The 54,813-nt window shown below is 63.6% G+C and carries 58 protein-coding genes (2 of these 58 running past the window's edge); 37 read left to right on the top strand and 21 right to left on the bottom strand.

Going from position 1 to position 54,813, the window contains the following annotated elements; genetic code table 11:
- On the top strand, positions 1–517 hold the 3' portion of the coding sequence (locus tag G455_RS0100525; RefSeq protein ID WP_028091884.1) for a sensor histidine kinase. The gene continues 983 nt to the left of window position 1, outside the view; only the last 517 of its 1,500 coding nucleotides appear in the window; the start codon falls outside the window, past its left edge; it ends in the stop codon at positions 515–517.
- A 276-nt stretch (positions 518–793) separates the two neighbouring features.
- Positions 794–1,957: an isovaleryl-CoA dehydrogenase gene (locus G455_RS0100530; RefSeq protein ID WP_028091885.1), complete on the top strand. Its 1,164-nt coding sequence runs from the start codon at positions 794–796 to the stop codon at positions 1,955–1,957.
- Positions 1,958–2,061: 104 nt separating this feature from the next.
- On the opposite strand, the gene G455_RS0100535 is transcribed toward G455_RS0100530, so the two are convergent.
- The gene (locus G455_RS0100535; protein WP_028091886.1) at positions 2,062–2,670 is read right to left on the bottom strand and encodes an OmpW/AlkL family protein; all 609 of its coding nucleotides are present in this window, start codon (positions 2,668–2,670) and stop codon (positions 2,062–2,064) included.
- Positions 2,671–2,902: 232 nt separating this feature from the next.
- Here G455_RS0100535 and G455_RS0100540 point away from each other — a divergent pair, with 232 nt between their 5' ends.
- From G455_RS0100540 to G455_RS0100555, 4 genes are all read left to right on the top strand, one after another.
- Entirely contained in the window at positions 2,903–4,507 is a 1,605-nt protein-coding gene (locus G455_RS0100540; RefSeq protein ID WP_028091887.1) for a carboxyl transferase domain-containing protein, read from the top strand.
- 130 nt (positions 4,508–4,637) lie between these two features.
- Positions 4,638–6,575 carry an acetyl-CoA carboxylase biotin carboxylase subunit gene (locus tag G455_RS0100545; protein ID WP_028091888.1) on the top strand — a complete coding sequence of 646 codons (1,938 nt, stop codon included), beginning with the start codon at positions 4,638–4,640 and terminating at the stop codon, positions 6,573–6,575.
- A gap of 123 nt (positions 6,576–6,698) precedes the next feature.
- The gene (locus G455_RS0100550) at positions 6,699–7,562 is read left to right on the top strand and encodes a hydroxymethylglutaryl-CoA lyase (protein ID WP_028091889.1); all 864 of its coding nucleotides are present in this window, start codon (positions 6,699–6,701) and stop codon (positions 7,560–7,562) included.
- Positions 7,563–7,565: 3 nt separating this feature from the next.
- The gene (locus tag G455_RS0100555) at positions 7,566–8,354 is read left to right on the top strand and encodes a crotonase/enoyl-CoA hydratase family protein (RefSeq protein ID WP_028091890.1); all 789 of its coding nucleotides are present in this window, start codon (positions 7,566–7,568) and stop codon (positions 8,352–8,354) included.
- A 1-nt stretch (position 8,355) separates the two neighbouring features.
- Here G455_RS0100555 and G455_RS22970 read toward each other — a convergent pair whose 3' ends face one another.
- Entirely contained in the window at positions 8,356–8,580 is a 225-nt protein-coding gene (locus tag G455_RS22970) for a DUF1127 domain-containing protein (protein WP_035365877.1), read from the bottom strand.
- A gap of 99 nt (positions 8,581–8,679) precedes the next feature.
- Here G455_RS22970 and G455_RS0100565 point away from each other — a divergent pair, with 99 nt between their 5' ends.
- The 24 genes from G455_RS0100565 (at position 8,680) to G455_RS0100680 (ending at position 30,116) form a co-directional block, all read left to right on the top strand.
- Positions 8,680–9,555 (top strand): LysR substrate-binding domain-containing protein, encoded by an 876-nt coding sequence (locus G455_RS0100565; protein ID WP_028091891.1) that lies wholly within the window; start codon positions 8,680–8,682, stop codon positions 9,553–9,555.
- 333 nt (positions 9,556–9,888) lie between these two features.
- Positions 9,889–10,254 carry an NADH-quinone oxidoreductase subunit A gene (locus tag G455_RS0100570; RefSeq protein WP_028091892.1) on the top strand — a complete coding sequence of 122 codons (366 nt, stop codon included), beginning with the start codon at positions 9,889–9,891 and terminating at the stop codon, positions 10,252–10,254.
- Complete coding sequence (locus G455_RS0100575; protein ID WP_028091893.1) at positions 10,245–10,778, top strand: NuoB/complex I 20 kDa subunit family protein; 534 nt, start codon at positions 10,245–10,247, stop codon at positions 10,776–10,778. The genes G455_RS0100570 and G455_RS0100575 overlap by 10 nt, the downstream gene beginning before the upstream one ends.
- Before the next feature lie 27 nt (positions 10,779–10,805).
- Positions 10,806–11,411, top strand: coding sequence for an NADH-quinone oxidoreductase subunit C (locus G455_RS0100580; protein ID WP_028091894.1), 606 nt, complete (start codon positions 10,806–10,808; stop codon positions 11,409–11,411).
- The gene (locus tag G455_RS0100585; RefSeq protein WP_189658314.1) at positions 11,411–12,640 is read left to right on the top strand and encodes an NADH-quinone oxidoreductase subunit D; all 1,230 of its coding nucleotides are present in this window, start codon (positions 11,411–11,413) and stop codon (positions 12,638–12,640) included. The genes G455_RS0100580 and G455_RS0100585 overlap by 1 nt, the downstream gene beginning before the upstream one ends.
- Before the next feature lie 88 nt (positions 12,641–12,728).
- Entirely contained in the window at positions 12,729–13,757 is a 1,029-nt protein-coding gene (gene nuoE / locus G455_RS0100590; protein ID WP_028091896.1) for an NADH-quinone oxidoreductase subunit NuoE, read from the top strand.
- 45 nt (positions 13,758–13,802) lie between these two features.
- On the top strand, positions 13,803–14,027 hold the full coding sequence (locus tag G455_RS0100595) for a DUF5337 domain-containing protein (RefSeq protein WP_028091897.1): 225 nt from the start codon (positions 13,803–13,805) through the stop codon (positions 14,025–14,027).
- Between the two features lie 5 nt (positions 14,028–14,032).
- The gene (nuoF, locus tag G455_RS0100600; RefSeq protein WP_028091898.1) at positions 14,033–15,328 is read left to right on the top strand and encodes an NADH-quinone oxidoreductase subunit NuoF; all 1,296 of its coding nucleotides are present in this window, start codon (positions 14,033–14,035) and stop codon (positions 15,326–15,328) included.
- Positions 15,329–15,333: 5 nt separating this feature from the next.
- On the top strand, positions 15,334–15,690 hold the full coding sequence (locus tag G455_RS0100605) for a hypothetical protein (RefSeq protein WP_028091899.1): 357 nt from the start codon (positions 15,334–15,336) through the stop codon (positions 15,688–15,690).
- Entirely contained in the window at positions 15,690–16,148 is a 459-nt protein-coding gene (locus G455_RS0100610; protein ID WP_161629379.1) for a DUF5333 domain-containing protein, read from the top strand. The genes G455_RS0100605 and G455_RS0100610 overlap by 1 nt, the downstream gene beginning before the upstream one ends.
- A 3-nt stretch (positions 16,149–16,151) precedes the next feature.
- Positions 16,152–18,164, top strand: coding sequence for an NADH-quinone oxidoreductase subunit NuoG (gene nuoG / locus G455_RS0100615; RefSeq protein WP_028091901.1), 2,013 nt, complete (start codon positions 16,152–16,154; stop codon positions 18,162–18,164).
- A complete protein-coding gene (locus tag G455_RS0100620) occupies positions 18,164–18,553 on the top strand; it encodes a hypothetical protein (protein ID WP_028091902.1) in 390 nt (129 codons plus the stop codon). Before nuoG ends, G455_RS0100620 begins: the two co-directional genes overlap by 1 nt.
- Positions 18,554–18,559: 6 nt before the next feature.
- Complete coding sequence (nuoH, locus tag G455_RS0100625) at positions 18,560–19,594, top strand: NADH-quinone oxidoreductase subunit NuoH (RefSeq protein WP_028091903.1); 1,035 nt, start codon at positions 18,560–18,562, stop codon at positions 19,592–19,594.
- Positions 19,595–19,652: 58 nt separating this feature from the next.
- A complete protein-coding gene (gene nuoI / locus G455_RS0100630; RefSeq protein WP_028091904.1) occupies positions 19,653–20,147 on the top strand; it encodes an NADH-quinone oxidoreductase subunit NuoI in 495 nt (164 codons plus the stop codon).
- Positions 20,144–20,557, top strand: a complete 414-nt coding sequence (locus G455_RS0100635; protein ID WP_028091905.1) for a carboxymuconolactone decarboxylase family protein — start codon at positions 20,144–20,146, stop codon at positions 20,555–20,557. The genes nuoI and G455_RS0100635 overlap by 4 nt, the downstream gene beginning before the upstream one ends.
- The gene (locus tag G455_RS0100640; RefSeq protein ID WP_028091906.1) at positions 20,554–21,156 is read left to right on the top strand and encodes an NADH-quinone oxidoreductase subunit J; all 603 of its coding nucleotides are present in this window, start codon (positions 20,554–20,556) and stop codon (positions 21,154–21,156) included. The genes G455_RS0100635 and G455_RS0100640 overlap by 4 nt, the downstream gene beginning before the upstream one ends.
- Positions 21,157–21,159: 3 nt before the next feature.
- Complete coding sequence (locus G455_RS26300) at positions 21,160–21,297, top strand: hypothetical protein (RefSeq protein WP_154664307.1); 138 nt, start codon at positions 21,160–21,162, stop codon at positions 21,295–21,297.
- A gap of 90 nt (positions 21,298–21,387) precedes the next feature.
- Positions 21,388–21,693: an NADH-quinone oxidoreductase subunit NuoK gene (gene nuoK / locus G455_RS0100650; protein ID WP_028091907.1), complete on the top strand. Its 306-nt coding sequence runs from the start codon at positions 21,388–21,390 to the stop codon at positions 21,691–21,693.
- 7 nt (positions 21,694–21,700) lie between these two features.
- The gene (gene nuoL / locus G455_RS0100655; protein WP_028091908.1) at positions 21,701–23,836 is read left to right on the top strand and encodes an NADH-quinone oxidoreductase subunit L; all 2,136 of its coding nucleotides are present in this window, start codon (positions 21,701–21,703) and stop codon (positions 23,834–23,836) included.
- Positions 23,836–25,377: an NADH-quinone oxidoreductase subunit M gene (locus G455_RS0100660; RefSeq protein ID WP_028091909.1), complete on the top strand. Its 1,542-nt coding sequence runs from the start codon at positions 23,836–23,838 to the stop codon at positions 25,375–25,377. The genes nuoL and G455_RS0100660 overlap by 1 nt, the downstream gene beginning before the upstream one ends.
- A 12-nt stretch (positions 25,378–25,389) precedes the next feature.
- Positions 25,390–26,832 (top strand): NADH-quinone oxidoreductase subunit NuoN, encoded by a 1,443-nt coding sequence (gene nuoN / locus G455_RS0100665; protein WP_028091910.1) that lies wholly within the window; start codon positions 25,390–25,392, stop codon positions 26,830–26,832.
- Positions 26,833–26,899: 67 nt separating this feature from the next.
- Positions 26,900–27,649, top strand: coding sequence for a biotin--[acetyl-CoA-carboxylase] ligase (locus G455_RS0100670; RefSeq protein WP_028091911.1), 750 nt, complete (start codon positions 26,900–26,902; stop codon positions 27,647–27,649).
- 23 nt (positions 27,650–27,672) lie between these two features.
- Positions 27,673–28,452 (top strand): type III pantothenate kinase, encoded by a 780-nt coding sequence (locus G455_RS0100675; RefSeq protein WP_028091912.1) that lies wholly within the window; start codon positions 27,673–27,675, stop codon positions 28,450–28,452.
- Entirely contained in the window at positions 28,449–30,116 is a 1,668-nt protein-coding gene (locus G455_RS0100680; protein ID WP_028091913.1) for a ribonuclease J, read from the top strand. Before G455_RS0100675 ends, G455_RS0100680 begins: the two co-directional genes overlap by 4 nt.
- 79 nt (positions 30,117–30,195) lie before the next feature.
- Here the strand turns inward: G455_RS0100680 and G455_RS0100685 are convergent, their stop codons facing one another.
- The 5 genes from G455_RS0100685 to G455_RS0100705 all read right to left on the bottom strand — a co-directional run bounded on the left by G455_RS0100685 (position 30,196) and on the right by G455_RS0100705 (position 36,457).
- A complete protein-coding gene (locus tag G455_RS0100685) occupies positions 30,196–31,656 on the bottom strand; it encodes a DEAD/DEAH box helicase (protein ID WP_028091914.1) in 1,461 nt (486 codons plus the stop codon).
- Positions 31,657–31,849: 193 nt separating this feature from the next.
- Positions 31,850–32,773 (bottom strand): glycosyltransferase family 2 protein, encoded by a 924-nt coding sequence (locus G455_RS0100690; protein WP_028091915.1) that lies wholly within the window; start codon positions 32,771–32,773, stop codon positions 31,850–31,852.
- Complete coding sequence (locus G455_RS22975; RefSeq protein ID WP_051312074.1) at positions 32,770–33,780, bottom strand: glycosyltransferase family 2 protein; 1,011 nt, start codon at positions 33,778–33,780, stop codon at positions 32,770–32,772. The genes G455_RS0100690 and G455_RS22975 overlap by 4 nt, the downstream gene beginning before the upstream one ends.
- Positions 33,781–33,787: 7 nt before the next feature.
- Entirely contained in the window at positions 33,788–35,395 is a 1,608-nt protein-coding gene (locus tag G455_RS0100700; protein ID WP_028091916.1) for a peptide chain release factor 3, read from the bottom strand.
- 51 nt (positions 35,396–35,446) lie between these two features.
- Positions 35,447–36,457, bottom strand: coding sequence for a Hint domain-containing protein (locus G455_RS0100705; protein WP_028091917.1), 1,011 nt, complete (start codon positions 36,455–36,457; stop codon positions 35,447–35,449).
- 180 nt (positions 36,458–36,637) lie between these two features.
- On the opposite strand from G455_RS0100705, the gene G455_RS0100710 reads away from it, so the two are divergent.
- The 3 genes from G455_RS0100710 (at position 36,638) to G455_RS0100720 (ending at position 39,685) form a co-directional block, all read left to right on the top strand.
- On the top strand, positions 36,638–37,417 hold the full coding sequence (locus G455_RS0100710) for an SDR family oxidoreductase (RefSeq protein WP_028091918.1): 780 nt from the start codon (positions 36,638–36,640) through the stop codon (positions 37,415–37,417).
- Between the two features lie 226 nt (positions 37,418–37,643).
- Positions 37,644–38,732, top strand: coding sequence for an ABC transporter ATP-binding protein (locus tag G455_RS0100715; protein ID WP_028091919.1), 1,089 nt, complete (start codon positions 37,644–37,646; stop codon positions 38,730–38,732).
- Positions 38,733–38,845: 113 nt separating this feature from the next.
- Positions 38,846–39,685 (top strand): GNAT family N-acetyltransferase, encoded by an 840-nt coding sequence (locus G455_RS0100720; protein WP_051312075.1) that lies wholly within the window; start codon positions 38,846–38,848, stop codon positions 39,683–39,685.
- 315 nt (positions 39,686–40,000) lie between these two features.
- On the opposite strand, the gene G455_RS0100725 is transcribed toward G455_RS0100720, so the two are convergent.
- Positions 40,001–40,675: a helix-turn-helix transcriptional regulator gene (locus G455_RS0100725; RefSeq protein ID WP_028091921.1), complete on the bottom strand. Its 675-nt coding sequence runs from the start codon at positions 40,673–40,675 to the stop codon at positions 40,001–40,003.
- A gap of 515 nt (positions 40,676–41,190) precedes the next feature.
- On the opposite strand from G455_RS0100725, the gene G455_RS0100730 reads away from it, so the two are divergent.
- From G455_RS0100730 to G455_RS0100745, 4 genes are all read left to right on the top strand, one after another.
- Positions 41,191–41,412, top strand: a complete 222-nt coding sequence (locus G455_RS0100730) for a twin-arginine translocase TatA/TatE family subunit (protein WP_028091922.1) — start codon at positions 41,191–41,193, stop codon at positions 41,410–41,412.
- A 6-nt stretch (positions 41,413–41,418) separates the two neighbouring features.
- The gene (gene tatB, locus G455_RS0100735; RefSeq protein ID WP_028091923.1) at positions 41,419–41,910 is read left to right on the top strand and encodes a Sec-independent protein translocase protein TatB; all 492 of its coding nucleotides are present in this window, start codon (positions 41,419–41,421) and stop codon (positions 41,908–41,910) included.
- Positions 41,907–42,782, top strand: coding sequence for a twin-arginine translocase subunit TatC (gene tatC, locus G455_RS0100740; protein WP_028091924.1), 876 nt, complete (start codon positions 41,907–41,909; stop codon positions 42,780–42,782). The genes tatB and tatC overlap by 4 nt, the downstream gene beginning before the upstream one ends.
- Before the next feature lie 134 nt (positions 42,783–42,916).
- Positions 42,917–43,756: an ATP-binding protein gene (locus tag G455_RS0100745; protein ID WP_028091925.1), complete on the top strand. Its 840-nt coding sequence runs from the start codon at positions 42,917–42,919 to the stop codon at positions 43,754–43,756.
- Between the two features lie 118 nt (positions 43,757–43,874).
- Here G455_RS0100745 and G455_RS0100750 read toward each other — a convergent pair whose 3' ends face one another.
- The 13 genes from G455_RS0100750 to alr all read right to left on the bottom strand — a co-directional run.
- The gene (locus G455_RS0100750; protein ID WP_051312076.1) at positions 43,875–45,104 is read right to left on the bottom strand and encodes a LysM peptidoglycan-binding domain-containing protein; all 1,230 of its coding nucleotides are present in this window, start codon (positions 45,102–45,104) and stop codon (positions 43,875–43,877) included.
- Positions 45,105–45,184: 80 nt separating this feature from the next.
- Complete coding sequence (locus tag G455_RS0100755; protein ID WP_028091927.1) at positions 45,185–45,832, bottom strand: protein-L-isoaspartate(D-aspartate) O-methyltransferase; 648 nt, start codon at positions 45,830–45,832, stop codon at positions 45,185–45,187.
- A complete protein-coding gene (gene surE, locus G455_RS0100760; protein WP_028091928.1) occupies positions 45,829–46,611 on the bottom strand; it encodes a 5'/3'-nucleotidase SurE in 783 nt (260 codons plus the stop codon). Before surE ends, G455_RS0100755 begins: the two co-directional genes overlap by 4 nt.
- A gap of 141 nt (positions 46,612–46,752) precedes the next feature.
- Positions 46,753–47,388: an SDR family NAD(P)-dependent oxidoreductase gene (locus G455_RS0100765; RefSeq protein WP_028091929.1), complete on the bottom strand. Its 636-nt coding sequence runs from the start codon at positions 47,386–47,388 to the stop codon at positions 46,753–46,755.
- A 149-nt stretch (positions 47,389–47,537) separates the two neighbouring features.
- The gene (locus G455_RS0100770; protein ID WP_189658315.1) at positions 47,538–47,813 is read right to left on the bottom strand and encodes a hypothetical protein; all 276 of its coding nucleotides are present in this window, start codon (positions 47,811–47,813) and stop codon (positions 47,538–47,540) included.
- 149 nt (positions 47,814–47,962) lie between these two features.
- Positions 47,963–49,420, bottom strand: coding sequence for an amidophosphoribosyltransferase (gene purF, locus G455_RS0100775; protein WP_035365935.1), 1,458 nt, complete (start codon positions 49,418–49,420; stop codon positions 47,963–47,965).
- Between the two features lie 182 nt (positions 49,421–49,602).
- A complete protein-coding gene (locus G455_RS0100780) occupies positions 49,603–50,214 on the bottom strand; it encodes a Hint domain-containing protein (RefSeq protein WP_028091932.1) in 612 nt (203 codons plus the stop codon).
- A 228-nt stretch (positions 50,215–50,442) separates the two neighbouring features.
- A complete protein-coding gene (locus tag G455_RS0100785) occupies positions 50,443–51,003 on the bottom strand; it encodes a CvpA family protein (RefSeq protein ID WP_028091933.1) in 561 nt (186 codons plus the stop codon).
- A 26-nt stretch (positions 51,004–51,029) separates the two neighbouring features.
- Positions 51,030–52,394 (bottom strand): DNA repair protein RadA, encoded by a 1,365-nt coding sequence (gene radA / locus G455_RS0100790; protein ID WP_028091934.1) that lies wholly within the window; start codon positions 52,392–52,394, stop codon positions 51,030–51,032.
- 4 nt (positions 52,395–52,398) lie between these two features.
- On the bottom strand, positions 52,399–52,866 hold the full coding sequence (locus tag G455_RS0100795; RefSeq protein ID WP_028091935.1) for a paraquat-inducible protein A: 468 nt from the start codon (positions 52,864–52,866) through the stop codon (positions 52,399–52,401).
- Positions 52,867–52,979: 113 nt separating this feature from the next.
- The gene (locus G455_RS0100800) at positions 52,980–53,726 is read right to left on the bottom strand and encodes an ABC transporter ATP-binding protein (RefSeq protein WP_028091936.1); all 747 of its coding nucleotides are present in this window, start codon (positions 53,724–53,726) and stop codon (positions 52,980–52,982) included.
- Positions 53,723–54,508, bottom strand: a complete 786-nt coding sequence (locus G455_RS0100805) for an MlaE family ABC transporter permease (RefSeq protein WP_154664308.1) — start codon at positions 54,506–54,508, stop codon at positions 53,723–53,725. The genes G455_RS0100800 and G455_RS0100805 overlap by 4 nt, the downstream gene beginning before the upstream one ends.
- Positions 54,505–54,813, bottom strand: partial view of an alanine racemase gene (gene alr / locus G455_RS0100810; protein ID WP_028091938.1) — the final stretch only. The gene runs 732 nt beyond the window's last position; only the last 309 of its 1,041 coding nucleotides appear in the window; the start codon falls outside the window, past its right edge; its stop codon occupies positions 54,505–54,507. Before alr ends, G455_RS0100805 begins: the two co-directional genes overlap by 4 nt.

A 54,813-nucleotide genomic window follows, 5' to 3' on the forward strand; every position in this document is an offset into this window, starting at 1 on the left:
GGACATGGAGCGGATCGCCTCCGGGCGGATGGTGTCCCGGCTGCAAAAGCTGGACCTGTCGGCGCTGATCCAGAAGTCGATCCGGGATATCGCAAGCTACAAGCCTGAAAAGTCGGTTTCCGTGCGCGGGTCGGGGATCGAGGCGCCGATCTGGGTCAAGGGGGACGAAGACCGGCTGCGCAAGGTGATGGCCAATCTGCTGTCCAATGCGGTGAAATTCTCGCGCGAAGGCGGCGAGGTCGACATCCTGGTCGAGCGCGACGGCACGCGTGTCGGGATTTCGGTACGGGATCAGGGGGTCGGCATTCCCGAGCGGGCGCTCTCGACACTGTTCGATCCGTTCACCCAGGCGGATTTCCCGGATCGGCGGCCATCGGAAGGGGCCGGTCTGGGTCTGTCGATTTCCCGCGCCATCATCGAGGAACATGGCGGCGCGATCGAGATCGACAGCACCGAGGGCCATGGCACCGAGGCGAGATTTTACGTGATCCTGCACCCGAGCGCCGCAGAGGCATGATCCGTCTCCGGCGGTCGAGGACCGCCGGAGCGTTTTCGGAGAACTGCGGTTTAGCGCTGATCTGATACTTTCCATTTCTGCGGTAACATTCTGAAAAATATGAACTTCACTCAAGATTGGGCGCCGTGCCCGGCCTTGGTTGGACGGCTTGTGTCGGGCGCTGATGGCGTGGCGGTCGCAGGTCTTGCGCGACCTTCGCTGCAAGCGGGTTGACGCGACTCATTTGCTGCGCTTATTAAATGAACGTGTGTTCAATAAACGCGCCGGGGAGGGGCCATGTTCAACGCAACGATGACATTCGATCTGGGAGAGGACGTGAACGCGCTGCGCGAAAGCGTGCATCGCTGGGCGCAGGAGCGGGTCAAGCCGATGGCGGCCGAGATCGACCGCAGCAACGAGTTTCCCGCCGCACTGTGGCGCGAGATGGGGGATATGGGCCTTCTGGGGATCACCGTGCCGGAGGAATATGGCGGCACCGGTCTCAGCTATCTGGCCCATACCGTCGCGGTGGAAGAGGTTGCCCGCGCCAGCGCCAGCGTATCGCTCTCCTATGGTGCGCATTCGAACCTCTGCGTCAATCAGATCAAGCTGAACGCCAGCGAGGAGCAAAAGCGCAAATATCTGCCCGGGCTCATTTCAGGCGATCATGTGGGCGCTTTGGCGATGAGCGAACCTTCGGCCGGCTCTGACGTCGTGTCGATGAAGCTGCGTGCCGAAAAGCGGAATGGCTATTATGTTCTGAACGGCAATAAATATTGGATCACCAACGGCCCGGATGCCGATACGCTGGTGGTCTATGCCAAGACCGATCCCGAGGGCGGCTCGAAAGGCATCACCGCCTTCATCGTCGAGAAGACGATGAAAGGGTTTTCGACCAGCCCGCATTTCGACAAGCTGGGGATGCGCGGATCGAATACGGCGGAATTGATTTTCGACGATGTCGAGGTGCCCTTTGAAAACGTGCTGGGCGAAGAGGGCAAAGGCGTGCGCGTGCTGATGTCGGGGCTCGATTACGAACGGGTGGTGCTGGCCGGCATCGGCCTGGGCATCATGGCCGCCTGTCTGGACGAGATCATGCCCTATCTGGCCGAGCGCAAGCAATTCGGCCAGCCGATCGGGAACTTCCAGCTGATGCAGGGCAAGATCGCCGACATGTATACCGCGATGAACTCGGCCCGGGCCTATGTCTACGAGGTCGCCAAGGCCTGCGACAAGGGGACCGTCACCCGCCAGGACGCGGCGGCCTGCTGTCTCTACGCCAGCGAACAGGCGATGGTTCAGGCGCATCAGGCGGTGCAGGCGATGGGCGGGGCAGGGTTCTTGTCCGACGCCGCCGTCAGCCGCATCTTCCGCGATGCCAAGCTGATGGAGATCGGGGCCGGAACCAGTGAAATCCGCCGGATGCTGATCGGGCGCGAGCTCATGGCGTCGATGGGCTGAGAGGAGACGGCCCAGAACGCAAACGGCCCGCGCGACCGAGGGGAGCGCGCGGGCCGATCAGCAAAGCGGTGCGGGCGGGGGCCCGCGCCGCCATGTTGGGAGGATCAGAAGCGATGCACGTAGGACACGCCGACAACCAGCGGGTTGATATCCGCCGAGCCGATGTTGACGCCGTTCAGCGACGCGTCCGTGTTGATGTCGATCCAGCGCAGATCGAAGCGCATCGCGCCCCTGTCGGTGATCTGATAATCGACGCCGGCATGCACCGCGACACCCCAGGAGTCATCCAGCGACAGCTTCCCGCCGCCAGCCATGCTTTCGTCGAAGAAGGTGGTGTAGTTCAGGCCGAGGCCGACGAAGGGCTTGAAGGCGGTTTGCGTCGGGATGTGATAGTTCACGCTCACCGTCGGGGGCAGTTGTTTCACCTTCGCGGCATAGCTTCCGCCAAGGAAGACATTGTGCTCGAACGGGGTCGCGGCCAGGATCTCGATCCCCCAGTTGTCGCGGAAGAAATATTCCGCGGTGAAGGTCGGTCGAATGTTGTCGCCAACCTCGGCCTTGGCCCCCGCCAAGGTGCCGTTATTCGATTTGGGGTTCACCCAGCCGAGCCCGACACCAAGGGTCCAGTCGCCCTGGGATTGGGCAGCCAGGGGACCGGCCAGAACGGCGGCAAGCGCAGTGGTGGCAACCAATGCTGCGGTTTGGCGTTTCATTTGCGTGTCCTTTCATCTCTTGATGGCGGGTTTTTGCCCCGGCTTCGGGATGCAAACGCTGATCTGGATCAAGATGCGCCCGAAACCTTGGGCAATTTTCCTCGGGAAATTCCAGGAATTCCCTTATTTTTAGACAGCTCGCACGATGATCTGAGCATTTTGCATGGCAGCCATGTCAAAAACGCCATCCCCGAGCGAAACCGCCGCAGCCTGCGGCAGAAGAGGCCCTGAGATGAAACTTGCATCCCGTATCCTGCCATCCTCCGAAGCGTTCCATGCCAACCGCGCGGCCCATCTCGAAGCGCTCGCCACCGTGCGGGCTGCGGCCGAGACGGCTGCCGGGGGCGGCGGTGAGGCCGCCCGCGCCCGTCATGTGTCGCGCGGCAAGATGCTGCCGCGTGAACGGGTGGCCAACCTGCTCGATCCCGGCTCTCCCTTTCTGGAAATCGGTGCCACCGCCGCACATGACATGTATGACAATGTCGCCCCCGCCGCTGGTGTCATCGCCGGTATCGGTCGGGTCGAGGGCCAGGAGGTCATGGTGGTCTGCAACGACGCCACCGTGAAGGGCGGCACCTATTATCCGATGACCGTCAAGAAACACCTGCGCGCGCAGGAGATCGCCGCGGATTGCGCACTTCCCTGCATTTATCTGGTGGATTCTGGCGGCGCCAATCTGCCGCAACAGGACGAGGTGTTCCCGGATCGTGACCATTTCGGGCGCATCTTCTATAATCAGGCCAATATGTCCGCTCGCGGCATCCCGCAGATCGCCGTGGTGATGGGCTCCTGCACCGCCGGTGGCGCCTATGTCCCGGCGATGTCGGATGTCACCATCATCGTGCGCGATCAGGGCACCATCTTCCTTGCCGGCCCGCCGCTGGTAAAGGCCGCGACGGGCGAAGTGGTGTCCGCCGAGGACCTCGGCGGCGGCGATGTGCACACGCGGCTTTCCGGCGTCGCCGATTACCTGGCCGAGGATGACGCCCACGCTCTGGCGCTGGCCCGCCGTGCCGTCCGCCATCTGAACCGCGCCAAGCCGCAGACGGTGCAATGGCAAAGCCCGGAAGACCCCGCCTACGACCCGGAGGAGATCCTCGGCGCCGTGCCGGCCGATCTGCGCACCCCCTATGATATCCGCGAGGTGATCGCGCGCACCGTCGACGGTTCCCGCTTCGACGAATTCAAACCGCGCTTCGGCGAGACCATCGTCACTGGCTTTGCCCATGTGATGGGCTGCCCGGTGGGGATCGTCGCCAACAACGGCGTGCTGTTCTCCGAGGCGGCGCAGAAGACCGCGCATTTCGTCGAGCTCTGCTCGCAGCGCAATATCCCGCTGGTCTTCCTGCAGAACATCACCGGCTTCATGGTCGGCCGCAAATATGAAAACGAGGGCATCGCGCGGCATGGCGCCAAGATGGTGACGGCGGTGGCCACCACCAATGTGCCGAAGATCACCATGCTGGTCGGCGGCTCCTTCGGCGCCGGCAACTATGGCATGGCCGGCCGCGCCTATTCGCCCCGCTTCCTCTGGACCTGGCCCAACAGCCGCATCTCGGTGATGGGCGGCGAACAGGCGGCGGGCGTCCTGGCCACCGTCCGCCGCGACGGTATCGAACGCAAGGGCGGCAGCTGGTCGGCCGAGGAGGAGGCCGAGTTCAAGCGCCCCACGCTCGAGATGTTCGAACGTCAGAGCCACCCGCTCTATGCTTCCGCGCGGCTCTGGGACGACGGCATCGTCGATCCCCGCAAGACGCGCGAGGTGCTGGCGTTGTCACTTTCCGCCAGCCTCTGCGCCCCGATAGAGGCCACGCGCTTCGGCCTGTTCCGGATGTAATGAAATTTCATGCCTCCGGCGGGGATATTTGGACCAGGTCGAAGCCCCTTCGATCTGGCGGAAATATCCCGGGGGAGCTCCGAAGGAGCGGGGGCAGAGCCCCCGCCCCGGTGGATCAAAGGAGAGACAGATGTTTGACAAGATCCTGATCGCCAACCGTGGCGAGATTGCCTGCCGCATTATCGAGACCGCCCGCAGCCTGGGCGTGGCCACCGTCGCGGTCTATTCCGAGGCCGACGCGCGGGCCAAACACGTGGCCCTGGCGGACGAGGCCGTTTTGATCGGCCCGCCGCAACCGGCGGAAAGCTATCTCAAGGGCGAGAGGTTGATCGAGGTGGCGCTGGAGGCGGGCGCGCAGGCGATCCACCCGGGATATGGCTTTCTCTCCGAGAACCCCGATTTCGTCGAGGCGGTGGAGGCGGCGGGGCTGACCTTCATCGGCCCTTCGGCCAGCGCGATCCGCGCCATGGGGTTGAAGGATGCCGCGAAGAAGCTGATGGAGGCGGCCGGCGTGCCGGTTGTGCCCGGTTATCACGGCGACAATCAGGATCCGGAACATCTGGCCGGTGCGGCCGAGGCGATCGGTTATCCGGTGCTGATCAAGGCGGTCGCCGGTGGTGGCGGCAAGGGCATGCGCAAGGTGGTGGCGCCGCAGGAGTTCGCCGCCGCGCTCGATGCGGCCCGGGGCGAGGCACGCACTGCCTTCGGCAACGATGCGGTGCTGATCGAGAAATACGTCGAAAAGCCGCGTCATATAGAAGTGCAGATCTTTGGCGATGGGGGGGAGGCTGTTCATCTTTATGAACGCGACTGTTCGCTGCAGCGCCGCCACCAGAAGGTGATCGAGGAGGCTCCGGCGCCTGGCATGACCGAGGAGATGCGCGCGGCGATGGGCGAGGCGGCGGTGCGGGCGGCCAGGGCCATCGGTTACAAGGGGGCCGGTACAATCGAATTCATCGTCGACGCCTCTGACGGGCTGCGGGCCGATCGGTTCTGGTTCATGGAAATGAACACGCGGCTGCAGGTGGAACATCCCGTGACAGAGGCGGTGACCGGCATTGACCTGGTCGAATGGCAACTGCGTGTTGCCGCAGGCGAACCGCTGCCGATGACGCAAGATGAAATCCCGCTGAAGGGCCATGCCTTCGAGGCGCGGCTTTATGCCGAGGACGTGCCGAAGGGGTTCCTGCCGGCGACCGGGACGCTCAGCCATCTGATTTTCCCGGATGGTGCCCGGATCGACAGCGGTGTGCGCGCGGGCGATACCATCAGCCCGTTCTATGATCCGATGATCGCCAAGGTGATCACCCATGGTCCGACGCGGGAGATCGCGCTGGCGCGGATGACCCGGGCGCTGGAACAGTCGGAGGTGGCAGGATCGGTGACCAACCTGGCCTTTCTCGCCGCGCTGACCCGGCACCAGGGCTTTGCCGCGGGCGACGTCGATACCGGGCTGATCGAACGCGATCTGGATCAATTGGTTGCGGGGGTGGTGCCGGCGCCGCGGATTGTGGCGCAGGCCGCGCTGGCCGCCGCTGGGCTGCTGCAGCCGGGCGCGCTGTCGGGCTTCACCCTTTGGGCTCCGCTGGCGCGCAGCGTGACCCTGGCGCATGAGGGCGAGGAGATCACGGCGGTGATCCGGGCGCGCGGGCCAGAGGGGGCGGTGATCGAGATCGATGGCGCGGAGATTGGGGCAGACTGTGAGGCTTCAGGTTGGCGCTTCGAGGGCGTGAAGGCGGTGCCGATGGCGCGGGCAGGGGCGCGGATCACGCTGTTTTCCGGCGTGGCGCCGGTCTTCGATCTGATCGACCCGTTGGATCGTGCCGGGGCCGATGCCGGTGGCGGCAATCTGATCGAGGCGCCGATGCCGGGATTGGTGAAGGCGGTTTTCGTCTCCACTGGCGAGGCGGTGGCGGAAGGCCAGCGGCTGGCGATTCTCGAGGCGATGAAAATGGAACATACTTTGGTCGCGGCCCGCGATGGCGTGGTGGCCGAGGTGTTGGCTGCCGCCGGCGATCAGGTCGAGGCCGGCGCGGCACTGGTCCGGCTGGAGGAGGACGAGGCATGAGGGGCATGAGGGGCATGGCTGAAACGCGTCGAGGGGCACGGGGCCCGACGCTGCATTGGCGTGAGGCGCGGATGCGCGACGATCGCACCGCGGGGCTTGATGATGTGAAGGAAGGCATATCGCATGGCTGAACATGTCGAGATCTTCGAAGTAGGGCCGCGCGACGGGCTGCAGAACGAAAAGCGCCCGATCCCGGTGGCGGAGAAGGTGGCGCTGGTCGATTGCCTGAGCGGCGCGGGCTTTCGCCGCATCGAATGCGCCAGTTTCGTCAGCCCGAAATGGGTGCCGCAGATGGCCGGCAGCGCCGAGGTTCTAGCCGGCATTCACCGCGCCCCGGGCGTGCGCTATGCCGCGCTGACGCCGAACCTGCGCGGGTTTCAGGATGCGGTGGCGGCAAAGGCCGATGAGGTGGCGATCTTTGCCTCTGCTTCCGAAGGCTTCTCCAAGGCCAATATCAATGCCACCATCGAGGAGAGTATCGCCCGGTTCGAGCCGATCCTGGCGGCGGCGGCTGAGATCGGCCTGCCGGTGCGTGGCTATATCTCTTGCGTGACCGATTGCCCCTATGACGGGCCGACGCCGCACCAGAAGGTGGCCGAAGTGGCGGCGCGGCTGTTTTCCATGGGATGCTACGAGATCTCCTTGGGCGATACCATCGGCCAGGCGACGCCGGAGAGCATCACGGCGATGCTGAAGGCGGTGCTGGAGGAGGTGCCGGCCGCGCAGCTGGCCGGGCATTATCATGACACCGCCGGGCGGGCACTGGTCAATATCGACGCCTCGCTGGAGCTGGGGCTCAGGGTTTTCGACGCCGCTGTCGGGGGCTTGGGCGGCTGTCCCTATGCGCCGGGCGCCGAGGGCAATGTGGCGACTGAGCGGGTGGCGGCGCATCTGGCAGGGAAAGGATATGAGACCGGGCTCGATCTGGCGGTGATTGAGCGGGCGGTGGCACTGGCGCAGGCGATGCGCGTGGGAGAGGGGGCCTAAAATATGTTCGAGACCATCACGATCGCGTGTGACGACCGGGGCGTCGCGACGCTGATGCTGAACCGGGCGGAGAAGCATAATGCGATGTCGGCGGTGATGATCGCCGAGCTGACCCGGGCGGCGGAGCAGTTGGGCGCCGATCCGGCGGTGCGGGCGGTGATCCTGACCGGGGCCGGCAAGTCGTTCTGCGCCGGCGGCGATCTGGGCTGGATGCAGGACCAGATGGTCGCCGACCCCGAGACGCGGTTTATCGAGGCGCGCAAGCTGGCGCTGGCCTTGCAGGCGCTCAACACGCTGCCGAAACCGTTGATCGGCGCGCTACAGGGAAATGCCTTCGGTGGCGGCGTCGGGCTTGCCTCGGTCTGCGACGTGACGCTGGGGGCGGATCATCTGAAGATGGGTCTGACCGAGACCCGGCTGGGGCTGATCCCGGCCACCATCGGCCCTTATGTCATCGCCCGGATGGGGGAGGCGCGGGCGCGGCGGGTGTTCATGTCTGCCCGGTTGTTCGACGCCGCCGAGGCGGTTGAGCTGGGGCTGCTGGCCCGCGCCGTTCCGGCCGCCGATCTGATGGCGGCGGCCGAGGCCGAGGTTCTCCCCTATCTTTCCTGCGCGCCGGGTGCGGTGGCGGCGGCCAAGCGGCTGACCCGCACGCTCGGGCCCCGGATCGACGCCGAGGTGATCGACCATACCATTCATGCCCTGGTCGCGTGCTGGGAGGGCGAGGAGGCAAAGGAGGGCATTGGTGCCTTCTTTGCCAAGCGCAAGCCGGGCTGGATCGCGGACGGCTAGATCAACCGCGCCAGAACGGTTTGGCCGCCTCCACCAAGGCGGCGGCGCGGCGCCAACCGGCGTCTTGCAGGACGCTGTCGGGCTGCGGTAGCAAGTCGTCGCGCAACATGCGGCGCAATGCCCACCGGTGACGCCAGAGTTTCAGGCCGTGCAGGAGCTCAGCCGCAGCGCCTGGGCGGCGGCTGGCGGCCCGATCCTGCGGGGGAAGGAAAACCACGGTGGCCATCTTTGCATCTCCTTTGTTCCTCATGCCGTCAGCTTATCGCTTGTCATGGCCTGTAAAAATTGAGAAGTTTTCCAGGCTATGTGAGGAAATGGAACAAAGATGCGCCGTCTGCCCCCGCTATCGGCCTTGCCGGCCTTCGAGGCGACCGCCCGGCTGGGGTCTGTCACGGCGGCGGCGGCGGAACTGGGGCGCACCCATGGGGCGGTCAGCAAGCAGATTCACCACTTGTCGGATGACCTGGGTGGGGCGCTGTTCGAGAAATCGGGTAACGGGCTGAGGCTGACCCCGCGGGGGGAGCGATTGCGGCGCACGGTGACCCCGATGCTGGACGATCTGTCGGCGCTGGCCGAAACGCTGCGGGCGGAGCAGGACGCGCGCTATGTCGATCTCAGGGTCAGCGCGACCCTGGCCAGCCGCTGGCTGATACCGCGATTGCCCGATTTCTATGCCCGTCATCCCGAGATCGAACTGCGCCTGCGGATGTCCGGGCCGCAGACGCCGCAGGACAGCGATTTCGATTTGCTGATCAGCTATGACCGGCTGCGTGGTGCCATGCGGGAGGTCGATCAGCGACCGTTGGGGCTGGCGCAATATGGTGTCGTCTGCGCGCCGGACTATCCCCTGCTCCGACAGGGCGGTGTTTGGCGGGCGCCGGTGCGGCTGACCCAGCCCAATGCACTGCAAAGCTGGGAAGAGTGGATGCAGCTCAGCGGGCACGCTCTCAGCTCTGAACGAGAAGAAATTCATGCACATCATTTCCTGGCGCTCGGGGCCGCAGTGGCGGGGTTGGGCATCGCACTTGCCGAACGACGTCTGGTCGATGAGGACCTCGCCGCGGGGCGGTTGGTCGCGCCGTTGGGATTCGTGGCGGTTGCCGACGGGTTTCGCGCTGCGGTGATGCCGCGGGCCCAGGCACGCCGTGCCGTCGGGCTGTTCCTGGACTGGCTGGGTGAGATCGCCGGGCAGGGGGGCTGAAGTGTAAGGCCGGCGCTGGGGGCAAGGGAGGGAGGCGGAAAGGACTCACCTTTGGTCTATTTGACGGAAATGATACCTTTTAGGGCAATGGGGCAGGGCGGTGGCGCATTGTGCTTCAGCTGCGTGCGTTGCCGCATTGCGGCATGAACGCGCGGGGAGGGTGCATTTCCTGTGGGTTTTGCGGTAAAAGCTGTTTTGTCGGTGCGGTATTTTGAACGGTCGCGAAAGCTGCCCGCTTGGTTGACGCTCCGGATCGGCGAGAGTAGAGAAGCGGCAGGTCAACATGCCAATTGACGGCGCGCTGCCTGAACGCGCGCAGGAAAGGAGCCACTCGTGGAAGAGTTGTTGCGGGAATACCTCCCGATTCTGGTGTTTCTGGCGGTTGCAGTGGGGCTTGGACTGGTCCTTATGCTCTCCGCTGTCGTCCTCGCTGTGCGCAATCCCGATCCTGAAAAGGTCAGCGCCTACGAATGCGGATTTAACGCCTTCGATGACGCCCGGATGAAGTTCGATGTGCGCTTCTATCTGGTGTCGATCCTGTTCATCATCTTCGATCTGGAAATCGCCATGCTGTTTCCCTGGGCCGTCGGTTTCAGCGGGCTCAGCGATGTGGCGTTCTGGGGGATGATGGTGTTCCTGGGCGTTCTGACTGCGGGCTTTGCCTATGAATGGAAAAAGGGAGCGCTGGAATGGGAGTGATGACCGGGATGAACACCGCCGGCGCTGACAAGGAAGTCGCGACTCAGGCGTTGAACGCGGAGCTGCAGGATAAAGGTTTCCTGCTCACCTCGACCGAGGATATCATCAATTGGGCGCGCACCGGATCGCTGCACTGGATGACCTTCGGCTTGGCCTGCTGCGCGGTCGAGATGATGCATACCTCGATGCCGCGCTATGATGCCGAACGCTTCGGTATCGCGCCGCGCGCCTCCCCGCGTCAGTCCGACTGCATGATCGTCGCCGGCACGCTGACCAACAAGATGGCCCCGGCGCTGCGCAAGGTCTATGACCAGATGCCGGAGCCGCGTTATGTGATCTCGATGGGCTCCTGCGCCAACGGCGGCGGCTATTATCACTATTCCTACTCGGTGGTGCGCGGTTGTGACCGCATCGTCCCTGTCGATGTCTATGTCCCCGGCTGCCCGCCGACGGCCGAGGCGTTGCTTTATGGGCTGATGCAGATGCAGCGCAAGATTCGCCGCACCGGGACACTTGTGCGCTGAGGCGCGCCAGAATTTGGAGAGAGCATGATGAGCCAAGCACTCAAAGAACTCGGCGCGCATATCGAGGCCAAGCGCCCCGACTGCGTCCTGGGGTGGGATGTCACTTATGACGAGTTGAACGTCGATGTGGCCCCGTCCAATATCGTCGCCTTTGTCGAGTTCCTGAAAAACGACCCGACCTGCAAGTTCTCGTCTCTGGTGGATATCGCCGGTGTCGACTATCCCGAGCGGCCGAAGCGGTTCGACGTGGTTTATCACCTGCTGTCGATGTATCAGAATCAGCGGATCCGCCTGCGGGTGTCGATCCGGGAGGACGACATCGTGCCCTCGATCATTTCGGTGCATCCCTCGGCCAACTGGTTCGAGCGCGAGACCTTCGACATGTACGGGATCCTGTTCTCCGGACACCCCGACCTGCGCAGGCTGCTCACTGACTATGGCTTCCGCGGCCATCCGCTGCGCAAGGACTTCCCGACCACGGGTTACACCGAAGTCCGCTATGACGAAGTCGAGAAGCGCGTGGTCTATGAACCGGTGAGCCTGGTGGCCGAATATCGCCAGTTTGACTTCATGAGCCCGTGGGAAGGCGCCGAATACATCCTCCCCGGCGACGAGAAAGAGGGGGCGAAGTGATGGACGGCTCCAAATTTGACGACGGCAGCACCGACGCGCTGAGCGGCGAACAGAAGATCCGGAACTTCAACATCAACTTTGGGCCCCAGCACCCGGCAGCGCACGGTGTGCTGCGTCTGGTGCTGGAGCTTGACGGCGAGATCGTCGAGCGCTGCGACCCGCATATCGGCCTGCTGCACCGCGGCACCGAAAAGCTGATGGAAAGCCGCACCTATCTGCAGAACCTGCCCTATTTCGACCGGCTGGACTATGTGGCGCCGATGAACCAGGAACATGCCTGGTGTCTGGCGATCGAGAAGCTGACCGGCGTGGAAGTGCCGCGTCGTGCATCGCTGATCCGGGTGCTCTATTCCGAAATCGGCCGGATCCTGAACCACCTGCTGAACGTCACCACGCAGGCGATGGACGTCGGTGCCTTGACGCCGCCGGTCTGGGGCTTCCACCATCGCGAATTGCTGCTCGATTTCTATGAGCGGGCCTGCGGCGCGCGGTTCCACGCCGCGTATTTCCGCCCTGGCGGGGTGCACCAGGATTTGCCTGCCGGTCTGTTGGACGACATGGAAGGCTGGTGCGACAACTTCCTGCCCTTCCTCGACGATCTTGACGGGCTGTTGACCGAAAACCGTATCTTCAAGCAGCGCAACGTCGATATCGGCGTGGTGACCGAAGAGGATATCCAGAATTGGGGCTTCTCCGGCGTGATGGTGCGCGGGTCCGGCTTCGCTTGGGACTTGCGGCGTTCGCAACCCTATGAATGCTATGACGAATTCGACTTCCAGATCCCTGTCGGCAAGAACGGCGATTGCTATGATCGCTATCTGGTCCGGATGGAGGAGATGCGGCAGTCGACCTACATCATGCGGCAGGCCATCGAAAAGCTGCGGATGCCCGAGAATCAGGGCGACGTGCTGGCGCGCGGCAAGCTGACCCCGCCGAAACGCGGCGACATGAAGACCTCGATGGAAAGCCTGATCCACCACTTCAAGCTCTATACCGAAGGGTTCCATGTGCCGGCGGGCGAAGTCTACGCTGCGGTCGAGGCACCGAAGGGCGAATTCGGGGTCTATCTGGTGGCGGATGGCACCAACAAACCCTATCGGGCCAAGCTGCGCGCACCGGGCTTCCTGCACCTGCAGGCGATCGACCATATCGCCAAGGGCCACCAACTTGCCGATATCGCCGCCATCATCGGTACGCTCGATATCGTGTTCGGCGAGGTGGACCGCTGATGACCTGCGTCACCGCTCTGCTTCGTCTTCGTAAAACTATTCCCGCCGGCGGCTTCCTCCGGTGTGGCCCGCACAAGGGGACAGCCTAATGCTCCGCCGCTTGCATCATGAACAGCCCGAGAGCTTCGAATTCACCCCGGCCAACAAGGCCTGGGCCGAGGCGCAGATCACCAAATACCCCGAAGGCCGCCAGGCCAGTGCGGTCATTCCGCTGCTGTGGCGTGCCCAGGAACAAGAGGGCTGGCTGACCCGTCCGGCAATTGAATATGTCGCCGACATGCTCGGCATGGCGTATATCCGGGCGCTCGAAGTGGCGACCTTCTACTTCATGTTCCAGCTCGAGCCGGTCGGCTCGGTTGCGCATATCCAGGTCTGCGGCACCACCACCTGCATGATCTGCGGCGCCGAGAACCTGATGGAGATCTGCAAGGAGAAGATCGCGCCGAAGCCGCACATGCTTTCGGCCGATGGCAAGTTCTCCTGGGAAGAAGTCGAATGCCTGGGCGCCTGTTCGAACGCGCCGATGGCGCAGATCGGCAAGGATTACTACGAAGACCTGACCGCCGAACGGTTTGCCGAGATCCTCGATGAACTCGCCGCAGGCCAGGTGCCGGTGCCGGGTCCGCAGAACGGCCGCTATGCGGCTGAGCCCAAGTCCGGGTTGGTGGCGCTGACCGAATTCGAAAGCGGCCGCACCCAGTACAACGCCAGCGTCGCCCGCGCCGTCGAGATCGGCGATGGCATCAAGCGGATCGACGGCACCGAAGTGCCGCTGCGTGCCCCCTGGCAGGGCAAGGCCGAAGGCGCCGCTCAGGTCGCCGAAATCGCCGAGAAAGAGCCGGCGCTTCTTGCCGCGGCACGCGAAGGCGGGGCAGATGACCTCAAGCTCCTGAAAGGGGTGGGGCCGAAGCTCGAAGGCACGCTGAACGATCTGGGTATCTATCACTACGATCAGATCGCCGCCTGGACCGAGGCTGAAATCGCCTGGGTCGATACCCGGCTGGCCTTCAAGGGCCGGGTCGAACGCGACGGCTGGATCGAGCAGGCCAAGAAGCTGGCGGCTGGCGAGGAGACCGAATTCTCCAAGCGCGCCAAGGACGACAAGATTTACGACTGACCGTGTCCCGCCCCTCGGGGCGGGGGACAGCCAAATGGGAAAATGATGAGCGACGAGCGCGACAGGGCGATGGCTCGCAAGGGCCGGACGACGGGGCTGGTGATTGCCGGTGCCGCTCTGGCTGCGCTGCTGGCGCCCTGGATTTGCCAGGGGCTCGGCCTCACGATCCGGCATGAGATGCTGATTTACTTCGCATCTCTTGCCGCCTTCGTCTGGGCGTTCGTCAACATCTATCAACTCTGGCGGATGCGCCAGGACAGCCAAGGGTAGCACGCATGCTCAAGGACCAGGACCGGATCTTTACCAACCTCTACGGTATGCATCACCGTTCGCTGAAAGGCGCGATGGCCCGCGGCCATTGGGACGGCACCGCCAAGATCCTCGCCAACGGCCGGGACTGGATCATCCAGCAGGTCAAGGATTCGGGGCTGCGTGGCCGCGGCGGCGCGGGCTTCCCGACTGGCCTGAAATGGTCCTTCATGCCGAAGGAAAGCGACGGTCGCCCGGCCTATCTGGTGATCAACGCCGACGAATCCGAACCCGCGACCTGCAAGGACCGCGAGATCATGCGCCATGACCCGCATACGCTGGTCGAAGGCGCGCTGATCGCCGGTTTCGCGATGAATGCTGTTGCCGCCTATATCTATATCCGTGGTGAATACATCCGCGAACGCGAGGCGCTACAGGCGGCGATCGACGAGGCCTATGACGCCGGGCTGATCGGCAAGAACGCCTGCAAGTCGGGCTATGATTTCGACATCTATCTGCACCACGGGGCAGGGGCCTATATCTGCGGTGAGGAAACCGCGCTGATCGAAAGCCTCGAAGGCAAGAAGGGCATGCCGCGGATGAAACCGCCGTTCCCCGCGGGCGCCGGTCTCTATGGTTGCCCGACCACGGTGAACAACGTCGAATCCATCGCCGTGACCCCGACCATCATCCGGCGTGGGCCTGAGTGGTTCTCCTCCTTCGGGCGACCGAACAACCACGGCACCAAACTGATGGCGTTGACCGGCCATGTGAACACGCCTTGCGTCTTCGAGGAATCGATGTCGATGTCGGTGCGCGAGATCATCGAGCATCACGGCGGCGGTATTCGCGGCGGCTGGGACAATCTGAAAGCGATCATTCCCGGCGGGGCGTCTTGCCCGGTGCTGCCGAAGGAAGCGCTTGAAGATGCGATTTTCGATTTCGACTGGATGCGCGAGAACAAATCCTCGTTCGGCACCGGCTGCATGATCGTCATGGACAACTCGGTCGATGTGGTGAAGGCGGTGTGGCGCCTGGCGAAATTCTTCAAGCACGAAAGCTGCGGCCAGTGCACACCCTGCCGCGAAGGCACCGGCTGGATGAGCCGGGTGATGGACCGCCTGGTGACCGGCGACGCCGAGGTCGAAGAAATCGACATGCTGCTGTCGGTGACCAAGCAGGTCGAAGGCCATACCATCTGCGCCCTTGGCGATGCGGCTGCCTGGCCGATCCAGGGGTTGGTGCGCCACTTCCGGGAAGAGATCGAAGATCGCATCAAGGCCAAGAAAACCGGGCGCATGGGCGCCATGGCGGCCGAGTGATCGGGATGCGGCGGCTTACCTCATATCCGGGGCTTGTCCTGCTGGGCCTTCTCGGCGTGTTGGCGGTGTCCGCCTGCACCGCGAAGGAAAAGCGCGTTGCCTTCGACGGGATTTATTTCCGCACCAAGGCCAAGGCGGTCGACCGCCGGGTGACGGTGGCGGATTTCCGTGTCGAGGTGAAGGACGCCCAACGCTCGCTTGACGCGGCGCGGCAGGCCGGGGCCTATGCCGGCACCCGCTATTGCATCGAGAACTATGGCTCGTCGCAGATCGTCTGGAGCAACGGGCCCAAGGCCGAGGCGGCCAAACTGGTGTTCGATCGCGACACTCTGATCCTGAATGGAGTGTGTCAAAAACCATGATGGCGCTATCGGCATATCACGGCCTGTCAGGCGTGCGCGGCCAGCGGGGCATTTTGCCCAGGCTGTTGTCGTGTCTGGCTCTGGCGGTGAGCGTCGTCGGTGTGCCGGCTGCGGCCAAGACGCCATTGCGCGATGTTCCCGAGATTTCGGATGGCATCTTCACCGTGGTGGTCGCCAATGAAATCCGTCGCAAGTGTGACGATATCCAGGGGCGGCTGTTGCGCGGGATCAGCGAAATCAGTCGTCTCCGCGCGCGGGCCAACAAGCTTGGGTACTCCGATGCGGAGATCCGGGCGTTGCTCGATTCCCGCGAAGAAAAGGCCCGGATGATCGCGCGGGGCCGCACGTATATGGCTGGCTTCGGGCTGGACTATGACAAACCGGGCGATCTTTGCCGGCTGGGCCGGTTGGAAATCAAGAACAACAGCGCAATCGGCGCGCTACTGAGGGCGAAATAGACCATGTCTGACCTCCGCAAAGTCATTATCGACGGAAACGAGATCGAAGTGGATGGGGCGATGACCCTGATCCAGGCCTGCGAGGTCGCCGGCATCGAAATTCCGCGTTTCTGCTATCATGAGCGTTTGTCGATCGCCGGCAACTGCCGCATGTGCCTGGTCGAAGTCGTGGGTGGCCCGCCGAAGCCGGCGGCCTCTTGCGCGATGCAGGTCCGCGACCTGCGCCCGGGGCCGGAAGGCCAACCGCCGGTGGTCAAGACCAATTCGCCGATGGTGAAGAAGGCCCGCGAGGGGGTGATGGAGTTCCTCCTGATCAACCACCCGCTGGATTGCCCGATCTGCGACCAGGGTGGCGAATGCGACCTGCAGGATCAGGCAATGGCCTATGGCGTCGATTTCTCGCGCTATCGCGAAGCCAAGCGCGCCAATGACGATCTTGATCTCGGGCCGCTGGTCGACACCCATATGACCCGCTGCATCTCGTGCACCCGCTGCGTGCGCTTCACCTCCGAGGTGGCCGGGATCACCCAGATGGGCCAAACCGGTCGCGGTGAGGACGCCGAGATCACCTCGTACCTCGGTCATACGCTGGATTCGAACCTGCAGGGCAATATCATCGACCTGTGCCCGGTCGGTGCGCTGACCTCGAAACCCTATGCCTTCACCGCCCGTCCCTGGGAGCTGACCAAGACCGAGACCATCGACGTGATGGACGCGCTTGGATCGAACATCCGGGTTGATACCAAGGGCCGCGAAGTGATGCGGATCATGCCGCGCAACCATGACGGCGTGAACGAGGAATGGATTTCCGACAAGACCCGCTTTGTCTGGGACGGCCTGCGTCGGCAACGTCTGGACAAGCCCTATATCCGTGAGAACGGCAAGCTGCGTCCGGCCACCTGGGGCGAGGCGCTTGGCAAGGCCGCAGCGGCGATGAAGGGGGGCAAGGTCGCCGCTCTGGTCGGCGATCTGGCCCCGGCCGAGGCGATCTTTGCCCTGAAACAGCTTGTGTCCGGTCTGGGCGGCAAGGTCGAATCCCGTACCGATGGCGCCGTGCTGCCGGCGGGCAACCGGTCGGCCTATGTCGGCACCGCCTCGATTGAGGATATCGAGACTGCCAAGGACATCTACCTGATCGGCTCCAATCCGCGTGATGAGTCTCCGGTGCTGAACGCGCGGATCCGCAAGGTCTGGACCAAGGGCACGACTGTCCATGTGATCGGGCCCAAGGACATGGATCTGACCTATGACTACGAATGGGTCGGGCCGGGGCGCGGGCCGCTGAACAAGTTGGTCGCCGAAGCGCAGCCGACGGAAGGCGCGCTGGTCATCGTGGGGCAGGGCGCCCTGACCGAAGGCGACGGCATTGCGGTTCTGGGGCAGGCGATGGCGCTGACCGAAAAGCTGGGCGGCAAGATGCTGGTTCTGCACACCGCCGCGTCGCGGGTTGCGGCGCTGGATCTGGGCGCGGTGACCGAAGGCGGGATGACCAAGGCGCTCGAGGGGGCCGATGTCGTCTATAACCTCGGTGCCGATGAGGTCGAAATCGCGGCCGGTCCCTTCGTGATCTATCAAGGCAGCCACGGCGATCGCGGGGCGCATCGCGCCGACGTCATCTTGCCGGGCGCCGCCTATACCGAGGAAGCCGGGCTGTTCGTCAATACCGAGGGCCGCCCGCAGCTGGCGCTGCGCGCCGGGTTTGCCCCGGGTGAGGCGAAAGAGAACTGGGCCATCCTGCGTGCCCTGTCGGGTGAGATGGGAACGCCGCTGCATTACGATTCGCTGGCGCAGCTGCGTCAGGCGATGGTTGCCGAGGTGCCGCTCCTGGCCCGGATCAACGAGGTTCCCGTGAATGAGTGGCAGCCGCTTGAGACCAAGGAACTCAAGCCTGGCAAGTTCTTCCCGGCGGTCAAGGATTTCTACCTGACCAACCCGATCGCCCGTGCCTCGACCCTGATGGCCGAGCTCAGCGCCAATGCGGCGGCGCGCAAAGCGGGGAAAATGGCGGCGGAATGATGGCGCGCGCGGCACTCATATCCCCCCTGTTGCTGGCGGCCTGCGGTGCGCAGGTCTCTGGCGATCAGGCGATGTCCTTCGCCCCCGACTACCGGGGTGTGGAGACCAGCCTGCTGGATGGGGATCTGGTGCAATTCGACGTGTCGATGACCGGCGCGCGTAATCAGGCCGATGTGGATGCCTATGTCGAATGTGCGGCGGCGCAATATGCGTTGATCCGCGGATACGGCTTTGCGCGGCATCTGCGCACAAATGTTTATGAAGAGGGTGGCGTGTGGCGTGCAGATGCTGTTTACACCATTTCGCCATCGCTGCCCCGTGGGCTGCGCAAGCTAGACGCCGAGGTCGTAGTTGCGCATTGCGCGGAGAACGGAATACCGACGGTGTGAGGACCTATGGCTGACTTCTTTTCCAACACCTATCTGGGCATTGCCCTGTTCTTGATCGGGAAGGTGCTGCTTCTGGTGGTGCCGCTGCTGGTGGCGCTTGCCTTCCTGATGTATGCCGACCGCAAGGTCTGGGCTGCGGTGCAGATGCGCCGGGGGCCGAACGTCGTGGGCGTCTTTGGGCTGCTCCAGAGTTTTGCCGACTTCCTGAAATATATGGTCAAGGAAGTGATCTTCCCGGCCGGGGCCGATCGGGCGGTCTTCCTCCTGGCACCGATGATCACCCTGGTGATGTCGCTGATCGCTTGGGCGGTGGTTCCGTTTAACGATGGCTGGGTGGTGTCGAACATCAATGTCGCCATTCTCTATGTTCTCGCGGTCTCCTCGCTCGAGGTTTACGGCGTGATCATGGGCGGTTGGGCGTCGAACTCGAAATATCCCTTCCTGGGCTCGCTCCGCTCTGCCGCGCAGATGATCTCTTACGAAGTGTCGATCGGGCTCATCATCATCGGGGTGATCATTTCGACCGGGTCGATGAACCTGACGGATATCGTCCGGGCGCAGGATGGCGACTATGGGTTGTTCAGCTGGTACTGGCTGCCGCAATTCCCGATGGTCTTCCTGTTCTTCATCTCGGCTCTGGCCGAAACCAACCGTCCGCCGTTCGACCTGCCTGAGGCGGAATCGGAACTGGTGGCGGGCTATCAGGTTGAATACAGCTCCACGCCCTTCCTGCTCTTCATGATCGGGGAACTGACGGCGGTGGTTCTGATGTGCGCGCTGACCTCGCTGCTGTTCTTCGGCGGCTGGCTGTCGCCGATCCCGGGCCTGCCCGACGGCGTCCTGTGGATGGTCGGCAAGATGCTGTTCGTCTTCTTCCTCTTCGCGATGGTGAAGGCGATCACACCGCGCTATCGCTATGACCAACTGATGCGCCTGGGCTGGAAGATCTTCCTGCCGATGTCGCTGGTCTGGGTGGTTTTCGTCGCCTTCGCCGCACGCTTCGAGTGGTTCTGGGGCGCCTTCGCGCGCTGGGGGAGCTGAGAATGACCGCAGCCCTCCTTCAAAAGACAAGCCCCGCACAAGTGGAGTGCCCAGCAAAATGACGCAGATCGACTATACCCGCGCCGCGAAATACTTCCTGCTCGCCGATTTCTTCACCGGCATGAAGCTGGGCCTTAAGTATTTCTTCGCCCCCAAGGCGACGGTGAACTATCCGCATGAGAAGGGGCCGCTCAGCCCCCGGTTCCGTGGTGAGCACGCGCTGCGCCGCTATCCCAACGGGGAAGAGCGCTGCATCGCCTGCAAACTGTGCGAGGCGATCTGCCCGGCGCAGGCGATCACCATCGACGCGGAACCGCGCGAGGATGGCAGCCGCCGCACCACGCGTTACGATATCGACATGACGAAATGCATCTATTGCGGCTTCTGTCAGGAAGCCTGCCCGGTGGATGCGATCGTCGAAGGGCCGAATTTCGAATTCGCAACCGAGACCCGGGAAGAGCTGTTCTACGACAAGCAGAAACTGCTCGATAACGGTGCCCGTTGGGAAGCCGAGATCGCCCATAACCTGGAACTGGACGCGCCCTACCGATGACCGAGACGCCGAAGAATCCATTCGAGGTCATGATGAAGCAGGCGCAGGAGATGGCGCAGGCATTCAATCCGGCGCTTGAAAGCTTCAACCCGAAGGGGTTCGAGGCTCTGTGGCCGACCATGCCCAAGGATGTGATGGAATTCATGTTCGGCAATGCGGTCAACAAGGGCGGTCTCGACGCTAAAACCCGGCTGCTTTTGACGCTGGCCGGGCTGACGATGCAAGGGGCGCAGGCCGATACCGCCGTGCGCCAGACCGTGCGCCACGCCGTCGAGGCGGGCGCGAAGAAACAGGAGATCGTGGAAACGATCGGCCATATGTCGGTCTTCGCCGGCATTCCCGCCATGACCCGGGCGCTTGATCTGGCGCGCGAGGCGATGGGCGGAGACAACGAGGATGACGAAGCATGAGCGTGTTTGCCTTTTACCTGTTTGCGATCTGCGCCTTGGCGGGCGGGCTGTTCACGGTGATCAGCCGTCAGCCGGTCCACTCGGTGCTGTGGCTGATCTTGGCCTTCCTCTCCTCGGCGGGGCTGTTCATTCTGCTCGGCGCTGAATTCGTCGCCATGCTTCTGGTGATCGTCTATGTCGGGGCGGTGGCGGTTCTGTTCCTCTTCGTGGTGATGATGCTGGACGTCGATTTCGCCGCGCTGAAGGCCGAGATGGCGAAATACATGCCGCTGGCGTTGCTGATCGGGGTGATCATCCTGATGCAGTTCTTCCTGGCCTTCGGGGCCTGGCAGGCCAACGATGTGTCCCGTGAATTGCTGGCGGCTCCGATGCCCGAGAATGTGCATAACACCGTGGCGATCTCGGAACTGCTCTACGACAAATATTTCCTCCTGTTCCAACTGGCCGGCCTGATCCTGCTGGTGGCGATGATCGGGGCGATCGTGCTGACGATCCGGCACCGCAAGGACATCAAGCGGCAGAATGTGCTGGCTCAGATCTACCGCGATCCGGCCAAGGCGATGGAGCTGCGGGATGTCAAACCGGGGCAGGGGCTCTGACACATGGACTGGATCGGCCTCGCCCATCTTCTGGTTAGCAAGATCGGGATTTTCGGGGTCGCTCTGCTCTGGGGGGTGAAAGCCGCGGTGAGCTGGATGCTCGTCCGCTGGTGGAGATTGAGACGCGCCGCGCTGCGCTGACAAAACTTATCGCCGGGCAGTTTGCCCGGCAGTTCCGGGAGACCGGGACAACGCGACAAAGAACGAATGGGCCAGGCCCAGAGGGACGATATGATCGGACTTGAGCATTACCTAACCGTGGCAGCCACGCTGTTCGTCATCGGGATCTTCGGGCTGTTTCTGAACCGTAAGAACGTGATCATCCTGCTGATGAGCATCGAATTGATCCTGCTTTCGGTGAACATCAACTTCGTGGCCTTCTCCTCTTTCCTCGGCGACATGGTCGGGCAGGTCTTCACCCTGTTCGTCCTGACGGTTGCCGCGGCCGAGGCGGCCATCGGGCTTGCGATCCTTGTCTGTTTCTTCCGTCTGCGCGGCTCCATCGCGGTCGAAGACGTCAACGTGATGAAGGGGTAAGAGACCAATGGAAACCATCATCCTCTTCGCCCCGCTGGTCGGGGCGATCCTGGCCGGTTTTGGCTGGAAGATCATCGGCGAGACGGCGGCCCAGTGGTTGACCACCGGCCTGCTGTTTCTCTCCTGCATCCTCAGCTGGATCGTCTTTATCAATTTCGATGGCGTTACCCATACCGTCGAAATCTTCCGCTATATCGAAAGCGGTTCGCTTTCGACCTCCTGGTCGATCCGGCTGGACCGTCTGACCGCGATCATGCTGATCGTGGTGACCAGCGTGTCGGCTTTCGTGCACCTCTACAGCTTCGGCTACATGGCGCATGATCCGGCGTTCAAGGATGGCGAAAGCTATAAACCGCGTTTCTTCGCCTATCTGTCGCTGTTTACCTTCGCCATGCTGATGCTGGTGACCTCGGACAACCTGGTGCAGATGTTCTTCGGCTGGGAAGGCGTTGGTCTGGCATCTTACCTGCTGATCGGCTTCTACTACCGCAAGCCTTCGGCCGGCGCTGCCGCGATGAAGGCCTTCGTGGTCAACCGGGTTGGCGACTTCGGCTTCTCGCTGGCAATGTTCGCGCTGTTCTTCCTGACCGACAGCATCGCCTTTGGCGACGTCTTCGTCGCGACGCCGGAACTGGCGCAAACCAAGCTGAATTTCCTGTGGGGTGAATGGACCGCCACCGAGGTGATCGCCATCCTGCTGTTCATCGGCGCGATGGGGAAATCGGCACAGCTTTTCCTGCACACCTGGCTGCCGGACGCGATGGAAGGCCCGACCCCGGTGTCGGCGCTGATCCACGCTGCGACCATGGTGACCGCGGGGGTCTTCCTGGTCTGCCGGATGTCGCCGGTGATGGAATTCGCTCCGCATGCGACGGCCTTCATCACCGTCCTGGGGGCGCTGACCGCCTTCGTCGCGGCGACCATCGGGCTGGTTCAGACCGATATCAAACGCGTCATCGCCTATTCGACGATGTCCCAGCTTGGCTATATGTTCGTGGCGGCCGGTGTCGGCGTCTATTCGGCGGCGATGTTCCACCTGCTGACCCACGCCTTCTTCAAGGCGCTGCTGTTCCTCTGCGCCGGTTCGGTCATCCACGCGATGCATCACGAACAGGACATGCGGAACTATGGCGGTCTGCGTAAGAAGATCCCCTTCACCTTCTGGACCATGATCCTGGGGACCCTGGCGATTACCGGGGTGGGTATTCCGATGACGGAAATCGGCTTTGCCGGCTTCCTGTCGAAGGATGCGATCATCGAAAGCGCCTGGGCCGGTGGATCGAGCTTCGGCTTCTGGATGCTGGTCATCGCGGCAGCCTTCACCGCCTTCTATTCCTGGCGTCTGATCTTCCTGACCTTCTTCGGCGCGCCGCGCGGCGACAAACATGCGCATGATCATGCGCATGAGAGCCCGACGGTCATGCTGGTGCCGCTGGGTGTACTCAGCCTGGGCGCGATCTTCGCGGGGATGCTGTGGTACGGCAACTTCTTCGGCCACGCCGATGAGGTAGGCAAGTTCTACGGCATTCCGGTGGCCGAGGCTTCGGCCCATGGCGAGACCGCCGGCGCCCATGAGGAAACGGCTGCTGCCGCGCACGGTGAAACCGCCACTGCTACGCATGGTGAGACCACGACCGAGGCGCCTGCCGCCGAGGCGGGGACCCATCATGTCACCTTCGCCGGTGAACCGGGGCAGGGCGCGCTGTACATCAGCCCGGACAACCACGTGCTGGATATCGCCCATACCGCACCGGCCTGGGTCAAAGTATCGCCGTTCATCGCGATGCTCTCGGGTCTGCTGGTTGCGATCTGGTTCTATCTGGTCAGCCCGTCGCTGCCCAAGAAGCTGGCTGAAAGCCAGCGCCCGCTCTACCTGTTCTTGCTGAACAAATGGTACTTCGACGAAATCTATGACGCCGTATTGGTGAAGCCCGCGTTGGCTCTGGGTCGGCTGCTGTGGAAGCGCGGTGATGGCAACATCATCGACGGCTTCCTGAACGGGGTTGCCCTGGGCATCATTCCGTTCTTCACGCGGCTCGCGGGCCGGGCGCAGTCGGGCTACATCTTCACCTATGTCTTCTGGATGGTGCTTGGCATGGCTGCCCTGGTCACCTGGATGACGATCGGCGGAGGAGCACACTAATGGACAACCTCCTTTCCATTATCACCTTCGTGCCGGCTCTGGCGGCGCTGATCCTGGCGGTGTTCCTGCGCGGTGACGATGCCGCGGCGCAGCGCAACGCCAAATGGGTGGCGCTTTTCGCCACCACGGTCACTTTCCTGATCTCCATCGCGCTTTATACCGAATTCGATCCCTCAAACACCGGCTTCCAGTTCGTGGAAGAGGGCAAGTGGCTGATGGGTATGAAGTACAAGATGGGCGTGGACGGGATCAGTATCCTGTTCGTGCTGCTGACCACCTTCATCATGCCGCTCACCATTCTGGCGAGTTGGAACGTGACCGACCGGGTGAAGGAATACATGATCGCCTTCCTGCTGCTGGAGACGCTGATGCTGGGCGTGTTCATGGCGCTCGATCTGGTGCTCTTCTATCTCTTCTTCGAAGGCGGCCTGATCCCGATGTTCCTGATCATCGGCATCTGGGGTGGACCCAACCGCATCTATGCGTCGTTCAAGTTCTTCCTCTACACCTTCCTCGGCTCGGTGCTGATGCTGGTGGCGATGGTGGCGATGTATGCAGATGCCGGCACCACCGACATCGAGGTTCTGTTGACGCATGAATTCTCCTCGACAGGCTTCACGCTGCTGGGGATGCATGTCATGGGCGGGATGCAGACCATCCTGTTCCTCGCCTTCTTCGCCTCCTTCGCGGTGAAGATGCCGATGTGGCCGGTGCACACCTGGCTGCCCGACGCTCACGTGCAGGCGCCCACCGCGGCCTCGGTGCTGCTGGCGGCGATCATGCTGAAGATGGGCGGCTACGGTTTCCTGCGTTTCTCGCTGCCGATGTTCCCTGTGGGATCGGAAGTGATGGCGACCTTCGTGATGTGGATGTCGGCGATCGCGATCGTCTACACCTCCTTCGTGGCGCTGGTGCAGGAAGACATGAAGAAGCTGATCGCCTATTCGTCGGTCGCGCATATGGGCTTTGTCACCATGGGGCTGTTCGCAGCCAACCAGCAGGGTGTCGACGGGGCCATCTTCCAGATGCTCAGCCACGGCTTCATCTCCGCGGCGCTGTTCCTCTGCGTTGGCGTGATCTACGACCGGATGCACACCCGTGACATCGCCGCCTATGGCGGTCTGGTGAACCGGATGCCGGCCTACGCCCTGGTCTTCATGTTCTTCACCATGGGTAACATCGGTCTGCCGGGCACCTCGGGGTTCATCGGCGAATTCCTGACCCTGATCGGGACTTTCCAGGTCAACACCTGGGTGACGGCCGTGGCCGCGACCGGCGTGATCTGGTCGGCTGCCTACGGGCTGTGGTTGTACCGTCGGGTCGTCTTCGGCGATCTGATCAAGGAAAGCCTGAAGACCATCAAGGACATGGACGCGCGCGAAAAGTGGATCTTTGCCCCGCTGGTGGCGATGACCCTTCTGCTGGGCTTCTACCCGTCGGTTGTCACCGACATCATCAGCCCCTCGACCACCGCGCTGGTCCAACATTTTGACACGGCGGTGGCCGCGGCCGAGGCCGCGACACAGACCGCTTCGAACTAAGGAACCGGACAGATGATTCAGGCCGATCTAACCGTAATCCTGCCGGAAATCATTCTGGCCGCTTACGCCCTGCTGGCGCTTGTCGCCGCAGTCTACACCGGCAAGGACCGCCTCGGCCCGACGCTGGTGTGGACCACCGGGGTTCTGATGGTACTTCTGGGGATTTGGATCGCGACGGCGCCGGGTGGCGGTACCACCGCCTTCGGTGGCATGTTCATCGACGACGGCTTCTCCCGCTTCGCCAAGGTGGTGATCCTGTTCTCCGCCGCCGGCGTGCTGGTGATGAGCCAGGACTACATGTCGCGTCGCGGGTTTCTGAAGTTCGAATTCCCGGTGCTGGTGTCGCTGGCCGTGGTGGGCATGCTGGTCATGGTCTCCGCCGGCGATCTGATGGCGCTCTATATGGGGCTCGAACTGATGTCTCTGTCGCTCTACGTTGTTGCCGCCATGCGGCGTGACAGCGTCAAGTCGACCGAGGCCGGCCTGAAGTACTTCGTTCTCGGCGCGCTCAGCTCGGGGCTGCTGCTCTATGGTGCCTCGCTGGTCTATGGCTTCACCGGCACCACCGAGTTCAGCGGTATCGTTCAGGCGGTTCAGCATGGCAATATGGCGCTGGGTCTGCTCTTTGGCCTAGTGTTCCTGATCGCCGGTCTGGCCTTCAAGGTCTCGGCAGTGCCGTTCCACATGTGGACGCCCGACGTCTATGAAGGTTCGCCGACCCCGGTGACCGCCTTCTTCGCCACCGCGCCGAAGATGGCCGCCATGGCGATGATGACCCGCCTGTTGTTCGAAGCCTTCGGTCAGGCGATTTCGGACTGGAGCCAGGTGATCGCGCTGCTGTCGCTGCTGTCGATGTTCCTGGGTTCTGTCGCCGCGATCGGTCAGAGCGATATCAAACGCCTGATGGCCTATTCGTCGATCACTCACATGGGTTTTGCGCTGATGGGTCTGGCCTCGGGCACGGTTTTCGGTGTGCAGTCGATGCTGATCTACATGGCGATCTACGTCACCATGAACATCGGCACCTTCGCCTTCATCCTGATGATGGAGAAGGACGGCAAGCCGGTGACCGATATCTCGGCGCTGAACATGTATGCCAAGCGCGAGCCGGGCAAGGCGCTGGCGATGCTGGTGCTGATGTTCTCGATGGCCGGTGTGCCGCCGATGCTGGGCTTCTTCGGGAAGTTCTACGTTCTGCGCGCCGCTTATGAGGGCGGGCTGGTCTGGCTGGCAATCGCCGGTGTGATCGCCTCGGTGATCGCGGCCTTCTACTATCTGCGCATCGTGTACTTCATGTACTTCGGCAAGGACGGCGAAGAGATGGACGCCCATTCCTCGCCGATGCTGTGGCTGGCGCTGACCGCCTCGGCGGCGATCATGGTGGTGGGCATCATCAACATGTTCGGGGTCGAGGGCGCGGCGGCTGCCGCGGCCCAGACGCTGCTGCAACAGTAAGGTTCCGGACCGGCGGGAGCTTTTGTCCTTGCCGGTCCTGCTGACATCTGGTCCGGAGGACGCGCGCATGGCAGTTTGGCCCGAAGCCTATGAACGCCGCATCCTGGAGGAGGTCGACAGCACCCTGAGCGAGGCGGCGCGTATCGCGCCCACGCTGACCGGTCCGGTCTGGCTCATGGCCCGGGTCCAGACATCCGCTCGCGGCCGCCGTGGCCGGGCCTGGACCAGCCCGATGGGCAATCTCTATTCCACGTTGATCTATCGCCCTGAAGGCGCGGTGCCGCAGATCGCCCTGCGCAGCTTCGTCGCGGCCCTGGCCCTGTTCGACGCCTGTGTCGCGGTGACCGGACGGGCCGAATGTTTCGCGCTGAAATGGCCCAATGACGTGCTGCTGAACGGTGGCAAGCTGGCGGGTATCCTGTTGGAAAGCCTCAGCCAGGGGGCGGGCACCATGCATCTGGCCGTCGGTATCGGCGTCAACCTTGCCGATGCGCCGGGGGCAGATGCTGTCGAACCCGGGGCGGTGCGGCCGGTCTCTCTGGCGTCGGAGCTGGGGGTCTTGGTCACGCCTGAGGAGTTTCTCACTGAACTCGCAGTGGCCTATGACCGCTATGAGCGGCAATTCATGAACTTCGGTTTCGCGCCGATCCGCGAGGCCTGGCTGGCCCGTGCTGCCCGGCTGGGAGAGCCGGTGATCGCGCGCACCAATACATCCGAGACCGCCGGAATCTTCGAGACCGTTGATGCCGACGGGCAACTGGTTCTGTCCACCGACGGGGGCCGTGTGCGCATCCCGGCGGCGGATGTCTATTTCTGACACCTGGGGGAGGGGAATGGCCCATGCTTCTGGCCATCGACTGTGGCAATACCAACACCGTCTTTTCGGTCTGGGACGGTGAGAAATTTCTTTGTACCTTCCGCACCTCGACGCATCATGCGCGCACGGCGGATGCCTATTTCACCTGGTTTTCGACGCTGCTCACCCACTATGGGGTCGATCCGGACGTTACCGATGTGGTGATCGCCTCGACGGTGCCGCGGGTAGTGTTCAATCTGCGTATCTTTTCCGAACGCTTCTTCGGGTGCCGGCCGCTGGTGGTGGGCAAGCCGGAGTGCCTGCTGCCGCAGGAGCCGCGCGTCGATCAGGGTACCAGGCCTGGGCCTGACCGTCTGGCCAATGCCGTGGGGGCCTTTGACCGCCATGGCGGCGATGTGGTGGTGGTGGATTTCGGCACCGCCACAAATTTCGACGTAGTCGCCTCGGACGGGGCCTATGTCGGGGGGGTGATCGCGCCGGGCGTGAACCTCAGCCTCGAGGCGCTGCATTCGGGCGCGGCGGCACTGCCGCATGTGGATATCAGCCAACCCGACAAGGTGATCGGAACAAATACGGTTGAATGTATTCAATCCGGCGTCTTCTGGGGTTATATCGGCCTGATCACCGGGATCATCCAGCGGATCAAGGCCGAATACGGGCGCCCGATGAAAGTAATTTCCACCGGTGGACTGGCCCCCCTGTTTCAGCAGGGCGAGGATTTGTTCGATCGGTTCGAGGACGATCTCACGATGCACGGGCTGACCGTGATTCATCGCTACAACAAAGAAAACGGAGTGTTATGAGCAGCAAGAGACTGATCTATTTGCCGCTGGGCGGCGCAGGCGAAATCGGCATGAACGCCTATGTCTACGGATATGGCGAGCCCGGGAAAGAACGACTGATCCTTGTCGACCTGGGCGTCGCCTTTCCGGATATGGACGGCACCCCGGGTGTCGATCTGATCATGCCCGATATCGCCTGGCTGAAGGAGCGGACGGACAGGCTCGACGCGATCTTCATCACCCACGCCCATGAGGATCACATCGGTGCCATCGCCCATCTGTGGCGCGATCTTGGGGCGCCTGTCTATGCGCGCGCCTTCACCGCCAATCTGGCGCGGGGCAAGATGGATGAATACGGCTTGCCCGAAGACGCCATCACCACCGCATCGGCCTGGCCCGAGGTGATCAAGGCGGGGCCCTTTACCGTGGGCTTCCTGCCGATTTCGCATTCGATCCCGGAAAGCGCCGGTCTGGTGATTGACAGCCCGGCAGGACGTGTCGTCCATACCGGCGACTTCAAGCTCGACCCCGCCCCAGTGGTGGGGGAGGCCTTCGATCCCGACCTCTGGGCCGAAGTGGCCAAGCCGGGTCTTCAGGCGCTGGTCTGCGATTCCACCAACGTGTTCTCTCCCAATCCGGGGCGGTCGGAATCCGATCTTGGCACCCCGCTGGAAGAGCTGGTGCTCGAAGCGCGCGGCATGGTGGTCGCTACGACCTTCGCGTCGAACGTGGCTCGGCTGAAGACATTGGCCGAAGCGGCCCATCGCGCCGGGCGCTCCATCGTGTTGCTGGGCCGGGCGATGCGTCGCATGGTCGAGGCGGCGATCGAGACCGGGGTACTGAGAAGCTTTCCCACCGTCGTCAGCCCGGAAGAGGCGCAGGATATTCCGCGTGAAAATCTGATGCTGCTGGTGACCGGCAGCCAGGGTGAGCGCCGCGCCGCCAGCGCCCAGCTTGCGCGAGGCAAATATCGCGGACTGGAGCTGAAGGAAGGCGATACCTTCCTGTTTTCCTCCAAGACCATCCCGGGCAACGAGCGCGGCGTGATCCGGATCATGAACCAGCTCAGCGAAAAGGGCGTGGATGTGGTCGACGATCGTGGCGGGCTCTATCACGTGTCCGGTCATGCCAACCGGCCCGATCTGCAGCGGATGCATGAGATCATGAAGCCAAAGATGCTGATCCCGATGCACGGCGAACACCGGCATCTGCGCGAACATGCGCGGCTGGCCGAGGCCCGCGGCATCGCTTCGGTGATCGCGGTGAACGGCATGATGCTGGATCTGTCGGGCGACCGACCCGAGGTGGCGGGACATGTTGATACCGGGCGGACCTATCTGGATGGCAGCGTGAAGATCGGCGCGCTCGACGGGGTGGTGCGCGACCGGGTCCGCATGGCTCTGAACGGCCATCTGGTGGTGTCGGTGATCCTGGATGAAGACGATGATCCGATCGACGGCGCCTGGGTCGACATGAAGGGGCTGGCAGAGCTGGGCAGCAGCAATGCGGCGCTGTGCGATATCCTCGAGGAGGACCTGGGCCAGTTCCTGGGCCGGGCCAAACGTGCCACGCTGACCGATGACGACAAGCTGGAAGAAGGCCTGCGCCGGGTCGCGCGGCAAAGCGCGCAGAACGAGATCGGCAAGAAGCCCGAGGTCACGGTGGTGATCAGCCGGCTGGGCTGACACCGGTACCGCCGAGACTGGAAACAAGAACGCCCCGGACAGACGTCCGGGGCGTTCTTGTTTGGAGATGTCGCCAGGCTCAGGCGGTGCGGCGTTCCTCGAAGCTCAGCGCGATGAAGCTGGGCATGTGATCGCCCATCCCGACAACCTTGCTGTCGCGGCTGCTGCCGCTGCGCGACGATCCGGACTTCGACGAAGAGGACCGCGATGGCGAGGATTTCGAGGAAGAAGAGGGGGACGAAGACGACGCGGCAGAGGCGGCCTTGGGCGCGGCGGCCTTGGACGACGAAGACCGCGACGAGGAACTCGATCGGGAAGAGCTGGATTTAGAAGCGCTACTGCGCTCCTCGCTCTTCTTCTCGGGCTCTTCGCTCACTTCGGCGCTCTTGAAGCTCAGCGGGCTTTCCTGACGCGGAATCGGCTTTTGCAGCAGCCGTTCGACCGCGTCGAGCAGCTTGTCATCGCGGGCCGAGCACAGGGTGATGGCCTTGCCCTCACGCCCGGCGCGTCCGGTCCGTCCGATCCGGTGCACGTAATCTTCGGCATGGCTGGGCACGTCGAAGTTGAACACATGGCTGACGCTGGGCACATCGAGCCCGCGCGCGGCCACATCCGAGGCGACCAGAAGCCGCAGTGACCCCTCGCGGAAGCCATCCAGGGTCTTGGTGCGCTGGCTCTGGTCCAGATCGCCGTGGATCGGGGCCGCGTCATAGCCGTATTTCTTCAGCGATTTGGCGACGACATCGACGTCCATCTTGCGGTTGCAGAAGACGATCGCATTGGTCAGCTTGTCGCCTTCGGCGTCGATCAACGCCCGCAGCAGCCGGCGTTTTTCGCTGCCTTCGCGATCGCGGCGGCTGGCCTTGAAGGTCACCACGCTCTGTTCGATGGTTTCCGAGGCGGTCGCCTGACGGGCGATCTCGATCCGCTCCGGGTTCGACAGGAAGGTGTTGGTAACCCGTTCGATCTCGGGCGCCATGGTGGCCGAGAAGAACAGGGTCTGCCGGGTAAAGGGAGTGAGCGAGAAGATGCGTTCGATATCGGGGATGAACCCCATGTCGAGCATCCGGTCGGCCTCGTCCACCACCATGATCTGCACGCCGGTCAGCAACAGCTTGCCGCGTTCGAAATGGTCCAGCAGCCGGCCCGGGGTGGCGATCAGCACGTCGACACCCTTATCGATCAGCGCATCTTGCTCCTTGAAGCTGACGCCGCCGATCAGCAGCGCTTTGGTCAACTTCAGGTGCTTGGTGTAGATATCGAAGTTTTCCGCCACCTGGGCGGCCAGCTCGCGCGTGGGGCAGAGCACCAGGGAACGCGGCATCCGCGCCCGGGCGCGGCCACGGGCCAGCAGGGTGATCATCGGCAGCGTGAAGCTTGCCGTCTTGCCGGTGCCGGTCTGGGCGATGCCCAGCACGTCACGTCCCTGCAGGGCCGGGGGGATCGCCCCCGCCTGGATCGGAGTCGGGCTTTCATACCCGGCCTCTTCGATGGCTTTGAGAACTTTGGGGTTTAGATTCAGGTCTGTGAATTTCGTCATATGATACCGCGTTTCGCGGACATCGACTTGGCCCGCGCATCTGATCAGGGGCCGAGCCCGGATGGCTCGCGCGTCTGGCGCAGAAGGCCCGTGCCGCCGCATAGCAAAATCGTGGGCCGGGGTCAAACACAGTTGCGAATATATGAAATTTCTGCCGCGAAATAGTCACGGTGGGAACGACGCCACGGGCAGGTCAGAACTGTTTTTCCACTTTTGCCGCCAGCCCGAGATCGCAGCGGTGCAGTAGCCCCTCGGCCTCCAGCGCGGTGCGCAGGCGGGGGGTGTCGGCGCAAAGCTCGTCATAGAACGCGCGCAGGCCGGCGTCGCCCTCGTTGTCGCGGATGGTGCTCAGAACCTCATGCAGGGTCAGCCCGCCCTTGTCGCGGGGGCGGGCCGGCGCCAGTTCCGCCCGATAGGAGCCATGCTCCAGCCGGTAGTGAAAGGCTGCCAGCCAGTCCTCCCAGCTCTTGGCGTGGCAATGGCATAGCAGCAGCCCCTGCAGCTCTGTCTCGGCTGGATTCATCTGCTCGCCGAGAAAGACATTGTGGATTTTCACGGTCAGATCGGACAGCCCGGTGCGCACGAAGAGCTTGCCGGCCAGATGGCTGAGAAATCCGCCCTTCACGAAGGTGCCGAACCGGGGATACAGCCGGGCGACCGTCGCGTCGCGGGCTGGGCCGGCGGGGATGAAGCCCTTGAAACTGGTGCCGTCGCCGCCTGCCAGCACTTCGACGGGCCTCACCCGGGCACAGAGCGTCGTGGCCGGCAGCTGTGCCAGCCGCTGATCGACGGGGCGATCGGGCCAGAGGAATTCGTCGACATCCATATGGATCAGCCAGTCGACCTCGGCCTTGCGGCGGTGGATGCGGGTGGCGTTGAAGGTCTGGCGCGCCTGATGCTTGGCCGGACGCCGGACCCCCTGCCTGCGCCAATAGGCATCGTCACAGGAGAAGACGCGGATTTTCGGATGGGCCTTCAGGGTGTCGAAGGTATCCGGATCGGGCGCGTCGAGATGGATGTAGAGCCGCTGCGCGCCCAGCTCGAGATGATAGGCGGCAAAGGCCAGAACCTCGTCCCTTGGTGCCTTGATGGTCGAGACGATGCCCCAGCTTGTCATCTGTCAGAATGCTCCCGCGGCAGATCGCCGAACCATCGCGCGACCTTGTCATCAAGGTCAAGCGGCGCTGTCAGCAGCATGTCATGGGCGGTCAGGCGATCCAGCAGACGCGGGGTGGCAAGGTTGATCTGATCGTAGAAACGGCGCAGGCCTGCGTTCCCCTCGGCGTCGATGATTACGTCGAGAACGTCGCGTAACCGCATGCGATCTTTTATCTTTTCGCGATACGATCCCTTGCTCATCCGAAACTTTAGATGGCGTTCGAAATGGGCCCAGTCGGGGGCATGGGCATGGCCCACATGAACATCGGTCAGGCGGGAATAATTGGAAATCGGCAGGCCCTGGTGGATCACCCCATGGATGCCCAGCCGGATCTGCGGCAACCCCGTGCGGGCGATGTTCTTACCGCCGGTATAGCCCAGGAATCCCTCGGGTACATAGGCGCCGAAGTCGGGATAGATATCGGCCAGCTCGCGCTTGGTCAGGCCGCGTTCGCGGCGGGTCAGCTTGAAGTGCGACGGACCGCGCCAGGGATCGTCTTGCGCCAGCAACTCGGCCGGGCGGATGCGGAGATAGGCCGCCTCAGGGTCCGCCTCGGCCAGAAGCTGCGCCAGCGGGCGGGGCGACAGCAGGAATTCATCGACGTCGATATGAGCCAGCCAGTGCATTTCACTGCGGCGATAGGCGCGCGAAGCGTTGAACGCCTGACGAAGCTGATGCGATCGCTGGGCGCGTTCGGGCTTCTTACGCCAATAGGCAGCATCACATTGGGTGATCCGCACCATCGGAAAGGGGGCGAAGAATTCCGCCACCTGGGGATCGGGCTGATCGAGGAAAATGTCGATCAGCGACGCCCCAAGATCGAGGTGATAGGCCGCGAAGCGGGCAATGGCGCCAAGCGGCGCCTTGATGGTCGATACCGTGCCCCAGCGCAGCCGGGTGGGGTCACGTTCGACCAGATCGGGCGGAACCGGCAGGTGGATATTGGATGGCGCCGGTTCCGTCATTCAGCGATCACACCATCATTTCCTTGGTCGCGCTGAGCGTGAGATCGGGATAATCGCGCTCGATCCGGTCGATATCCCACTGCAACCGGGTCAGATAGACGATATCGCCGTCGTGATCATGGGCGATATGCTGCTTGTTGGCGTTGACGAATTTATCGACCGCCAGCTTGGGGCCGCTGACCCAGCGGGCCGAGGTGAACTGACTGGGTTCGAACCGCACCGGCAGGCCGTATTCCATCTCGATCCGGCTTGCCAGCACCTCGAACTGCAGGGCGCCGACGACGCCGACGATGAAGCCCGAGCCGATCGAGGGTTTGAACACCTTGGCGGCGCCTTCCTCGGCGAATTGCATCAGCGCCTTTTCGAGGTGCTTGGCCTTCATGGGGTCGCCCGCGCGCACCGTTTGCAGCAGCTCCGGCGCGAAGGAGGGGATGCCGGTGACCCGGATCGCCTCGCCTTCGGTCAGCGTGTCGCCGATACGAAGCTGGCCATGGTTCGGGATGCCGATGATATCGCCGGCCCAGGCCTCTTCCGCCAGCTCGCGGTCAGAGGCGAGGAACAGCACCGGGTTCGACACCGCCATCGGTTTCTTCGACCGCACATGCAGCAGCTTCATGCCGCGCTTGAAGTGTCCCGAGGCCAAGCGCACGAAGGCCACCCGGTCGCGGTGTTTCGGGTCCATGTTCGCCTGAACCTTGAAGACAAAGCCGGAAACCTTTGTTTCGTCGGGGAAAATCTGTCTCGGCTCAGCGCTTTGCGGCTGCGGTTCGGGGCCATAGGCGCCGATGCCTTCCATCAGTTCCTTCACCCCGAAGGAGTTGATGGCAGAGCCGAACCAGATCGGTGTCATATGGCCTTCGAGCACGGCCTGCGGGTCGAGCTTGGGCAGCAGCTCGCGCGCCATCTCCAGCTCTTCCATCAACTGGTCGAGCAGATGGGCGGGCACATGTTCGGCCAGCTTCGGATCATCCAGCCCCTCGATCTTGATCGATTCCGCCACCTTGTTGCGGTCGGCCCGGTCCATCAGCTCGAGCCGGTCGCGCAGGATGTCATAGCAGCCGACGAAATCGCGACCCTGACCGATCGGCCAGGAGGCAGGCGTCACGTCGATCGCCAGCATCTCCTGAATCTCGTCGATGATCTCGAAGGTGTCGCGGCTTTCACGGTCCATCTTGTTGCAGAAGGTCAGGATCGGCAGGTCGCGCAACCGGCAGACCTCGAACAGCTTTTGGGTCTGGCTTTCCACCCCCTTGGCGCCGTCGATCACCATCACTGCCGCATCCACCGCCGTCAGCGTGCGATAAGTGTCTTCGGAAAAATCCGAGTGGCCGGGAGTGTCGACCAGGTTGAACCGGAACTTGCCATAGTCGAAGGACATCGCCGAGGCCGAGACCGAGATGCCCCGATCCTTTTCCATCTGCATGAAGTCCGACCGGGTGCGCCGCGCCTCGCCCTTGGCGCGCACCTGTCCGGCCATCTGGATGGCGCCCCCGTACAGGAGGAATTTCTCCGTCAGCGTGGTCTTGCCCGCGTCCGGGTGTGAGATGATCGCAAAGGTGCGGCGCCGGGCGATTTCCGGCGGCAGGGCGGGGCGGTTCGAGGCGGTGTCCAACATGGTCGCGCGTATAGGCGTGCTTCGGGGTGGAGGCAAGAAAATCAGCGTTGCCTATTGTGTCGAGGCGCGGCGTAGCAGGTCGATGACATCGGGACGGTCGAGCAGTGATTTCTGCACGTCGAGCCCCTGTGCTTCGCTGCGGGCATGATCGGAAAGGTGGGGGTCGATGCGCGCCAGCAGGTCGGGCGGCAGGGCGGCGCGGGTGCGGGGATCGACCAGCAGGCTTTCGGCGGCGATGCCCTCGGCATAGATGATCTCGTGATGATCGAAGAGAAGCTGGAAATAATCGACGAATCCGCCGTCCTGGACATAGATGGTGGTGCCGTTCACCAGATGTCGAGCCTTGATCAGCAGATCCGGCCGGCCGGTGCCAAGCGCATCGCTGCGTTGATAGACGAACAGGCGGTGGTCGGGGCTGACCACCAGATCGCCGGTGTTGTTGAGCGTGCCGGCCCGGATGACGATGGGGGCGAAGGAGCCGGTGGCCCGCAGGGTGCTTTGCCCGATCCAACGAACTTGCTGGCCGCCGTGATCGCGTGTCAGTACCCGGTCACCGACCTTCAGATCCTCGATTCTGACCTGCGCGCCCGAGGCCAGGGTGATCCGGGTGCCGCGGGTGAAGGACACGCTGGCGACCTGGGCGAATTTTACCGCGGCGGCGGCCCGGTTCATGCCGACCAGCGTATAGTCGATCTCGACGGTCATCGGCCCCAGCGGCAGCAGGTAGACGGCGGCGATCATTTCCTCTGCATCGGTTTCCACCAGGCCGAGGGCCTCGATCATCCGGCCGTCAGGGGTCATGAACTGCAGCGCGCTGTCTAGATGCAGCATTGCGCCGGGCTGGCCGGCTTCAGCGCCTTCGGCGATGCGGAATGTGCCGTCGTCGCGCGGCGCGATCACCAGCCGCTTGCGGCTGGCCCCGGGGCTGAGCTGATAGATATCATCAAGCATCATCTCTTCCATGTCGGACAGCGGATCGCCCAGATTGGCGCCCTGCACGACGCGGAAGGTCTGGGCCGGAAAGACGGCGATGGCTTGGGTCGGGCTGTCGATGGCGGTCACGGGCGGAAAACTCTCTCAGGGCTGGCAGAACAGAGGTGGCCGGGGGGTGGAAATCAAGCCGTAGCATCAGATTGTGGCTAATCCGGGTCAAATCGCGGGTGAAAGGCTGGCATCGAGGCGCGGGCGGGCTAGTATCCGCTCCGATTGGGGCCGCCGGACGGCCGGGAAGGGAGAACGAAAATGGACTTGGGAATTTCAGGTAAACGCGCATTGGTCTGCGCCAGCAGCAAGGGGCTGGGCCTTGGCTGTGCCGAGGCGCTGGCGGCCGAGGGTGTCGATCTGGTGATGAACGCCCGCGGCGCCGAGGCGCTTGAGGCCAGCGCCCAGGCGATCCGCGATGCCTATGGGGTCAAAGTGGTGACGGTGGCCTGCGATGTGACCACGCCGGACGGCCAGGCGATGGTGCTGAAAGCGGCCGAGGGGGCCGATATCCTGGTCAACAACGCTGGTGGCCCGCCCCCGGGCATGTGGACCGATTGGGAGCGAGAGGATTTCATCAAGGCGCTGGATTCCAACATGCTGACGCCGATCGCCTTCATCAAGGGGCTGGTGCCGGGCATGATGGAGCGCGGCTGGGGCCGGGTGGTGAATATCACCAGCCAGGCAGTGCGTGCGCCGATCCCTGTGCTGGGGCTGTCGAATGCGGCCCGCACCGGGTTGACCGGCTATGTCGCCGGCACCTCGCGTCAGGTGGCTTCCAAGGGGGTGACGATCAACAACCTGCTGCCGGGGCTGCATGCCACAGACCGAGCGGAGTCGCTCGATACCGCCGCGGCCAAGCAGCAGGGGATCACCATCGAGGAAGCCCGCGCGCAGCGGTGTTCGGCGATCCCGGTGGGCCGTTATGGCACGCGGCAGGAATTCGGGGCCGCCTGCGCCTTCCTCTGCTCGCAGCATGCGGGTTTCATCGTCGGGCAGAACGTGCTGCTGGACGGTGGCGCGATCAATCTGACCATGTGATGTCGGGGCCGGGGCGCGCTACCCGCCAGCCCCGGCCCGTTCGCCTCGGGGGGGAGGATGAAATACGATGAAATACGATGCGGTCCCGAGCGCCATGTCTCTGCGGGAGAGGGCGCCGCTGCTCCCTTGCGGGGCACCTGTTGCTGACGGCTTGTCCCCGAAGGCGAGGGTTGCTATCTGCTGACCACCCGACAGTTTCCCTCGGGTTTGGGAACGAGGCCCGAGAGTGAGCGCAGAGACCACCACCCCACGGCTTGAGATCAAGAACCTGGTGCGTCATTTCGACGGGCGCAGGGTGGTTGATGACGTTTCCTTGCAGATCCGCGCGGGGCAGGTGACCTGCCTGCTCGGCCCTTCGGGTTGTGGCAAGTCCACCACGCTGAGGATGATCGCCGGGGTGGAGATGCAGGACACCGGTGAAATCTGGGTCGATGGCAAGCTGGTTTGCGACACCGTCTTCCGGGTGCCGCCGGAGCGGCGAGAAATCGGGCTGATGTTCCAGGATTTCGCCCTGTTCCCGCATCTGAGCGTCGCCGACAATGTGGCTTTCGGCCTGCACGGGGGCAGCAAGGCCGAGAAACGCGCGCGGGTCGAGGAATTACTGACCCGGGTGCATCTGATCAACCATATCGACGATTATCCGCACCAGCTTTCGGGCGGTGAACAGCAGCGGGTGGCGCTGGCGCGCGCCTTGGCGCCGCGGCCCAAGATCATGCTGATGGATGAACCCTTCTCCGGCCTCGATAACCGGCTGCGCGACGGTATCCGCGACGAGACGCTGGCGCTGTTGAAGGAAGAGGATACCGCGGTTCTGCTGGTCACGCATGAACCCGAGGAGGCCATGCGCATGGCCGACGAGATCGCGCTGATGCGCTCCGGGCGGATCGTGCAGCAGGGCGCGCCCTATAACGTCTATACCCGGCCCGTTGATCGCGCGGCGGTGGCCTTCTTCAGCGATATCAATGTCTTGAAAGCACAAGTGAATGGGGCACTTGCCGATACTCCCTTCGGTCAGTTCCTGGCGCCTGGCTTTCCGGATGGTACCGATGTGGATATCGTCTTTCGGCCGCAACATGTCCGCATTGATTTCGACCGCAACGGCCATGGCCCGCTGCCGACGCCGGCGGAAGGGGTGGCCGCCCGCGCCGTGGTGGAACGGGCAAGGTTCCTGGGCCATGAAAGCCTGGTCGAATTCCGCATGGATTACGACGGCGGTATTCTCAAGGCCACGGTGCCGAACGTGTTTCTGCCACAGCCCGGTCGGGCGATGTGGCTGACGGTGCGGCGCGATCGCTGTTTCGTCTTCCCGGCCTGAACCGTCCTGCCAACTGCCCCCCGATCCGACCTGCGGCGAATTTTCTGCTACGATTCTCTCTGCGTGGCGCTACTCTGGTTGTCAGATGACCTGTGGATCAGGAGGAGCGAGGCATGGATCACATCGGCACGATGACCGAGACGGAGCGCATGCGTGTCGCCGATTGGGCGGCGGCTGAGGGGTGGAACCCGGGGGGGAGCGACATGGCCTGTTTCTCGCTGGTCGATCCCGAAGGCTTTATCGCCGGGCGAAGGGCGGGCGAGATGATCGCTTCGATCGCAGTGGTCAACTATAATCCGGATTTCGCCTTTCTGGGGTTCTATATGGTGCACCCGGAGTGGCGCGGTATGGGCCATGGGCTCAGGCTCTGGCAGGCGGCGCTGGAGCATGCGGGTGACCGGGTCATCGGGCTTGATGGCGTGGTGGCGCAGCAGGGAAATTATCAGCGTGCCGGGTTCGAACTGGCCTATCGCAATATCCGCTTTGGCGGCCGCGCCGGGACGGTGGCGCCCACCGAGGGGGTCAAACTGCGCCCGGTGAGCGCGCCGTTCGAGGCGCTTGAACGGATGGATGCACGCGTGTTCCCGGCCCGGCGCAGCGGCTTCTGGGAAGGCTGGTTGGCGGCGCCCGGGCATCGCTCTGTCGCCGCCTGGGATGGCGAGACGCTGGTGGGCTTCGGCACTGTGCGGGCCTGTCGCGACGGGTATAAGATCGGGCCCCTGGTGGCGCGAGACCTGCGTGCGGCCCGGGCGGTTCTGGGCGATCTGATCGCGGGGCTGCCTGAGGGGGAGGAGGTGTTCCTGGATGTGCCTGAACCCAATGTCGAGGCGGTGCTGATGGCCCGCCAACTGGGTCTGCGCCCGGTTTTCGAAACCGCACGGATGTACCGCGGGCCGGCGCCCAAGGTCGATCTGACACAGGTTTACGGCGTCACTACCTTCGAGTTGGGGTGAGGCGCGCCCGGAAAACGGTCCAATGGACCGTTTTCAGCGCCGAACGGGCGTAGCCCCGGGGCGTGGCGCGCCCGGAAAACGGTCCAATGGACCGTTTGGCGGGGAAACTCTCCCTCGGAGAGTTTCCTGATCCGTCTCACTCAGCGCCGAACGGGCGTGACCCCGGGGGCGAGCCTCTCCAACAACGGCAGGCCTTTCCCCCGGTCCCCCTCGGTCCTTTCTCGACAAAAGTCTGGGCCCGCGTCGCTGTCATGAAAAGCCGCTGGCGCGGCTTGCCTCCGGCGGGGATATTTTAAGCCAGAAAAAGAGCCAGGTTCAGTGTATCCGGGCGGTGTAGTCGGCATAGGTCTTGCCGGGTTCGTCGACGAAGAGTTCGGGCAGAGGCGTGACCTCTTCGATCAGGTCGACGCGGAAGATGCGGAAATCGTCGCGCAGCTCGCACCAGGCGGTGAGCGTCCAGACCCGGCCCCAGTATTCCATGTGCAACGGCCGGATGGTGCGATCGCTCAGGGTGCCGTCGATACGACGATAGGTCAGGCGCAGCTTTTGCCGTCCCTTGATGGCGTTGCGCAGTGCCGGCATGTGGGAAAAGCCGCGTGCGGCATCGGCAAAGGGGGAGACCGCGACTTTCCAGGCCTCGGCCTCGGCCAGGGTCTGGGTCGGCAGAACGGCGTCGATCTTGTCGGCCAGTGACAGCGCCGCGGTTTTCAGGTCCGGATCGGCGGCCTCGGCCACGATCGCCATGCCGAGGTTCAGCGCCTCGAGTTCCGCCGGGGTCAGGGTCAGGGGCGGCAGGGTGATTGCCTCCACTGCCGTATAGCCCGCGCCGCGTTCACCCTGCACCGGCACGCCGGAGGCGATCAGCGTGTCCATGTCGCGATAGATGGTGCGGACCGAGACCCCGAGTCGGTCAGCAAGGTCCTGGGCGCGGTGCAGCTTGCCGTCGCGCAGGATCTGGATGATGTCGAACAGGCGGTCGGTACGGCGCATGGATCACCCTTGGCGCAATGGCGGCCCTGGCGTCAAGCGGACATGGCCCATTCCATCGGTTCAGGACGCGGGCCCTGGCTGCCGGGCGGGAAGGAGGCGATCGGCGCCGGGGTGAAATCTGGCCGCGGGCACTGCTGCGCTGGCGCCTGGGCGGTCGCCATGGCTGAGCGAGCTGGTACGCGTGGAAATCCGGTGCGGTGCGCAGGACGGTCTCAGCGGCCTGGCTGGGGCGCCTGATGGTGTCGCTGGTGACGCCGGGGCGAGGGGGAAGGCCTTGAGTTCAGCGATCTGGGCATGCGGGCCGTCTTTCTGAGTTTGCCTGAGGGGCGTTTGGCAAGATGAAACTGACATCAGAATGTCAGGAGTGTTTCGCTCCCCCGACGAGGGCGCATTTTTCACCGCCATGGCGGGGCTGGTGCCACGGGCTGTTCTTTCCGCCCCCGGGTGGGGCCGGATATGAAGGAGTGGAAACAGTGTGGCGGCGGGGCCGTCGATCTGACTGAAAGGAGATAGACATGTTGAACAATATCGGCCTTCCGGGCCTTCTGCTGATCGCCGTCGTGGTGCTGGTCCTGTTCGGGCGCGGCAAGATCAGTTCGCTGATGGGCGAAGTGGGCAAGGGCATCACCGCCTTCAAGAAGGGTGTGACCGACGGCACCAAGGAACTGGAAGAGGATGCGGCCGAGGCGGCCAAGGATGTGACGCCCGAGACCGAAGCCGACAAAGACAAGGCGTAACCTCCCATGTTCGACATGGGCTGGTCCGAATTGCTGGTGGTCGGCGTGGTGGCGCTGATCGTGGTGGGGCCGAAGGATCTGCCGGTGCTGTTTCGCAACGTCGGCCGTTTCGTCGGGAAGGCGCGCGGCATGGCGCGCGAATTCAGTCGCGCCATGAACGAGGCCGCGGATGAGAGCGGCGTGCGTGATGTTGCCAAGACCTTCAAGACCGCGACGAACCCGCTGGGATCGGCGATGGATGGGGTCAAGGATGCGGCCCGGGGCCTGACCGATGGGCTGGGCAAGGACAGGTTCGATCCCGAGAGCGAGACCGGCAAGCTGGCCGCAGAGCGCGCCGAGGATGCCAAGCGCATCCAGGCCGCCACCGCCCGCGCTGCGGCAGAGCGCAAGGCGCGTGAGGCCGAAGAGGCGCTGAAGAAGGCCGAAGAGGCCGAGGCCGAGCTGTTGCAGGCAAGCGCGGCTGCCACCGCGTCAGAGGAGCCTGAGAGCAAGACATGAGCAAGACCGACACTGACGAGATCGACGACAGCTCCGCCCCGCTGATCGAGCATCTGGCAGAGCTGCGTACGCGGCTGATTCATTCCGTGGTGGCTTTCCTGGTCGGGATGATCATCTGTTTCACGGTGGCCACGCCGATCTTCAACTTTCTCACCAACCCGCTGTGCCAGGTGCTGGCGGACCGGGGGCAGGACTGTGACCTGATCTTCATCAGCCCGCAGGAGGGTTTCTTCGTGGCGATCAAGGTGTCGCTGCTGGGGGGGCTGATCCTGTCGTTTCCCTATATCGCCTATCAGATGTGGCGCTTCGTGGCGCCGGGGCTGTATAATTCCGAGAAAGGCGCCTTTCTGCCCTTCCTGGTCGCCTCGCCCTTCATGTTCCTTCTGGGGGCGTCCTTTGCCTTTTATGTGGTGACGCCGCTGGCCTATGATTTCTTCCTGGGCTTCCAGCAGTTTGGCTCCGATGGTGCAGCGGTGAACGACGGCGCGGCGCCGCTCAGCGTGGTGTTCCAGGGCTCGGCGCAGGAATATCTGAACCTGACAATCAAGTTCATCGTGGCCTTTGGGCTGTGCTTCCAGCTACCTGTTCTGCTGACGCTGATGGGCAAGGCGGGGCTGGTCAGCGCCGCCGGCTTGGCCGGGGTGCGTAAATATGCCGTGGTGGCAATCCTGATACTGGCCGCCATCGTGACGCCGCCGGATGTGGTGACGCAGATCATTCTCTTCACGGTGGTTTACGGGCTTTACGAGATTTCGATCTTCCTGGTGCGCCGGGTCGAGAGGAAACGTGACGAACGGCTGCGTGAAGAAGGTTATTTCGACGACGAGGAAGAGGCCGACGAAGACCTCGCCTCCGAGTTCGACGACACCTGAGGCTGATCCGAAATACCTCGTGCGAAGGGCGCGCCGGGAAACCGCGCGCCCTTTGTCTTTCTGTTCCCCTTGTCGCTGACGGGGCTTCGTGGTTTGAACCATGCGGACGGATTGGAGGACAGATCATGACCGAGATGGATCAGACCACGCTCACCCGCGTTGCCGAGGCGTTGGAACGGATGGCGCCGGCGCCGATGCCGGCGCCGGATTTCACCAGCGCGGGAGGTTTCGTCTGGCATGTGGAGCCCGACCGGCTGGAACCGGTGGCGCGGATCAACCGGGTGCAGATGAATCTGCTGGTGGGGATCGACCGGTCCCGCGATACGCTTTTGGACAATACCCGCCGCTTCGCCCAGGGTTTCAGTGCCAATAACGCGCTGCTCTGGGGCTCGCGCGGGATGGGGAAATCCAGCCTGGTCAAGGCGATCCATGCCGAGGTGGCCACCGATTATCCCGAACTCAAGCTGGTGGAGCTGCAACGTGAGGATCTGCCCAGCGTCGGGCGGTTGCTGATGCATCTGCGCGGCGCGCCGCAGAGGTTCATCCTCTTTTGTGACGATCTGTCGTTCAGCCATGACGACCAGCATTACAAGAGCCTCAAGGCCGTATTGGACGGCGGCATCGAGGGACGACCGGAGAATGTGGTGCTCTATGCCACCTCGAACCGGCGCCACCTCATGCCCCGCGACATGATCGAGAACGAACGCTCCAGCGCCATCAACCCGTCTGAGGCGGTGGAGGAAAAGGTCTCGCTTTCGGACCGCTTCGGGCTTTGGCTGGGGTTCCACCCCTGTTCCCAGGACGAATACCTGGCGATGATCGACCGTTATTGTGCCCATTACGGCGTGACGGTCGACCCCGAGGTGCTGCGGGCCGAGGCAATCGAATGGCAGGCGACGCGGGGCGCGCGTTCGGGGCGGGTGGCCTGGCAGTTCTTTACCGATCTCGCCGGGCGGCAGGGCGTGCGGTTGTGATCGATAGGCGCTGACGCTGCGGTCACCGCAGGTGTCGCGCCGCCGGAAACATTCGCGAAGGCACAAAAGAAGGGCCGGAAAACATCTCGTTTTCCGGCCCTTGGCGTTTCCGTAAGGGTTATTTCAGATAGGGTGTGGGATCGACGCTCTCAAAGCCATCGCGGACTTCGAAATGCAGATAGGCTTCGGCGCCGGGGCGCAGTTCGGCCAGTTTCTGGCCGCGTTTGACCTGATCGCCCTTGTTGACGGTGATGGCGCCGACATTGGCATAGACGGTGAGCAGGTTGGCATCGTGGCGCAGCACGATGATCGGCACCTGATCGGCATCCTGGGTGATTGCCGCCACGGTGCCGCCTTCGGCTGCCATTACCGGGCTGCCGGCAGTGCCGGAAATGTCGATCCCGTCGTTCTTGCCCTTGGAATAGGCACGGATGATCTTGCCGCCGCTGACAGGCATGCCCATCGCAGCCGAGCTGGGCTTGCTGGGCTTGCCTACCGAGACCTTGGGCGGTTCCGGCGCCTTGGCCGAGATTTTCTCGTCCGGCAGGGGTTCAACCGAGCTGGGCGGTGGCGGGGTCGGGGAGCCGACGCCCGGCGGCGTGTCGTCGATGGCCGGCAGGTTGCGCTTCGGCGCCGGTTGGTTCTTGACCGGGATCAGCAGATATTGGCCTTCGCGAATGGCGAAATCCGATCCGAGCCCGTTCCATTCGCCCAAGGCCTTCACCGGCACCTGATAGAGCCGTGAGATCGTATAGGCGGTTTCGCCGCGGGCAACCTTGTGGCGGATCGGCTCGACCCGCTGCTGCGGCGCCTTGGTGCTGGCAGGCGCGGCAGTGCTGGTGTTGGCACTGCTACCACCGGAGGCGGGGCTCAAGCTGGTGGTTTCCACCTGCTTTGGCGGGGTCACGGGCGAGGCGTCGATGGCGTTGCCGGCAAGCGTGGCGATGTCGATCGAACCGGGGCTGCCGGCGGCGGGCTCAGAGACGCGGCGGGGCAGGGCCAGAACCTCGCCCGGGCGCAGCGTATCGCTCGGCGTCACCCCGTTGAACCGGGCCAGTTCGTCAGCCGGCAGGCCGATACGCTGAGCAACCGATGCCACGGTGTCGCCCCGGCGGGAAACCGCCACCTGATAGCTGGGATAAGAGATGATGCCGCGCGTATCGGGTTGCGGGCGGTTGGCGGTGCCGACGCTGCGGGCGGCCTCGGCGGTGCTGAAACCGCCCAGATTGCCGCGCAGGTCGAAATCGAGCGGTTCGGAGCAGCCGGCCAGCAGCGCCAGCCCGGCTGCAGCCAGCAGCAGGCGGCGCGATGGAATTACGCCAGCAGGCAGATCGACGGGAAATGACATCTCGCAGTCCTCAATGCATGTCCCCTGTTGTCCGGGGCTTTGCGGTTTACCTGATAAGAGCCGTGCTGTCGCGCGACCAGTCACACGTCCTGCCCCAGTCCTTCGAGCAGGGGCACGAAACGCACCGGCCGGATTTCGTTGTAGTCGAACCCGTCTTCGTCGCGCCGGACCCGGATCAGGGTCTGCACGGTGTCGGACTGGCCGACCGGTACCACCATGATACCGCCAATTCTCAGTTGCGCCAAGAGCGGCCCGGGCGGGTCCTCGGCGGCGGCGGTTACCAGGATGCGATCGAAGGGGGCCTGTTCGGGCACCCCATGCGACCCGTCGGCGGTGATGGCGGTGATATTGCTCAGTGACAGGGCTTCGAAGACGCTGCGCGCCTCGCGTACCAAGCGGGGGTGGCGATCGACGGTATAGACGCGGCGCGCCAACTTGCTGAGAATCGCCGCCTGATAGCCCGATCCGGTGCCGACCTCGAGAACCTTGTCGCGGGGAGACACCTGCAGCGCCTGGGTCATGATCCCCACCACCGAGGGCTGGCTGATGGTCTGGCCACAGGCAATCGGCAGCGGCATGTCCTCATAGGCGCGTTCTGCGAAGATGCCGCGCACGAACAGGCCGCGGTCGATTTCCTCCATCGCGTTCAGCACCCGACGGTCGGTGACGCCCTTGGACCGCAGCGCGAAAAGGAATTGCATCTTGGTCTCGGGCGTGGGGAGGGTCATTCGATCGCCTTCAGCGCCTCGAGCCGGTCATGCGCGGTCAGGTCCGCCCGCATCGGCGTGACCGAGATATAGCCGTCGAGATTGGCCGCCGCATCGCTGCCGGGCAGGGTGGGTTCGTGCTGGTTGCCACCCTTGATCCAGAGAAACCGCCGCCCCGAGGGCGAGCTGTGCGGTTCAACCGAAAATCGCGTGTTGCGGCGAAATCCCTGCAGGGTGGCACGGGTGCCCTTGACGTCCGCCGCAGGAACCGGAGGGAAGTTGATGTTATAGAACAGCCGGTAATCTTCACCATCGTCGATCCCGGTGTCGAGGATCTTGCGGATGACCGTGGCACCGTGATGGGCGGCGGCTTCGAACGGGTTCTCGATCCCCAGGTTGGCGGGGCCGAAATACTGCGACAGCGCCATTGCCGGGATGCCCTGGAGCGCCGCCTCCATCGCGCCGCCAAGGGTGCCGGAATAAAGCGCGTTTTCGGCGGAGTTGTTGCCGCGGTTGACGCCGGAGAGGACCAGATCGGGCGCCTGATCCTTGAGCACGTCATGCAGGCCGGCCATCACGCAATCCGCCGGACTGCCTTCGGCGGCATAGCGACGATGGCCCAGTTTGGCGATCATCATCGGGCGGGTGTAGCTGATCGAATGGCCGACGCCGGATTGCTCGAAGGCGGGGGCGACCACCCAGACCTCCCCCTTGGGACCGGCGATCTGTTCGGCGATCGCTTCGAGAATCTCCAGCCCCGGCGCGTTGATGCCGTCGTCATTGGTCAGAAGTATGCGCATAAGTCCCGCCCTGTTTGCGCCTTGATAGCCTCGGGGGCGGGCCGGGGCAAGCAAGCCGAGCCGGAAGCGGGGAAATTGCGGCCCACCCGGCAGTGGGGGCGCCGGGAATGCACGCAGGCAAGGGGCTGGGCCCTGGCTCTTTCAGAGCTGCGCCAGCAGCCGGGCGGCCTCTTCCCGCGGGTGGATCAGTGCATCGCGATCCTCGCCCGGGAAGAAACGGCCGCGCAGGGCGGTGGCCATCGGCCGGGGTTCGAGGATGCGTACCTGCGGGCCGGTTCGCGGGGTTTCCGCCGCCCAACTGCGCGCCAGCGCGATCTGCGCCGCCTTGGTGGCGCCATAGGCGCCGAAGAATTTCTGTCCGGCGCGGGGATCGTCGAAGAACACTGCCTGTCCCTGATCGCCCAGAAGCGGTGCCACATAGGTGATCAGCAGCGCGGTGGCGTTGGCATTGACCGCCACAGATTTGTCCCAGTCCTTGGCGTCGATGAATTGCGCCGGGCTCAGCGGTGCGGCATGGACCGCGGTGTGCAGCCATATATCGGCCTTGCCCCAACGGTCGTGGATGCCACGGCAGAGCGTCGCCATCGCTTCGGGCACCGCGATGTCCATCGGGGCCAGCGTGGCGCTGCCGCCCTTGGCGGTGATCCGGTCGTCGAGATCCTCAAGCGCGCCGGTGGTGCGTGCCACCGCGACGATATGATGGGTATCGCAAAGGACTTCGGCCAGAGCGGCGCCAAGGCCGCGCGAGGCGCCGGTGATCAGGGCAATCTGTGTCATGCCCAAGGGTCTGAGGCTTTTCGGCGAGTCCGTCAAGTGGGCGCGCGAAACCGCAAAACAAAGGTTTTCCGATCCGGAATTCTTGCAAATTCCGGCACGCCCTGCGGCCGTGGCCTTCGGCGAGGATATTTTGACCAGGTCGAAGCCGGTCAGCCGCCGGGAAAGCCGATCCGCCGGGTCTTGCCGTTGCGTTGCAGGATCAGCCCGTCGCTGTCGATCGCCACCACCTGGCCCTGGCTCAGGCGGCTGCCGGGCTCCACCGATTTGATCCGGCCGCCGGGCAGGCGGAGAAGGGCGCGAAACCCGGCGCTTCCGCCGGTCAGCCCGATCAGGGAGAGGTCGCGTTCGTTCAACGCCTGCGGGGTGGTGGCGAGTTGGGCCACTTTCGCCGGGGTATCGCCCGGTGCTCTGCTCATGTCGGTCATCTGGTCTTTCCGGGCGCCCGGGGGGGCGCCTCTGGCTGGCTATGTGATCCGGTCCCGGAACGGGCCCGGGCCGGCGACTGCCTTACGTGGTTTTCCTGTCGGGGAAAACCGGCGCCGCCGGCGGTATCGGCCAAAGCCTGCCAGTGGGCCTATTCGGCGGCGGTTTTCAGCTTGAAGCCCTTTTCGATCATATCCGCGGGTTCCACCGGATATTCGCCCGAGAAGCAGGCGTCGCAGAACTGCGGGCAGGCGTTGTCGCGGCCCTGAGCCTCGCCGGCGGCGCGATAGAGCCCGTCGAGCGAGATGAATTTCAGGCTGTCTACGCCGAGAAATTCGCGCATTTCCTCTTCCGACATATTGGCGGCGAGCAGCTTTTCGCGTTGCGGGGTGTCGACGCCATAGAAGCAGGGCCAGGCGGTGGGCGGTGAGGCGATGCGGAAGTGCACCTCGGCGGCGCCGGCGTCCAGGATCATTTCCTTGATCTTGCGCGAGGTGGTGCCGCGCACCACCGAGTCATCGACCAGGATCACCCGCTTGCCGCGGATCAGCGCCCGGTTGACGTTCAGTTTCAGCCGCACGCCCATGTTGCGGATCTGTTCGGTGGGTTCGATGAAGGTCCGGCCCATGTATTGGTTGCGGATGATCCCCATGCCGTATGGGATACCGCTTTCATGGGCGAAGCCGATTGCCGCCGGTGTGCCGCTGTCGGGCACCGGGCAGACCAGATCGGCCTCGACCGGGGCTTCGCGGGCCAGTTCGACGCCGATCTGACGCCGGGTTTCATAGACTGAGCGACCGCCGAGGATGGAATCGGGGCGGGAGAAATAGACTTGCTCGAAGATGCAGAAGCGGGATTTCCGCTGGCGGAAGGGACGGCGGCTTTCGACGCCGGTTTCCTGCGAGATGACGACCATTTCACCCGGCTCGATCTCGCGCACGAATTCGGCGCCGATGATGTCGAGCGCACAGGTTTCCGAGCTGAGCACCCAGCCGTCACCGATGCGGCCCAGCACCAGCGGGCGCACGCCGAGCGCGTCGCGCACGCCGATCAGCTTGGTGCGGGTCATGGCGACGACGGAAAAGGCACCTTCGACCCGGCGCAGGGCGTCTTCCATACGGGCAGGGATGTCGCGTTGCAGCGATCGCGCCATCAGGTGGATGATGCATTCGCTGTCGGACGACGACTGAAAGATCGAGCCGCGCTCGATCAGCTCGCGGCGCAGGGCGTTGGCATTGGTGATGTTGCCGTTGTGGGCAATCGCCGCGCCGCCCATCGAGAATTCCCCGAAGAAGGGCTGCACATCGCGAATCGCGGCGGTTTTCGATCCGGCGGTGGAATAGCGGACATGACCGATGGCAAGCGGCCCCGGCAGGGTCTGCATGATGTCGGTCGACGTGAAGTTGTCACGGACATAACCGAAGCGGCGTGCGGAATTGAAACCCTGTTCGGAGTCATGCGAGACGATCCCGCCGGCCTCCTGGCCGCGGTGTTGCAGGGCATGCAGGCCCAGGGCGACGAAGTTGGCGGCGTCCTGGACCCCCAGAACGCCAAATATGCCGCACTCCTCGCGCAGCTTGTCATCGTCAAAGGGGTGCGCAGGGGGCATATGCGGCATCGGCACGGCGATTAGCTCCGAATCCGTTGGCTTGGAATAGACCTCACATAATGCCATGATGGCCGAGTGTCACGAAAGGATCACGGAATTCCTGTGCATCTACAGCCTAAGGACTGTGCTGTCATGCGCGCGGAAAGGGCAGAATTCGCCGAATTCGCGGCCGGTCAGGGGCTCTAACGACACATTGCGGCGGAAAATAGCGGTGCGCCGCTGAGTTTTTGCAGCAAATGGGCCAGTAAGATTCGGCTTTCACGATAGCTCAAATGTCGGTGACGTCCAGCCCCCTGGGGCCCGGGCACGTGCAGCAGGCTGCCGGTATGGGCAAAAACCACCTCTTCCTCGTGAAAAGCGATGGCGATGCCGCAGCGCAGGGTGAAGCCCGCGGTGGTCCGGACACCGAAACAGCCAGTCACGGTAGGAACCGGCAGCAGTACCAGCGAGTCGCCGAACAGATGTTTGCACAGCGGATTCAGGATCGCGACGCGCTGGCCGGCGTTCAGTCGCATGTCGGAACAATTGCCCAGGCTGCCGGCGGGGACGTGCCAGTGCAACTGGCTGCGGTCGGGGGGCTGGCGGCGGACCTGGCTCAGGGCAATCATCCCGCGCAGGGTACGCACGCGATCCCCCGGTTGCAGGTTTTCGACTGTGTGCCAGCCGTTGTCGGTTTCCAGCAGCGTGCCGGGGGCGAAGGTCCGTTCGAAGGCGCGGGCCGGGCGTTGCGTCGGTGTCAGGGGAGAAACCGCGCGGCGGGGGGAAGACGGGTCGAGCACCGAACTGGGAAACATGGCACAACTCATCGGGTACTGGGTGAAAAAGAAATTCTTCAATAAGTGTAGTAGACCCTATTGCCTGGTCTTTGGATGGCGAGAATATGGCAATAATGCGGCGGCCCGGTCCCGGGCTTCGGACCAATGGAACCTGAGGCGCGAGCAATGGGGGGACCAAAAGGAACAGCCGGCATGGCTGATGCCACACCGGCTGTTGAAACACGGTTGCGGGATGTTCGGCGCCGGTTATTCCGCTGCGCCGCAGCTCCCGACCAGGCCTTCATAGCGATTGATGATCCAGCCAAGAGCCTGTTGCGGATCACGGTTTTCGATCTGCGCGGTCAGATGCGAGAACACCTGCACCGAGCGGCTTTCGTCCACATAGGACAGGTGCGTTCCGGTCATCACCGAATCGTAGACAAAGAAGGCAATGGCGACGAGCACGATCCCGCGCGCAACACCGAACAGGAACCCTAGCCCCTGGTCGATACCGCCCAGGGCGGACCGCTGAACCAGGGTGGAGAACAGCGGCGTGAAGAAGGACACCACGATGAGCGCCAGCGCGAAAACAGCGGCGAAAGCAGCGATGATGGACAATTCGCAACTGGTGGCGATCTTCTCGCCCAGCCAAGGGATTTCCTTGACCAAGGGCTCCATCTGCGGTGCGAAAATGAAGGCCAGGATCGCGGCGATGACCCAGCCGGCAATGGCCATGGCCTCGCGCACGATGCCCCGTGAATAGGCTAGCAGCGCCGAGACCACGATGATCAGGGCCACGACCCCGTCGATGATGGTGAAACCTTCCATATCCCTCGCCTGAAACTAACTGTCCGCTATCCGGCTCCGAAGATTTCGCCGACAAATTCCGTCAGATCGGCGGGGCGCGTCAACGCGAGCCCGCCGCCCGATCCGATTTTGCCGCCGGCCGGAGCGATTGCTGCGGTGAAACCAAGTTTTCGGGCCTCTTTCAACCTGTTTTCGGTCTGAGAGGCCGGTCGCAGCGCTCCGGAGAGGCTGATTTCGCCGAAAACCACCGTCTCGGGTGGAAGCGCCGCATCCTCACGCGCGCTCAGGAGTGCTGCGGCGACAGCCAGATCGGCTGCCGGCTCGCTGATCTTCAGCCCGCCCGCCACATTGAGATAGACATCGAGCCCGGCGAAGGGGATGCCGCAGCGGGCCTCGAGCACGGCGAGGATCATCGACAGCCGGGCGCCGTCCCAGCCGACCACGGCGCGGCGCGGCTGCGAATGGGGCGAGGGGGCAACCAGCGCCTGAAGTTCGACCAGCACCGGGCGGGTGCCCTCGATCCCGGCGAAGACAACCGATCCCGCCGCGGGCTGGCCGCGTTCGGACAGGAACAGGGCAGAGGGGTTCAGCACCTCGGCCAGGCCCGAGCCGGTCATCTCGAAGACACCGATTTCGTCGGCGGGGCCGAAGCGGTTCTTTACCGCGCGCAGGATGCGGAACTGGTGGCCGCGCTCGCCCTCGAAATAGAGGACGGTATCGACCATATGTTCGACAACCCGGGGGCCGGCGATCTGGCCTTCCTTGGTGACATGGCCGACCATGATCACGGAAACGTTATGACGTTTGGCGAAGGTGGTCAGCTCATGCGCGGTGGCGCGGACCTGGGTGACGCTGCCCGGGGCGCTGTCGACATTGTCGGCCCACATGGTCTGGATCGAATCGATGATGACCAGTTGCGGCTTTTCCGCTTCCAGCGTGGTCAGGATGTTGCGCAGGTTGGTCTCTGCCGCCAGCCGTACTGGCGCTTCGGCCAGCCCCAGCCGCTGGGCGCGCAGGCGGACCTGGGCGGTGGCTTCCTCGCCCGAGACATAGACGGTCTTCAGCCCCTTGCGGGCGAAGGCGGCAGCGGCCTGCAGCAGCAGGGTGGATTTGCCGATGCCCGGATCGCCGCCCACCAGAATGGCCGAGCCCGCCACGAGCCCGCCACCAAGCACACGGTCGAGCTCGTCCAGCCCGGAGGTGGCGCGCGGCGGTGGCGTCTCCTGGGTGGAGAGATCGGTGAGCGTGACCGGACGGCCACGCTTGGCGCCGAGCGATTTGCTGCTTGGCCCTGCCGACAGCGGGGTTTCCTCGGATATGGTGTTCCATTCGCCGCAGGCTTCGCAGCGTCCCGACCATTTCGAGAAGCTGGCGCCGCAGGAGGAACAGACAAAGGTATTCGGTTTGGCCATGGGATCAGTCCTGCCCGAGGCCGGGGGCGGGCTCAAGCCTTTTGAGGCGCCGTTCGGTCAGCAGGCTGAGCACCAGCGAGGCGAGGATGCAGAAGGTGAAGAGATAGAGCCCCCAGGCCACCTCGATCCGCACATAGGAAATCCCCTTGGCCAGGGTGATGTAGAGCGCGATCAGGAAGATATCGGCCATCGCCAGCTTGCCCATGACATGCAGCACCGGCAGGGCGCAGCGATCGAGCAGGTGCCATTGCACCAGGGCCAGGCCGATGGTCTTGAGATAGGGGGCGAAGACGGCGAAAACCGTGACGATCAGCGCCAGCACGACATCGGTGCGCCAGAGCGATTGCAGCCCGGTCATCACCGAGATTTCCGACAGACCGAAGATCGGCAACAGTCCCGCCCGCATCAGCGGCGCGAACCAGGCGACGGGGTAGAGGATCAGCAGGGCGAGGTTGGCGAGGCGCAGGATCATGGGTTTGGCCTATCCGATTCCAATCGCGTTTGTCATTCGATCGATCCCGGGACAGCAGGCAATTTTCTTCGAAGAAAATTGCCAAGAAAATTCGAATTTTCTTGGCCTTGGGATCAGCGAACCGCCTCGATCGGCCCCTCGGCGCGGCCATGGATGAACTGGTCCAGATAGGGATCGCCGGAATGGTCCATCTCGGCCACCGGGCCGGTCCATTTGATCACCCCGTCATGCAGCATCGCCACATTGTCGGCGATGGCGCGGACGCTGGTCATGTCGTGGGTGATGGTCATGGCGGTCGCGCCCATCTCGACCACGATCTCGCGGATCAGCTCGTTGATCACGCCCGACATGATCGGGTCGAGCCCGGTGGTGGGCTCGTCGAAGAAGATGATTTCGGGTTCGGCCGCGATGGCGCGGGCCAGGCCCACGCGTTTCTGCATGCCGCCCGACAGCTCGGCGGGGAAGAGATCGGCCACCTCGGGCTTCAGCCCGACACGGCGCAGTTTCTCGATGGCGATCTCGCGGGCCTCAGCCGCCGGCCGTTTGAGCGATCCGCGCAGCAGGCGGAAGGCGACATTCTGCCAGACACTCATCGAATCGAACAGGGCGCCGCCTTGGAACAGCATGCCGAAACGGGCCAGAAAGGCATCGCGGTCGCCCTTGGTGGCATCCTTGCCGTCAACCAGAATCTGCCCTGAATCCGGCGTCACCAGCCCCAGCACGCATTTCAGCGCCACCGATTTGCCGGTGCCCGAGCCGCCGATGATCACCATCGACGTGCCCTTGGGCACCTCCAGCGTCAGCCCGCGCAGCACATGGTTGTTGCCGAAGCTCTTATGAACATTCTCAAGCCGGATCATACCGAGAAAAACGCCCCCGTGATCAGGAAGTTGGCGGCAAGGATCAGCACCGCTGCGGCCTCGACGCTGCTTTTGGTGGCCTGGCCGACGCCCTGGGCGCCACGACCCGAGTGCATGCCGTAATAGCAGCCCATCAGGGTGGCGATGCCGCCGAAGACACAACCCTTGACCAGAGAGGAGATCACATCAAGCGACTCGAGGAAATCCATGGTGTTCTTCAGATAGGCGGCGGCATTGAACCCGAGGTTCTCGGTCGCCACGAAATAGCCACCGGCGATGCCGATGACATCGCCGACACCGACCAGCAGCGGGACGGTGATCAGCCCGGCCAGCAGGCGCGGCACGGTCAGATATTTCATCGGGTTGGTCGACAGGGTGACCAGCGCGTCGATCTGTTCGGTCACCTTCATCGTGGCGATTTCCGCCGCGATCGAAGAGGTAACGCGGGCCGCGATCATCAGGCCAGCCATGACCGGGCCCAATTCGCGGACCATGCCGATGGCGACGATCTGCGGCACCACGGATTCAGCGTTGAAGCGGGCGCCGCCGGAATAAATCTGAAGGGCCAGCGCGCCGCCGGTGAACATTGCCGTCAGCCCCACCACCGGCAGTGACAGCCAGCCGATGTTGAGCATCGCCAGCAACAGTTCCCGCGGGTAATAGGGCGGCCTGAAGATATGGCCGAGCGCTGAGAAGAAGAACAACGCCACCCGCCCGACGGAGCCCATGGCCGCCAGCACCGCCCGGCCAAGCCGGGCAACGGGGGTCAGCAGGATCGTCATCCGATATAGCTGCGCTTGTACCGTTGGCTCAGCTGCGTCAGCAGCTCATAGCCGATGGTGCCGGCGACATCGGCCAGCGCATCAACGCCCTGCAGGTTGTTCATCAGGGTCATGATCTCGGGTTTGCGATCAGGATCCATCTCGGTGATGTCGACGGTGATCAAATCCATCGAGATGCGCCCGGCGATCGGATAGGCATCGGCCCCGTCGAACAGCTTGATCCCCGGCGACAGCGCGCGGAACAGACCATCGGCATAGCCGGCGGCGAGCGTCGCAATGCGCGACGGGCGTTGAGCGGTCCAGGT

The sequence above is a fragment of the Pseudodonghicola xiamenensis DSM 18339 genome (assembly GCF_000429365.1).
Classification (GTDB): domain Bacteria; phylum Pseudomonadota; class Alphaproteobacteria; order Rhodobacterales; family Rhodobacteraceae; genus Pseudodonghicola; species Pseudodonghicola xiamenensis.

What these genes read in the sequence shown, in the direction of transcription:
- G455_RS0100530 (WP_028091885.1), top strand. Translation starts at nt 794, where the DNA reads ATGTTCAACGCAACGATGACATTCGATCTGGGAGAGGACGTGAACGCG.
- G455_RS0100535 (WP_028091886.1), bottom strand. Translation starts at nt 2,670, where the DNA reads ATGAAACGCCAAACCGCAGCATTGGTTGCCACCACTGCGCTTGCCGCC.
- G455_RS0100540 (WP_028091887.1), top strand. Translation starts at nt 2,903, where the DNA reads ATGAAACTTGCATCCCGTATCCTGCCATCCTCCGAAGCGTTCCATGCC.
- G455_RS0100545 (WP_028091888.1), top strand. Translation starts at nt 4,638, where the DNA reads ATGTTTGACAAGATCCTGATCGCCAACCGTGGCGAGATTGCCTGCCGC.
- G455_RS0100550 (WP_028091889.1), top strand. Translation starts at nt 6,699, where the DNA reads ATGGCTGAACATGTCGAGATCTTCGAAGTAGGGCCGCGCGACGGGCTG.
- G455_RS0100555 (WP_028091890.1), top strand. Translation starts at nt 7,566, where the DNA reads ATGTTCGAGACCATCACGATCGCGTGTGACGACCGGGGCGTCGCGACG.
- G455_RS22970 (WP_035365877.1), bottom strand. Translation starts at nt 8,580, where the DNA reads ATGGCCACCGTGGTTTTCCTTCCCCCGCAGGATCGGGCCGCCAGCCGC.
- G455_RS0100565 (WP_028091891.1), top strand. Translation starts at nt 8,680, where the DNA reads ATGCGCCGTCTGCCCCCGCTATCGGCCTTGCCGGCCTTCGAGGCGACC.
- G455_RS0100575 (WP_028091893.1), top strand. Translation starts at nt 10,245, where the DNA reads ATGGGAGTGATGACCGGGATGAACACCGCCGGCGCTGACAAGGAAGTC.
- G455_RS0100580 (WP_028091894.1), top strand. Translation starts at nt 10,806, where the DNA reads ATGAGCCAAGCACTCAAAGAACTCGGCGCGCATATCGAGGCCAAGCGC.
- G455_RS0100585 (WP_189658314.1), top strand. Translation starts at nt 11,411, where the DNA reads ATGGACGGCTCCAAATTTGACGACGGCAGCACCGACGCGCTGAGCGGC.
- nuoE (WP_028091896.1), top strand. Translation starts at nt 12,729, where the DNA reads ATGCTCCGCCGCTTGCATCATGAACAGCCCGAGAGCTTCGAATTCACC.
- G455_RS0100595 (WP_028091897.1), top strand. Translation starts at nt 13,803, where the DNA reads ATGAGCGACGAGCGCGACAGGGCGATGGCTCGCAAGGGCCGGACGACG.
- nuoF (WP_028091898.1), top strand. Translation starts at nt 14,033, where the DNA reads ATGCTCAAGGACCAGGACCGGATCTTTACCAACCTCTACGGTATGCAT.
- G455_RS0100605 (WP_028091899.1), top strand. Translation starts at nt 15,334, where the DNA reads ATGCGGCGGCTTACCTCATATCCGGGGCTTGTCCTGCTGGGCCTTCTC.
- G455_RS0100610 (WP_161629379.1), top strand. Translation starts at nt 15,690, where the DNA reads ATGGCGCTATCGGCATATCACGGCCTGTCAGGCGTGCGCGGCCAGCGG.
- nuoG (WP_028091901.1), top strand. Translation starts at nt 16,152, where the DNA reads ATGTCTGACCTCCGCAAAGTCATTATCGACGGAAACGAGATCGAAGTG.
- G455_RS0100620 (WP_028091902.1), top strand. Translation starts at nt 18,164, where the DNA reads ATGGCGCGCGCGGCACTCATATCCCCCCTGTTGCTGGCGGCCTGCGGT.
- nuoH (WP_028091903.1), top strand. Translation starts at nt 18,560, where the DNA reads ATGGCTGACTTCTTTTCCAACACCTATCTGGGCATTGCCCTGTTCTTG.
- nuoI (WP_028091904.1), top strand. Translation starts at nt 19,653, where the DNA reads ATGACGCAGATCGACTATACCCGCGCCGCGAAATACTTCCTGCTCGCC.
- G455_RS0100635 (WP_028091905.1), top strand. Translation starts at nt 20,144, where the DNA reads ATGACCGAGACGCCGAAGAATCCATTCGAGGTCATGATGAAGCAGGCG.
- G455_RS0100640 (WP_028091906.1), top strand. Translation starts at nt 20,554, where the DNA reads ATGAGCGTGTTTGCCTTTTACCTGTTTGCGATCTGCGCCTTGGCGGGC.
- G455_RS26300 (WP_154664307.1), top strand. Translation starts at nt 21,160, where the DNA reads ATGGACTGGATCGGCCTCGCCCATCTTCTGGTTAGCAAGATCGGGATT.
- nuoK (WP_028091907.1), top strand. Translation starts at nt 21,388, where the DNA reads ATGATCGGACTTGAGCATTACCTAACCGTGGCAGCCACGCTGTTCGTC.
- nuoL (WP_028091908.1), top strand. Translation starts at nt 21,701, where the DNA reads ATGGAAACCATCATCCTCTTCGCCCCGCTGGTCGGGGCGATCCTGGCC.
- G455_RS0100660 (WP_028091909.1), top strand. Translation starts at nt 23,836, where the DNA reads ATGGACAACCTCCTTTCCATTATCACCTTCGTGCCGGCTCTGGCGGCG.
- nuoN (WP_028091910.1), top strand. Translation starts at nt 25,390, where the DNA reads ATGATTCAGGCCGATCTAACCGTAATCCTGCCGGAAATCATTCTGGCC.
- G455_RS0100670 (WP_028091911.1), top strand. Translation starts at nt 26,900, where the DNA reads ATGGCAGTTTGGCCCGAAGCCTATGAACGCCGCATCCTGGAGGAGGTC.
- G455_RS0100675 (WP_028091912.1), top strand. Translation starts at nt 27,673, where the DNA reads ATGCTTCTGGCCATCGACTGTGGCAATACCAACACCGTCTTTTCGGTC.
- G455_RS0100680 (WP_028091913.1), top strand. Translation starts at nt 28,449, where the DNA reads ATGAGCAGCAAGAGACTGATCTATTTGCCGCTGGGCGGCGCAGGCGAA.
- G455_RS0100685 (WP_028091914.1), bottom strand. Translation starts at nt 31,656, where the DNA reads ATGACGAAATTCACAGACCTGAATCTAAACCCCAAAGTTCTCAAAGCC.
- G455_RS0100690 (WP_028091915.1), bottom strand. Translation starts at nt 32,773, where the DNA reads ATGACAAGCTGGGGCATCGTCTCGACCATCAAGGCACCAAGGGACGAG.
- G455_RS22975 (WP_051312074.1), bottom strand. Translation starts at nt 33,780, where the DNA reads ATGACGGAACCGGCGCCATCCAATATCCACCTGCCGGTTCCGCCCGAT.
- G455_RS0100700 (WP_028091916.1), bottom strand. Translation starts at nt 35,395, where the DNA reads ATGTTGGACACCGCCTCGAACCGCCCCGCCCTGCCGCCGGAAATCGCC.
- G455_RS0100710 (WP_028091918.1), top strand. Translation starts at nt 36,638, where the DNA reads ATGGACTTGGGAATTTCAGGTAAACGCGCATTGGTCTGCGCCAGCAGC.
- G455_RS0100720 (WP_051312075.1), top strand. Translation starts at nt 38,846, where the DNA reads ATGGATCACATCGGCACGATGACCGAGACGGAGCGCATGCGTGTCGCC.
- G455_RS0100725 (WP_028091921.1), bottom strand. Translation starts at nt 40,675, where the DNA reads ATGCGCCGTACCGACCGCCTGTTCGACATCATCCAGATCCTGCGCGAC.
- G455_RS0100730 (WP_028091922.1), top strand. Translation starts at nt 41,191, where the DNA reads ATGTTGAACAATATCGGCCTTCCGGGCCTTCTGCTGATCGCCGTCGTG.
- tatB (WP_028091923.1), top strand. Translation starts at nt 41,419, where the DNA reads ATGTTCGACATGGGCTGGTCCGAATTGCTGGTGGTCGGCGTGGTGGCG.
- tatC (WP_028091924.1), top strand. Translation starts at nt 41,907, where the DNA reads ATGAGCAAGACCGACACTGACGAGATCGACGACAGCTCCGCCCCGCTG.
- G455_RS0100745 (WP_028091925.1), top strand. Translation starts at nt 42,917, where the DNA reads ATGGATCAGACCACGCTCACCCGCGTTGCCGAGGCGTTGGAACGGATG.
- G455_RS0100750 (WP_051312076.1), bottom strand. Translation starts at nt 45,104, where the DNA reads ATGTCATTTCCCGTCGATCTGCCTGCTGGCGTAATTCCATCGCGCCGC.
- G455_RS0100755 (WP_028091927.1), bottom strand. Translation starts at nt 45,832, where the DNA reads ATGACCCTCCCCACGCCCGAGACCAAGATGCAATTCCTTTTCGCGCTG.
- surE (WP_028091928.1), bottom strand. Translation starts at nt 46,611, where the DNA reads ATGCGCATACTTCTGACCAATGACGACGGCATCAACGCGCCGGGGCTG.
- G455_RS0100765 (WP_028091929.1), bottom strand. Translation starts at nt 47,388, where the DNA reads ATGACACAGATTGCCCTGATCACCGGCGCCTCGCGCGGCCTTGGCGCC.
- G455_RS0100770 (WP_189658315.1), bottom strand. Translation starts at nt 47,813, where the DNA reads ATGACCGACATGAGCAGAGCACCGGGCGATACCCCGGCGAAAGTGGCC.
- purF (WP_035365935.1), bottom strand. Translation starts at nt 49,420, where the DNA reads ATGCCCCCTGCGCACCCCTTTGACGATGACAAGCTGCGCGAGGAGTGC.
- G455_RS0100780 (WP_028091932.1), bottom strand. Translation starts at nt 50,214, where the DNA reads ATGTTTCCCAGTTCGGTGCTCGACCCGTCTTCCCCCCGCCGCGCGGTT.
- G455_RS0100785 (WP_028091933.1), bottom strand. Translation starts at nt 51,003, where the DNA reads ATGGAAGGTTTCACCATCATCGACGGGGTCGTGGCCCTGATCATCGTG.
- radA (WP_028091934.1), bottom strand. Translation starts at nt 52,394, where the DNA reads ATGGCCAAACCGAATACCTTTGTCTGTTCCTCCTGCGGCGCCAGCTTC.
- G455_RS0100795 (WP_028091935.1), bottom strand. Translation starts at nt 52,866, where the DNA reads ATGATCCTGCGCCTCGCCAACCTCGCCCTGCTGATCCTCTACCCCGTC.
- G455_RS0100800 (WP_028091936.1), bottom strand. Translation starts at nt 53,726, where the DNA reads ATGATCCGGCTTGAGAATGTTCATAAGAGCTTCGGCAACAACCATGTG.
- G455_RS0100805 (WP_154664308.1), bottom strand. Translation starts at nt 54,508, where the DNA reads ATGACGATCCTGCTGACCCCCGTTGCCCGGCTTGGCCGGGCGGTGCTG.